We start from the raw sequence: 56,036 nt of genomic DNA, 5'->3' as shown, positions 1-56,036 counted from the left end.
GCCCAAGACGAGTGGGGGCTGGAGATCCGCGTCGATTCGGAGCCCGGACTGAAGGCCGGCTCGGCGGGCCCGACGGAGGCACCAACCAGCTGGCCGTCTGCATCGCCCGTCCCGCCGGCGGGCACGGCACAGCAGGCCGAGGGCGGTACAGGGTTCAATGATGCTGTCGCGCTGAAGCCCGGTGTGTGGGACGACCGGATCAAGCCCGGTCAGACCCGTTTCTACCGGGTGCCGGTCGGCTGGGGGCAGCAGCTCTTCGCCAGCGCCGATCTCGGCAGCTCCACGGGTAGCGGCTTCGTTGCCAGCGCCCTCAACGTGCAGTTGTACAACCCGGTACGGTCCGCGGTCACCACGGCCTACACGGTGTACGACGGGAAGCCGAAGTCGGCCACGTCGGATCCGCTGCCACCGGTGGCCTACCGGAATCGGTACAGCGTGCGCGACGAGGTCAGCGGGATGCGACTTGCCGGGGACTACTATTTCGCGGTCACCCTCAGCCCGGACGTCGCGAAGAGCTTCGGGGAGAAGGAGTACGGACTGACGCTGAGGATGAGCGTCAAGGGGATGGAGGGGCCGCCGCCGGCGTACGCGGGCGCGGCGCCCCATTACGGAACATCGGCCGGTGAAGACGCGGGCCACGGAGCCATGAAGCTGGTGGGGATCGCCGGGATCAGTGCGGGCACGGTACTGGTGCTGGGACTCGGCGTGTGGATGCTGATCGCGAGGCAGCGCGCCGGAATGATGGCCCAGGAGCCGGAACGGCAGTTCCCGGCGCAGTACGGGCCGCCTTCCGCCTGGTAGTCCGACTATGCGGGGCCGTACCGCGGTGCGGTGGGCGCAGTGGTCATTTACCGGCCCCGGTGGCTCCGGGGTCAGCTCTGCGTCAGCGCCCAAATGCCCACGGCGAAGCAGATCAGCGCGATCACCAGGACCGGGACCGTCACCTTCGGGGGTGGTCCCGGGTGTATGCGGGAGACCGGCACCGACTGGGTGGGAACCTGCGAGGGCTGAGCGGTGTACCTACCAGTGTGGGGTTGTTCGTGCAGGGCCCGACCAGGAAGGGGGGAGCTCGCATGCGGGATCGTGGGGGTGGCTGCGGGCGTCGATGCCGGTGCTGGGCCGGCAGCCGGCTCGGGAGGCGGGGCAAGGTGGAAGCTGCCTGTTTCCGACATGGCAGGGCCCTGGGGCTGCTGCTGGTGGGGTACGGGCTGCTGTTCGGTCTGGGGGTGGGCCGGTACCTCTGGTTGCGTCGTCGCCTGCCCTACCGGGGGCTGGGACGCGGTTCTGTGTTGCGACTCGGATCCTTGGTGAGATCCGAGCTGGTGAGGAGGGTCGTTCTGTTTCCGGACGGGGCCTTCGGGGCCGAATCCGCTGGGCAGTGGGCCGATCTGGTCGGAGACCTCGACGGGCGCCTCTCCGGGGCCTGGTTCGGCCAGCAGTTCCGCTGCAGTGGCCAGCGCCTTGCGGGCACCGTTCGCCGTACGGAACCGTGCTTGGGGGTCTGGCTGGAGCAGTCCAGCGAGCACCTGCCACAGCGGCTCGGGGATGCCCTGGGGTGCGCCCGGCGTGCCGTGGGCCGCGAAGTACTCCACCAGGGCTCTGGAGTCCGGTCGGGCGCCCTGCAGCAGATAGAGCGCGACCAGGCCGACGGCGAACAGGTCAGCTGTGAAGTCCGGTTCGGCACCGAGCATCTGCTCCGGCGCGAAGTAGCCGGGCGTCCCCACCACATAGTTGTTCTCAGTGAGGCGGGGCTCGCCCTTGCGCATCGAGATGCCGAAGTCGGACAGCCGCAGATGCGGCCGCCCGGCCCCGGTGGCTTCCATCAGAATGTTCGCAGGCTTGATGTCGCGGTGTACGACGCCTTCCGCATGGACGGCAGCAAGCCCGGCCAGCAGTTGGTCGAGCAGCGTGCAGACGAACCGTGCCGGCAGCGGACCGTAGTCACCGATGACTTGGGCGAGCGAACCTCCGCACACCAGTTCCATGGTGAACAGCACCTGGTCGTCGTCCGCGGCCCAGCTGGCGGGGGCGAGTACATGAGGGTGGTCGATGCGCAGTGCCTGTTCGCGCACGAAGCGCAGCAGGGTGTGTGCGTCGCTCTGCTGGAGGACTTTGGCCGCCACATAACGACGCCTGCGATGGTCCCACGCACGCCAGACCGCCCCGACGCCCCCGCGGCCGATCGGGTCGACCAGTTCGTACCGCCCGGCGAAGACCTCACCCATGCGCTGTACCCATGTCCTGTGCCCGCCCCCTGTCAGCTGGGCCTCAGCCAGCTGAGCCTCGGCTTCAGCTCTGGTGCGCCTCGTAGTGCGAGACCGCCTCCGCGGTGCGCCCGGCGCCGTACACCCTGAGGAACTCTGCCAGTTCGGGGTGGGTCGGGGTGAGGGCGTTCGCCGCGTCGATGATGTCGCCGGCAGCCGATACGGAGCGCAGCAGTGACTGGATCTCGCGCACCACGCGGCGCACGGTGGGCGCGCCCGTCGTGGATGCGGTCTGACCCGTGGTGGAGAGGACGGAGCCGCCCTGGGACTTCTTGATCTCTTCCATCCGATCCGTTGCCTCGCCCGCGCTGACGCTCCCGTCGGCGACCAGGCCGGAAAGCTCCTGAAGTGCCTGGACCCGCTGGACCACGGCCGGATTTCCGATCTTGGCGCGCTGGCCGCTCATCAGCTGGGACAGCATGGGCGCGGACAGCCCGAGCACTGCGGCGAGACGGGCCTGATTGAGGCCCAGATCATCGATGAGGCGACGGAAGAGCGCCCCCAGCGGCTCTCCGTACCAACTGCGCTGAAGGTCTCTCGCTCTCGCGGTTGCCTCTTGTTGTGCTGCGTCCATTGCGTCTCCCCATCGCTTCCCCAGGCGGCGGCTTCGCTGCCGCGAACCTCCTCGTGCATCCTACGGAGAGTGGTCACTGACCGGGAGTCCCAATCCTTTTGTGAGATCGCCCCTGTGACCCGCTACTCTTGTTCTCGCACCAACCCGTTACGGGGCCTTAGCTCAGTTGGTAGAGCGCTGTCTTTGCATGGCAGATGTCAGGGGTTCGACTCCCCTAGGCTCCACACGTAAGCCCCTCCTGACCTGCGGAAATGCTGGTCAGGAGGGGCTTTGCCCGTTGGTGTTGCCGTTGATTCGGGCGTGGCAGGGGCCGCCGGTGCCCGGATGTGCGTTTCAGCCCTTTCTGCGGGCTCCATCCGGCCAGACGACGTCCACCGGGATTCCCCTGGCCCGTGCTGCGAGGACCACGTCGGCGGTGCCGCCGCCCTTTCCGCTCGGGGGTTCCCCGTTCCAGACCGCCACGAGGCGGTCGGCGCGTTCCAGGAGCAGCGCGTTGGCAGCGGCGTAGGCCGCACGGCCGGCGGATTCCTCAGGGATGACGACGACGTCGTCAGATGCGTCCAGGAGGCGGTCGAAGAGGCGGGTATGGCCGGGACGGACGGTCTTCCTGCGGTAGTCCCGGGAGGGAATGACGATGGCCAACCGGCCGCCGGTGGCCAGGACGGCCTCGGCAAACAGGGAGTCGGCGCCCTCCGCGATGCAGGAGATCCCGACCAGTGGGCCGAACGCGGCGTAGGAGTGGAGCAGTTCCTTCAGCGCGGTACGGATCAGGGGCACGGTGTCCTCGGTCAGATCCATGTGACCGGTAACCGCGATTACCGTTACTCCCACAGTCGCACTCCCGTATTCGACAGCAGGCGGCGGATCCTACCCCGGCCATCAGCCCGGTCAGCCCACTCCGCCCGGCCAGTAGGCCGCTCAGCCACGTCACGGTGACAGCGGCCACGGGTAGCGTGCCGGGAAGCTACGGCCCGAGAGTTCCTGTTCGGTCGTTCGGAGTGCGGCGGCGAGCGCTCCCTGGAAGAAGCGCGCGGAGCCCCTTCGACCCAGTCTGCGCTTGACGTACCACCAGCGCAGCACCGGAGTGTCTCCAGGGCGAGTCCGGCAGTACTTCACCACCTGGGTCCGCTCGTGGAGGGTCAGCTCCAACTGGTGGACGAGGAGGGTGCTGACGTCGTCGACGGAGCCCGCGAAACCTTCGAGAGCGGCCGTGATCACGCAGGCGTCCAGGAACGCCCGCGGGTACTCCGCCTTGTACAGCTGGGCCGGTGGCAGTACCAGCACCAGTCGCGTCTGGAGCTCGTGCTGGGTGATCTGGTCGATCTCCCATCTCAGGGCGTCGCGGATCCCCTGTCCCGGAGGCAGGATCAGGACGATGGAATGCGCGCGGCGGATGAGGGTCCGTACCGCCCCCTGCCACTGGTCGTGGGGCGAGCGCATCCAGACCGGCCCCGGCGGCGCCAGCCGGCGGTCCTGGTCGACCAGCGCGTAGGTCTTCAGCCCGAGAGCCTTCCGGGCGCTGCGGGCGACCGCCTGCTCCATGGTGGAGGCGCCGAACCAGGCGTGAGACAGGGCGACTTCGCCGTCACTGCCGAACGGCCGCAGGATCAGGCAGTACTCCTCGTCGGACCCGACCAGCGGACCGAGGACCTCCTGAAACATCTGCGTCTGTGTGGTGCGCCGGTAGCGCCCCCAGGTGAGGGCGATGGGAATGGCGATCAGGGCGACGTAGACCAGGGGACGCACGAATGTCAGCGGATCGAAGTAGCCGCCGTACTGCCGGTGCAGCGACAGCAGTTTCAGCCCGAGGGCCAGGAGGACGCCGACACCCATGAGTATGAGCACCCCGCCACCACGGATGCCGCGCCATAACTTGTGGCCCCGCATGGAGACGAACGTAGCGCACCCGAGCAACTACGGTCCATGAACAGGTCACATCGCGATACCGGCCACGAAGGCCATGAGGTAGGAGACCGCGAAGATGACCGGCACCCACTGCTCGACGTGGGTCAGCGGCAGATATCTGCGCCAGTCCAGTCCGTTGCCCAGGGCTCCCCACTCCGCCCGGGAGTAGGCAAAGGCCGGCAGCTTCGCTTCCAGGGCCCCGATCACCTCGTACTTGGCTGTATTGAGCTGTCGGTAGGAGCGCACCATCACCCACCACGCCGCGCACTGCGCGAACAGGATCAGCAGCCCGGACGTCAGTATCCAGACGGAGGTACCGGCCAGGGCATGGCCCGAGAGCGCGGCCACCACGGCCACGACAGCGCTGTTGAGTGACAGAAAGAAGGTGTTGGTGAGATTGCGCCGGGCGCTGACTCGGTCAGCCATCTCCACGCAGAGTTTGTACTGTTCGAGTATCGCTTGCTGATACCGGTCCTTGGCCCGGGAGTAGTCAGAGGCGTCGATGTCGGTGTTCCACAGTGCATCCCCGATGTCACTCATGCCTTCAGCATGACGAAGGCATGAGACCTTGTCACCGGCCACGGCTGCTCCGGCAGGCTGACGGGCGACGACGGAGCCACCAGCGGTACTGGGGAGGTGGCCCAGGCAGCTCAGTTACGGGTGATGGGGCCTGGACCTCGCAACTGCTGAGCGGTGTGACCGTGCTGGCGAGCACCGTTGCGGGTGTCCCTCTTCGCCTTCCATCCCGCCCGGCATCTGCACAACTGCCTTATGCGGCACGGTGAGTGGGAAGTCGCGGCGCTCGTCGCCCGGCCTGCCCCACGGACACGGAGCCGCCCGGCCGTCCCGGTGCCCCGGGACGCTCCCCGCGCACTTCGGCTGGTTCGGGGCCGGTCCGGTGTCGATGGGTGTGTTTCACGTGAAACGGTGACGACGTACAGGTACGGTCCTGCCGTTCCACGGACCCCCGGTCCTGTCCTCGCACGCGTGCGGGGCGCCAGGAGAGATGAGTCTCCTGACGCCCCGCACGCTCGCGTCTGTCGGCCCGATGATGGCGCCGCCCGCCGGCTCAGTCCCGAGGGTCGTCCCGCTCCTGGTCTTCCTCCTCGGCCTTGGCCTGCTTGGCCTTGACCTCGGGGTCCAGTGCCTCGGAGCTGCCGTCGACCGCGCTGAGCGGCGGCCGCCGGTCAGCGACCTCGGTGGGCGCGGGCGGCTCGACCAGCCAGTCGGGATTCGCCTGCTTGTCCCACCACTTCCAGGCGGCGAACGCACCTCCGGCGACGACGCCGAGCACGATGACGCCCTTGGCCAGCCGCCCCGCCTTCGCGCACCGCTGCTGCCTTCTGACCAGCTTCTGGATCTGCTTCGCGGAGACCTGCCCGCGCAGCGCCGCGAAGGCGGCCGCGCTGGCGGCCGCACTGCGGGCCGCTGCCTCCTCGCGGACGGGCTGGGCCGCCGCCACGGCCTGCTCCACCCTCGGTGCGAGCTGGCACTGCGCCTGCCGGGCCGCCTTGGCTGCACGCTGCGCCGCCGCGTCGACCTTCGGCGGTACATGAGTGAGGGCCTGGTCGACGTGGGGTGCGAGCCGCGCGTCGTACTGAGTGCGGGCCTGCTGTGCTGCCAGCGAGACCTTCGGGGCCAGCCGTACACGAGCTTCGTTGGCGTAATGCGTGGCCTGTTCCTTGGCCGTTCCGGCGTAGGGCGCCACCACTTCCGCGGCGTGCAGCACGTTCTCCTTCGCCGTACCGGTCGCGGCGCGCACGCTGTCCATGCGGGTCACGGGTTCCTCCTCATCGGTGGCGTTCTGTCATTCGCCTTTCCACCCATTTCGAAATCATGCCTGTCCTGCGCCTTCACGGCACGTGAGATCAGGCATCCGGGTCAGGAAAGACGTAAACCGTCATTGTGGTGCAAGGGGGAGTTCTGTGGCCGACAATGCCACGGTTCGGGCCGGTGCGCGCCGGTTCGGCTGTCACCCGAGTGCTTTTCCCCTGCGTGGCGGCTCGGCGCTCCGCGTCCGTGCGAGGATCGGTGAACGTCAGAGAAGACTTACGGAAGGCACACCGTGGCCGAGCAGCTTTACGCCACCCTGAAGACCAACCACGGCGACATCGAGATTCGGCTGCTGCCGAACCACGCGCCGAAGACGGTCAGGAACTTTGTCGAGCTCGCTCAGGGAGAGCGGGAGTGGACCCACCCGGCCACCGGCAAGAAGTCCACGGACCGGCTCTACGACGGCACCGTCTTCCACCGCGTGATCAGTGGCTTCATGATTCAGGGCGGCGACCCGCTGGGCAACGGCACGGGTGGCCCCGGCTACGAGTTCGGTGACGAGTTCCACCCGGACCTGTCCTTCGACAAGCCGTACCTGCTCGCCATGGCCAACGCGGGACCGGGCACCAACGGCTCGCAGTTCTTCATCACGGTGCAGCCGACGACCTGGCTGACGCGCAAGCACAGCATCTTCGGCGAGGTCACCGACGCGGCGAGCCAGAAGGTCATCGACGAGATCATCACCACCCCGACCAACCCGCGCACCGAACGGCCGGTCCAGGACGTCGTCATCGAGACGGTGGTCGTCGAGACCCGCGACGGCGTCGCGACCCGGAAGAGCTGAACCGCGCGGCGGCCGGTGGAGGCCGCCCGAGCCCGCGGGCGCGGGAGCGGTGGGAGCAGAGAGCCCGTTGCCTCATCCGGTACGGGAACCACCCGCCCCGTTCGTCCGTATGACGAGCGGGGCGGGTGCAGTGCGTACGCGACCCGTACGAGACGAGGGAACCCGATGGAAGAGTTGCCAGGAGGCCCGGAGCGGCAGTCCGGGGCGGGCGGTCTGCCCCACTGCTACCGCCACCCCGGCGTGGAGACGGGCATCAGCTGTGTCCGCTGCGAGCGGCCGATCTGCCCGCAGTGCATGATCAGCGCCTCAGTCGGCTTCCAGTGCCCGGAGTGCGTGCGCGGGTCGGGCACGGGCAGCACCCCGGCCGCGGCGAGCCGGCCGCGCACCGTGGTGGGCGGAACGCTCACCGCCGACCCGCGCCTGCTCACCAAGATCCTCATCGGGATCAACGTCCTGGTGTTCATCATGCAGGTGGCGAACAACAACAGCTTCGACTCCAGTTTCGAGCTGGTGGGCCAGGCGCAGACCACACCGTTCGGGCCGCTGGTGGGCGTCGCCCAGGGGCAGTGGTACCGGCTGTTCACCGCGATGTTCATGCACGCCGGCTACGCGCACATCGGGTTCAACATGCTCAGCCTCTGGTGGATCGGCGGGCCGCTGGAGGCGGCGCTCGGCCGGGCCCGCTACATCGCGCTGTATCTGCTCTCCGGGCTGGCCGGCAGCGCCCTCACCTATCTCATCGCCTCGCCGACCGAGGCGTCGCTCGGCGCGTCGGGCGCCATCTTCGGGCTGCTGGGTGCGACCGGTGTCCTGATGAAGCGCATGAACTACGACATGCGGCCGCTCTTCGGCCTGCTCGTGGTCAACGTGATCTTCACCTTCACCGGCGGAATCGCCTGGCAGGCGCATCTCGGTGGCTTCGTCGCCGGGATCGTCATCGCGATCGGGATGGTGCACGCCCCGCGTGAGCGGCGGACGCTGCTGCAGTTCGGAACCTGTGCGCTGGTCCTGGCGGCGACCATCGGCATGGTGCTGGCCAGAACCGCGATGCTGACGTGAGCGGGCGGTCCTGACCTGAGCGGGTTGCCCCGGGAGCGGGCCCCGGTCTGAGCGGGCCGACCGTTGAACAGGCGCCGACTCCTCAGAGCTGCCCCCGGAGGCTGCCCGGAGCCACAGCGGGCCTGTTGCAGACCTGCTGTGGGCTAACTGCAGACCTGCAGTAGACCTGTACCGGGCCCAGTTGTCCACAGCGGGTGGCGGATCTTGTGCGTCCTGTGGGGAACAGCAGCGCCCCTTGCCGCTGACCTGGGTTTCCCCAGGAAGGGCAAGGGGCCGGCCACTGTTGTGGTATGGCGCCGAGTAGTCACACCGGCGTCAACGCCCGAAAGTTATCCACAGATCTTCTGAGTTTTCCCCGGCTGTGGATAGCGCTGTGGATAACTCTGGGGAGGGCTTGACGGGCACCAGGGGATGTGGGAGCCGGGACGGCTACTTCCACTGGGTCGAGACGCCGAAACCGCCCGCGATGAAGCCGAAGCCGACCACGATGTTCCAGTTCCCGAACGGCTTGATGGGCATATCGCCGTCGGTTACGTAAAAGACAACGATCCAGGCGAGTCCGATCAAGAAGAACGCCAGCATCACCGGGGCCACCCAGCTGCGATTGGTCAGCCTTATGGCAGTCGCCTGCTTCGTCGCGGGCGGCGGCGTGAAATCGGGCTTCTTGCGGATACGTGACTTCGGCACGAGGGGCTCTCCTGTCGATGCGCTGCGTGACCGCGCAGGGGGAACTGTGTAGGAAGTGCCGGGAGCGGGATGCGACGGGGCGCATTGCCTCCCCCGGGCGTCCGTTAGCGTAGTGCTTCCGGGGTGTGGAAGGAGATAAGGGTACGTTGAGCAATTCTGACGACTCTCCCACAGCGGCCGCCCGCCACCGCGACTGGAGGCCGGTCCGGGTCCTCACCGCAGCCGTCTTCGCGCTCGCCGGGCTCATTTTCGTGACCAGCTTCAATACCGCCAAGGGCACCGATATCCGCACCGATGCGTCGATGCTGAAACTCTCGGACCTCATCCAGGAGCGCAACGGCAAGAACAAGGAGCTCGGCGACTCCACTGCCGCCGTCCGCCGCGATGTCGACGCGCTCGCCCAGCGTGACGGAGGCGCCACGAAGAAGGAGGACGCCGGTCTCAAGGCCCTGGAGAGGTCCGCCGGTACGCAGAAGCTCAGCGGCTCCGCCGTCTCGGTCACGCTCGACGACGCCCCGCCGGACGCCACCGCCAACCCCGGCTACCCCGAACCGCAGCCCAACGACCTGGTCATCCACCAGCAGGACCTCCAGGCGGTGGTGAACGCCCTGTGGCAGGGCGGCGCCAAGGGCATCAAGGTCATGGACCAGCGGCTGATCACCACCAGCGCGGTGCGCTGCGTCGGCAACACCCTGCTCCTCCAGGGCCGCGTCTACTCGCCCCCGTACAAGGTGACGGCCGTCGGCAACCCGGACAAGCTGAAAAAGGCGCTCACGGCCTCCCCGGCGATCCAGAACTACCTGCAGTACGTGAAGGCGTACGGACTCGGCTGGAAAGTCGACGACTACCAGGCGGTGACTCTTCCCGGCTACTCGGGCACAGTGGATCTCCATTACGCAGAACCTGTGGGGTAGTTCCAGGGAGGCGGACGGCTGTGACGGTGCGACTGATCGTCAGGAGCTTCAGCGAACTCTGCATCACCGTGGGGGCGTTGATCGTGCTGTTCGTCGCATACCTGCTGTTCTGGACGGGTGTGAAAGCGGACAACGCCGCGGACCACCAGATCGACGACCTCCACCACCAGTGGGCCCGCAGCGCGGCCGCAACCCCCCACCCCGCAGCCGGCTCCGGCACCACAGCCCCGTCGAAAGCGAAGCCGGCCACCGCCCCCACCCCCGTCGCGTACCGCGCGGGCAAGCCCTTCGCGGTGATGTACATCCCCCGTCTCGGCCGGGACTGGAGCAGGCCCGTGCTGCAGAACACGGCCGTCGGGACGCTCCAGCGGGGCCTCGGCCACTACGCGGGGACCGCACGCCTCGGCGCTACGGGAAACTTCGCGGTCGCGGGACACCGGCGTACGTACGGCGACCCGTTCAAGGACTTCCCCAAGCTCCGGCCCGGCGACGCGGTGGTGCTGACCGACGGGACGACCTGGTTCACGTACCGCATCGACAAGAAGCCGTATCTGACCGTGCCGTCCGACACCGGGGTCATCGCTCCGGTACCGGTGAAGTCGGGTTTCCAGGGGGCCGGCCGCTATCTGACGCTCACCACGTGCGACCCGGAATGGGGCAGCAGCCACCGGCTCATCGCCTGGGGGCACCTCGACTCCACGCAGCCCGTGACGAAGGGCAAGCCGACCGCTTTGCGCGGGTGACCCACCGGCGCCTGCCCCGGCCCTCTACTCTGGTGCCCGTACCACGAACGGAAGGGACAGCATGTACGGCTGGATCTGGCGGCATCTGCCGGGCAACGTATGGCTCCGGGCGGTCATCTCGCTCGCGCTCGTGCTCGTTCTCGTCTACCTGCTCTTCCAGTACGTCTTCCCGTGGGCGGAGCCGCTGCTTCCGTTCAACGACGTGACGGTCGACCAGGGGATGGGGGCCGTGCGTTGAGCGCTCGCATCCTCGTTGTCGACAACTACGACAGCTTTGTGTTCAACCTGGTCCAGTACCTGTACCAGCTCGGCGCCGAGTGCGAAGTCGTGCGGAACGACGAGGTCACCCTCGCGCACGCGCAGGACGGCTTCGACGGTGTGCTGCTCTCCCCCGGCCCCGGGACGCCCGAACACGCCGGTATCTGCGTGGACATGGTGCGGCACTGCGCCGACACCGGGGTGCCCGTCTTCGGGGTCTGCCTGGGCATGCAGTCGATGGCTGTGGCGTACGGCGGTGTGGTGGACCGGGCGCCCGAACTGCTGCACGGCAAGACGTCGCCGGTGACGCACGAGGGGGCCGGTGTCTTCGCCGGGCTGCCTTCGCCCTTCACCGCGACCCGCTACCACTCACTGGCCGCCGAGCCCCGGACGGTGCCGCCCGAGCTCGCCGTCACCGCGTGGACCGCCGACGGCATCATCATGGGCCTGCGCCACCGGGAACTTCCGGTCGAGGGCGTGCAGTTCCACCCCGAGTCGGTGCTCACCGAGCACGGTCATCTGATGCTCGCCAACTGGCTGGTCCAGTGCGGCGACGAAGGCGCGGTCGGACGGTCGGCTGGGCTCGCGCCGGTGGTGGGCAAGGCCGCGGCGTGACGGCACTGCGCCCCGAACAGGACGGCTCGGGGGCGGCGGCGCCGGAACCACCGGGAGGGGCCGGGCCCGCGCGGCCGCCTGCCGGAGAGCCTGCCGGGGCGGCCGGCCCCGGTCGCCCCGGCCGGGAGTACGACCCCCTGACGGATCCGCTGCCGACCGGCGGGCCCGGTTCGCCCTGGTTCCGGGCGGAGGAGACGGCGCAGCGGCCGGCCGCGCAGGATCCGCCGCAGGACTGGTACGGGCGGGAGGCGGTGTACGAGCCGATAGCCCCGCCCACCCCCGCGACCCCGGTCCACCGGTCCGCAGCCGCGCCCGCGACCCCGGAGCCGTTCCCGGGCCCGGACGGGAGCACTGCCGTTTTTCCCGCCGTACGGGACGACGAGACCGTGGGCCTCCGGGTCGCAGGAGCCGCACCCGCGTCGTCCGCACCCGCGGGTGCGGACCTGCCCCCCGTGCCGACCGGCGGCCGTGCCGAGCGCCGCAAGGCCGCCAAGGGGCGGGGCCGCAAGAGCGCCGCGCCCGCCGAACCCGTCATCCCGGCCATCCCCCGTACCCGGATGGAGGCGCGCCTCGCGGCACGCGCCCTCAAGGACAGCCCCGCCGTCATCGCCAGCCGGGCGATCGGTGAGATCTTCATCAGCCTGGGTGTGCTGATGCTGCTGTTCGTCACGTACCAGCTCTGGTGGACGAACGTACGCGCCCATCAGGAGGCCAGCGGTACGGCCCACAGCCTCCAGGACAACTGGGCGAAGGGCGGCGACAAGAAGGGCGCGCCCGGCGCTTTCGAGCCCGGGCAGGGGTTCGCGATCATCCACATCCCCAAGCTGGACGTGGTCGTGCCGATCGCGGAGGGCGTCAGCAAGACCAAGGTGCTCGACCGCGGGATGGTCGGCCACTACAGCGAGGGCAAGCTCAGGACGGCGATGCCGTCGGCGAAGACGGGAAACTTCGCGCTGGCGGGGCACCGCAACACCCACGGTGAGCCGTTCCGCTACATCAACAAGCTCAAGGACGGCGACAAGGTCGTCGTCGAGACACGGGACGACTACTACACCTACGAGGTGACGAGCCGCCTGGCTCAGACGTCCCCGGCGAACGTGTCGGTGATCCAGCCGGTGCCGGTGGGGTCCGGCTTCACCCGGCCGGGCCGGTACATCACGCTGACGACGTGCACCCCGGAGTTCACCAGTACGTACCGAATGGTCGTGTGGGGCAAGATGGTTGATGAACGGCCACGGAGCAAGGGGATGCCCGAAGCCCTGACCGCAGGCTGAACGGTTACGGACTACAGGGGACAGGTGCGGTGGCATCGACGACCGAGCAGGACGAGAAGACAACCACGCCCCGCGTCCGCCGCGGCAGCCGGGGCCCGATCGCGACCGCGGTCAGTGTCTTCGGTGAACTGCTCATCACAGCGGGGCTGGTGCTCGGACTCTTCGTCGTCTACTCGCTGTGGTGGACGAACGTCGTGGCCGACCAGCACGCGGCGAAACAGAGCCACGAGATCCGCGACAACTGGTCGCACGGCAGTACCGGCCCCGGCGCCCTCGACACCAAGGACGGCATCGGCTTTCTCCATGTGCCGTCGATGAAGAACGGCGAGGTCCTGGTCAGGCGGGGCACCAGCACCAGCGTCCTGAACGAGGGTGTCGCCGGCTACTACGTGAAGCCGGTCAAGGCGGGGCTCCCGTCCGACAAGACGGGCAACTTCGCGCTGGCCGCGCACCGTGACGGGCACGGCGCGAAGTTCCACAACATCGACAAGGTGAAGACCGGTGATCCGGTCGTCTTCGAGACCAAGGACACCTGGTACGTGTACAAGGTGTTCAAGGAGCTCCGGCAGACGTCGAAGTACAACGTCGACGTGCTCCAGCCGGTGCCCAAGGAGTCGGGCAAGAAGAAGCCGGGCCGCTACATCACGCTGACGACCTGCACTCCCGTCTACACGTCGCGGTACCGGTACATCGTGTGGGGCGAGCTGGAGCGCACGGTGAAGGTGGACGCGAAGCGCACCCCGCCGGCGGAGCTGCGCTGACATCCGGCTGACCGGACCGCGGCTCGTGACTGGGCTGGCGACCGGCCCCGTAAGCGGTCTCGCCCTTGGTCTCTTGCTTGATCTCTTACTTGGTCTCGTACAAACATGAACCACGGGCGAAGCCCCGGCCCCCAGCGGCTGGACTCCTCAGGAGCCCTGCCGGGGGCCGGGGCTTCGCCCGTGCGTGGTGCCGCGGTGTCCGGTGGCCGACGGGCTAGCCCCAGCCGTCGAAGATGCCGCCGTTGCCACCCCCGCCGTGCTTGTTGCCGCCGTTCCCGTTCCCGTTCCCGCCGCCACCACCGATCGTCGTGAGCGTGATGGCGGTGCTCCCCGGGTCGGCCTCCTGGGTTCCCACCGCGGGGTCGGAGCCGGTGACGATCGCGTTGTCGTCGCTGCTGCCGCCGCCCGCGACCTGGACGTTGGTGAAGCCCGCCCCGTTGAGGATCTGCTTGGCCTCGGACAGCTTCTTACCCCTGATCTCGGGGACTGCCGTCGGTGTCGGCGACGTCTTGGCCTTGGCGACCGTAAGTGTGACCGTCGAACCCTTGGCGGCCTGGCCGCCGGACGGGGACTGGCTGATGACCGTGCCGACCGGCTGGTCCGACTCCTGGTCGGCGGCCCGGGACACCTGGAAGCCCGCGTCGGTCAGTTGCTTGGACGCGTCCTCGAAGGTGCGGCCTGTGACGGGAGGCACATCGACCTTGGTCGACTTCGCGATCTTGATCGTGATCTCGGAGCCCTTCTGGGCCGTGGTGTTGCCCTTCGGGGACTGATCGAAGACCTTGCCCTGTTCCGCGTCGGACTCGACCTGCTGCGGATTCACCTTGAAGCCCTTGCCCTCAAGGATCTGGGTGGCGCTGTCCTCGGTCTCACCGTTGACGTTGGGCACCTCGACCTTGGGGGCGCCGGTGGACACGACGACCGAGATGGTCTCGCCCTGCTGGAGCGCGGCGCTGCCGAACTTCGGGTCCTGGCTGCAGACGTCGCCCTTCGCCGCGTTGTCGCAGGGCTTCCGCTGCGCCACGGTCAGCTTCAGCTTCGAGTTGGCGACCGCTTGCTTCGCACTGTCCAGGGACTGGCCGACGAGCTGCGGCACGGTGACCTTGCCGGAGTCGCCGCCGTGGGCGCTGAACATCGACTTCCCGATGAGGATCGCGCCGACCAGCACCAGGACGCCCGCCACGATGAGCAGGATCGTCGACGTGTTGGACTTCTTCTGGGGGCGGCCCCGCCTGCGGTCGGGGCGGTCGTCGTAGCCGTAGCCACCGTCGTCCGGGTTGACCGGGGGCAGCATGGACGTCTGGCCGTCGGCCTGGTCGTGCTGGCGTATGGCGGTGGTGGGCTGCTCGGTGTCGTAACCGCCGTACCCGGCCGCACCCATCGCCGCGGTCGCGGCGACCGGCTGGCCGTCGAGGCACGCCTCGATGTCGGCGCGCATCTCGTCGGCCGACTGGTAGCGGTAGTCGGGGTCCTTGACCAGGGCCTTGAGGACGATGGCGTCCATCTCGGGCGTGATCTCGGCGTCGAAGTTGCTGGGCGACTGCGGCTCTTCGCGTACGTGCTGATAGGCCACCGCGACCGGGGAGTCCCCGATGAACGGAGGCCGGACCGTCAGCAGCTCGTAGAGCAGACAGCCGGTCGAGTACAGGTCGGAGCGGGCGTCGACCTGCTCCCCCTTGGCCTGCTCGGGGGAGAGGTACTGGGCAGTGCCGATCACCGCGGACGTCTGTGTCATCGTCATCCCGGAGTCGCCCATGGCGCGGGCAATACCGAAGTCCATGACCTTGACCTGGCCGGTGCGCGTCAGCATGACGTTGGCCGGTTTGATGTCACGGTGGACGATGCCGTTGCGGTGCGAGTACTCCAGCGCCTGGAGGATGCCGATGGTCATCTCCAGGGTGCGCTCGGGCAGCAGCTTGCGGCCGGAGTGCAGGAGCTCCCTGAGCGTGGACCCGTCGACGTACTCCATCACGATGTACGGGATGGAGATGTTGTCCACGTAGTCCTCGCCGGTGTCGTAGACAGCGACGATCGCGGGGTGGTTGAGCGAGGCGGCCGACTGGGCCTCACGGCGGAACCGGGCCTGGAAGGACGGGTCGCGGGCGAGATCCGCCCGCAGCGTCTTCACGGCGACGGTGCGGCCGAGCCGGGTGTCATGCGCGAGGTAGACCTCGGCCATGCCACCACGGCCGAGCACCGAGCCCAGCTCGTACCGGCCGCCGAGGCGACGCGGCTCTTCCATAGCTAATCCAGCCCTCTCCGTATGTCCCGACCGCACCCTGGGGTGGTCCGGCGGTGTGCTGTTCGCGGATACGCTACCGGCCACGGGCGGATGATCAGCTCGCGATCGCCAGCTGATATCGGACCGGTATCGCGCAGGTATCGTGCGCTTCCCGCCATGGTCGTCACTTCTTGCTGTTGATGACGGCGGCCATGACGTCCTTGGCGATCGGGGCGGCGAGACCGCCACCGGAGATGTCCTGGCGGGAGGCGTTGGAGTCCTCGACGACTACGGCGACGGCGACCGGCGAACCCTGATCGGTCTTGGCATACGAGATGAACCAGGCGTACGGGTTGCCGCTGTTGTTGACGCCGTTCTGCGCCGTACCGGTCTTGCCGCCGACGGTGACGCCGGGGATGGCGCCCTTGCCGCCGGTGCCCTTCTCGACGACCGCCTCCATCATCTTCTGGACCATCTGCGCGTGCTCCTTGGTCAGGGGCTCGCTCTGCTTCTCCGGGTTGGTCTTCGCGACGGTGTCCAGGTTCGGCGCGGTGAGGCGGTCGACCATGTACGGCTTCATCAGCGTGCCGTCGTTGGCGACAGCCGAGGCCACCATGGCCATCTGGAGCGGGGTGGCGGCGGTGTTGAACTGGCCGATCGAGGAGAGTGCGGTCTGGGCCTTGTCCATGCCCTTGGAGAAAACACTGGCGTTGGAGCGGGTGGGCGTGAACTGCTCGCTGTTGAAGCCGAACTTCTCCGCCTCGGCGCGCATCTTGTCGTCACCGAGGTCCGCGCCGATCTTGCCGAAGACCGTGTTGCAGGAGACCCGCAGGGCGTCCACCAGAGTGGCGTTCTTGCAGGGCAGGTTGCCCTCGTTCGGCAGGTCCTTGCTCGAGAGCGGCAGCCGCCAGGGCAGCGGGGACCTGGTCGGGGTGTCGACGCTGTCGTACAGGCCGTTCTCCAGGGCGGCCGAAGCGGTGACCACCTTGAACGCGGAGCCCGGCGGGTAGGTCTGGCGCAGCGCCCGGTTGAGCAGCGGCTCGTTCTTGTCGGCCTTGAGCTTGGTGTAGTTCTTCGAGTCGGTCGCGGTGGAGTTCCCGGCGAACGTCGACGGGTCGTACGAGGGCGTCGAGGCCATGGCGAGGATCGCCCCGGTCTTCGGGTCGAGGGCCGCCACGGCGCCCTTCTTGTCGCCGAGCCCCTTGTAGGCGGCCTTCTGGGCGTCGGCGTTCAGCGTGGTGACGACGTTGCCGCCCTGCTTCTTCTCACCCGTGAACATGGAGAGCGTGCGGTCGAAGAAGAGCCGGTCGTCGTTGCCGGTCAGGATGGAGTCGTTCAGGCTCTCCAGCTGCGTCGCACCGAACGCCTGTGAGGCGTATCCGGTGACGGGCGCCCACATGGGGCCGTCCTTCCAGGTGCGCTTGTACTTGTACATGCTGCCCTTGGTCACGGTCGAGCCGGTGACGGCCTTCCCGTCCACGATGATGTCGCCGCGCTGGTGGGCGTAGCGCTCGATCTCGACGCGGCGGTTCTCCACGCGGGAGTTGAGGCTGTCGGCCTGGACGTACTGGAGCCAGTTGTCGCGCAGCAGCAGGGCGACGACGAGCAGACCGCAGAAGATCGCGATTCGGCGCAGGGGCTTGTTCACGGTCGGACCACCTGGGTCATCTCGGCGTCGGTTGACGGGGCGGGGGTCGGGGCCGGGCGTCGTGCGGTGTCGCTGATCCGGATCAGGATGCCGATCAGGGCCCAGTTGGCGATTACGGACGAGCCGCCCTGCGCCATGAACGGCATGGTCATACCGGTCAGCGGGATGAGACCCATGACACCGCCGGCCACGACGAAGACCTGGATGGCGAAGGCCCCGGAGAGCCCGATGGCGAGGAGCTTCCCGAAGGGGTCGCGGGCGGCGAGCGCGGTGCGTACGCCGCGCTCCACGATCAGTCCGTAGATCACCAGAATGGCCATGGTGCCGGCGAGGCCGAGTTCTTCGCCGACGGTGGCGAGGATGAAGTCGGAGTTGGCGGCGAAGCCGATGAGGTCCGAGTGTCCCTGGCCCAGCCCGGTGCCCATGGTTCCGCCGGAGCCGAAGGACATCAGGGACTTCGCGACCTGGTCACTCTGCGCCATGGTGGCCTTGGAGAACGGGGCGAGCCAGGCGTTGACGCGCTGCTGGACGTGCGGTTCGAAGGAGGCGACGCCCACGGCGCCGACCGCGGACATCACAAGGCCGAACACGATCCAGCTGGTGCGCTCCGTCGCGACGTACAGCATGACGACGAAGAGGCCGAAGAACAGCAGCGAGGTCCCGAGGTCCGTCTCGAAGACCAGGATGAGGATCGACATCGCCCAGATGACGAGGATCGGCCCGAGGTCACGGCCGCGCGGCAGGTACAGCCCCATGAAGCGGCGGCTGGCCAGGGCAAGGGCGTCGCGCTTCACCATGAGGTAGCCGGAGAAGAAGACCGCAATGGCGATCTTGGCGAACTCACCGGGCTGGATGGTGAAACCGGCGATGTTGACCCAGATCCTCGCGCCGTAAACGGCGGGGAAGAACATCGGCATGATCAGCAGCACCATGGCCACCACCATGGAGATGTACGTGTATCGCTGGAGGATCCGGTGGTCCTTGAGCAGCAGGAGGACGCCGACGAACAGGCCGACACCGACCGCCGAGTACATCAGCTGGTTGGGAGCGGCCGGTGCGAAGTGTCTGGCTTGCTGGAGCAGTGGCGACTGGTCGAGCCGCCAGATGATGGCCAGCCCGATGCCGTTCAGCAGGGTGGCGAGCGGCAGCAGCAGCGGATCGGCGTACGGCGCGAACTTGCGCACCACGATGTGGCCGACGGCCGCGAGCAGCGCGAGGCCCGTTCCGTAGCCGAGGATGCCCGACGGCAGCGAACCGTTGATCGCGAGGCCCACATTGGCGTACGCGAACACCGAGATGGCGACGGCGAATACCAGCATCAACAGCTCGGTGTTGCGACGGCTCGGTGCTTCGATCGCGCCGATGGTGGTCGTGTTGGTGACAACGCTCATGGTGGTGAAAGGCCCCCTACGGCTCTACTGCTTACCGCACAGCGGGACCAGCTTCTGCTCATCCTCCGAGAGGCTGGGGCCGGGCGTGGGTGTGGCGCTGGGCTTGGGTTTCGCGGTTGTTCCGCTCTTGGAGGAAGAGAGGGTGCTTGCGGGGCCGGTCGTCTTGCCGGTGTCCGTCTTCGGCTTCTTCTCGTCCTCGATCTTGCGGCGCTCGGCGTCCTTCTTGCAGACGTTGGCCTGCTCGGCGAGTTCGCCGATCTTGAGCTTCGCCTCGCTGAGGCTGCCTTCGGTGATCGTCGCGTCGACCTGCTTGCGCTGGTACGGCGGGAGGTACTTGAGTTCGATCTCGGGATGATCGGTCTCGATCTTCGAGAGCTTGACCCAGGCGAGGTTCTGGCTGATGCCCTGGTAGAGCGCGACGTTCTCTTTGTTGGACCCGACGTAGTACTGGGTCTGGGTCCAGCGGTAGCCGCCGTAGAGGCCGCCGGCGATGACGGCGAGGGCGAGCGCGACGAACAGAGCCGGCTTGATCCACCTGCGGCGGCCGGACGATTTGACGAAGTCCTCGTCGCTGTACGCGCCGAACGCGCCGTCGGGGGCCGCGCCGTATCCGTCGCCGCTTCCGGGCGGGCCGAAGCCGCCCGGCGCGGGCGGCGGCACCTGGCGGCCGAGGCCGGACGCCCGGCCCGCCGGGGTCTGCATGGCCCCGCCGTCGTGCTGGGCCGCCTGGTTCTCGGCGACCGCGCCGACGACGACCGGGGTGTCGTTGAGCTGCGCGGCCAGGGAGTCGTTGGAGTCGACGTCGAGGACGTCGGCCACGATGCAGGTGATGTTGTCGGGGCCGCCGCCGCGCAGGGCGAGCTGGATCAGCTCCTGGATCGTCTCCTGGGGGCCCTGGTAGCTGGCGAGCGTCTCTTCCATCGTCTGGTGGGAGACGACGCCGGAGAGCCCGTCGGAACAGATCATGTAACGGTCGCCGGCTCGCACCTCCCGGATGGAGAGGTCGGGCTCGACGTGTTCACCACTGCCCAGCGCGCGCATCAGCAGGGAGCGCTGCGGGTGGGTGGTGGCCTCCTCCTCGGTGATGCGCCCCTCGTCGACGAGTCGCTGCACCCAGGTGTGGTCCTGGGTGATCTGCGTCAGGACACCGTCCCGCAGCAGATAGGCGCGGGAGTCGCCGACATGCACGAGGCCGAGGCGCTGACCGGTCCAGAGGAGCGCGGTGAGCGTGGTGCCCATGCCTTCGAGCTGGGGGTCCTCCTCGACCATCATGCGGAGCTGGTCGTTGGCACGCTGTACGGCCATGCCGAGCGAGGTCAGGATGTCGGAACCGGGGACGTCGTCGTCGAGGGTGACGAGCGTGGAGATGACCTCGGAGCTGGCGACCTCGCCAGCGGCCTGGCCGCCCATTCCGTCGGCGATGGCGAGGAGCCGGGGGCCGGCGTAGCCGGAGTCCTCGTTCCCCTCGCGGATCATGCCCTTGTGCGATCCGGCGGCGAAGCGCAGGGACAGACTCATGCGCACCTCGCCTGTCGGCTCCGGGTACAACCGGTCTCGAGCCACACTGCCCACCCTCCGGTCGGGAGCGCGCCCCGGCCCGTTGCCGGAACCGCTGCGGCTCGCTCGCTCCGCTCGCTCATTGTCGTGACTACTTCCGCAGCTCGATGACGGTCTTGCCGATGCGGATCGGTGCGCCCAGCGGGATCGGCGTCGGGGTGGTCAGGCGGGTCCGGTCGAGATACGTGCCGTTGGTGGACCCGAGATCCTCGACGATCCACTGGCCGTCACGGTCGGGGTAGATCCTGGCATGCCTGCTCGACGCGTAGTCGTCATCCAGCACGATCGTTGAATCATGTGCCCGGCCGAGGGTGACGGTCTGCCCCTGGAGGGCGACCGTGGTGCCCGTGAGGGAGCCCTCGGATACGACGAGTTTGGTGGGTGCGCCCCGGCGCTGGCGGCCGGTGGCCGGCTGCTGACGCTGTTGCGGCGGCGCGGCGGCCTGCCGTGCGGTCTGCGGAGGACGGGAGTCCGCGTTGCGGCGTGAGCCGCGCTGCGTGACGCGCGTTCCGAACAGATCGCTGCGGATGACCTGGACGGCCACGATCACGAACAGCCACAGAACAGCTAGGAAACCTAGCCGCATGACCGTCAGGGTCAGCTCTGACATTGCCCCCGCTTCACCCTTCGGCTTGCCGGTAAACGATGGTGGAATTGCCCACGACGATCCGCGAGCCGTCGCGGAGCGTAGCGCGGGTGGTGTGCTGTCCGTCTACCACGATGCCGTTGGTGGAACCGAGATCCTGGATCGTCGAGGGGGAACCGGCGCGGATCTCACAGTGCCGGCGGGATACGCCGGGGTCGTCGATACGCACGTCGGCTTCGGTGCTGCGGCCGAGGACCAGGGTGGCGCGCGAGATCTGATGGCGGGTGCCGTTGACCTCGATCCAGCGCCGCGTCTGGGTGCTCGGCATGGGCCCGGGAGAGGGCGCGCGGCCGGCTGCTGGGCGGTGGACTCCGGGCGGAGGCGCGGCGGGCATGGGCGGGGCCGAGGCCGGCGGGTAGCCGTAACCGCCGGCGTCCCGCTGGGGGGCCGGTGCGGGCCCGCGGTCGGCGCCCTGCTGGCTGGTGCTCGACGCGAGGGTGCGGCTGCGGACGCGGTAGAGGCCGGTGTCCAGGTCGTCGGCCTTCTCCAGGTGGACCTTGACCGGGCCCATGAAGGCGTACCGCTGCTGCTTGGCGTAGTCCCGGACCAGCCCGGAGAGTTCGTCGCCGAGCTGCCCCGAGTACGGACTGAGGCGCTCGTAGTCCGGTGTGCTCAGTTCGACGATGAAGTCGTTGGGGACGACCGTCCGCTCGCGGTTCCAGATCGTGGCGTTGTTGTCGCATTCGCGCTGGAGCGCGCCGGCGATCTCGACGGGCTGGACCTCGGACTTGAACACCTTCGCGAAGGTGCCGTTGACCAGACCTTCGAGACGCTGCTCGAACTTCTTCATGACTCCCATGAGGCACCTCCTCCGACGTTGTCGTCCTGGTACTGCTTACTGATCGTATCCACGCACGGGGAAAACGGCTGGTTCCCCTTGTCTCCCCTGTGGATAAGTGTCACCTCTCACACGGATCGTAGAGGTGCCTCCCGAACAGTGTCCCGCACTCGGCGCGCACTGAGGAGGAGTGGGGGGAGCGCTGCCTCGTTCCACGGGCGGGGGGCGGTCGTTCCCCCAGGGGAACGGATGTGAATCCACCCTGTCCAGCGTGCTAATCTTCCGGATGTCGCCAGGCGCTCGCACAAACCAGTGAGAGAGCCTCGGATACACCACTTGCGCGAGTGGCGGAACGGCAGACGCGCTGGCTTCAGGTGCCAGTGTCCTTAGGGACGTGGGGGTTCAAATCCCCCCTCGCGCACCATCATCGGACACCGGTGAAGGTGTTCAGTATCACCAACGGAACGGCCCGCATCATGATCGTGATGCGGGCCGTTCCGCTGTCTTGTGCCGTATGTCTCGGGGCCGGTGGCCGGGGCGGCGGTGCTGAGACCGTGCCGCCGCCCCGGATCCGGTTCAGTCCGAGTGCCCCAGCAGCATGTCGAAGCCGTCCTGGGGGCCCGAGGAGACGACGACCTGGGACGCGGCGGGCGGATACCCCGCGGCGATCACGGTGTAGTCGAGGCCGGTGAGACCCGTGAACGTGTAGACGCCGTCCGGGCCCGTGGTGTGCCGTCCGACGACGTTGCCCGCCGCGTCGAGCAGCGTGACCAGGGCGTCGTTCACCGGCGCTCCCTGCGGCCCGAGCACCGTGCCCCGCACCGTCGCCGCGGCCGTGAGGGCCGCGTCGTGGCGGGTGGGCGCGGAGCCGGTCACCGTGACCAGGGCGGCGTAGGGCTGGTGGCCCTCCGCTCCGGCGGTGAGGGTGTACGCGGCCGGCGGCAGCGCGGGCAGCCGGTAGCTGCCGTCCGCGGCCGACACCGTGGAGTCCACCACACTGCCTTCCACGTCCGTCACGACGAGCAGCGCGCCTTCGATGGGCCCGGCCGCCCCGCTGACGGTGCCGAAGAGTCCGCCGGTCCCCGCGAGCTGGACGTTGTGGTCGACGGGTTCCGCGCCCAGGACGAGTTCGCTGATCCTGGGGCGGCAGTCGGGCGCCGATGCGACCAGGACGTACCTGCCGTACGGGGCGGACAGCGCGTACGAGCCGTCAGGCCCGGGTACGGCCCGCGCGACCTGGCGGCCGGCCTGGTCGATCAGCGTCACCGCCGACGCCACCGGAGCGCCGCGCTCACCCAGCACCCGTCCCCGCACACTCGCCTGCGGGCCCGCGGGCGCCTCGGCGGCCGGGATTTCAGCGGTCGGCCGGTCCTGCGGGGTCACGGCGGCCTCGGGGGACTTGGCGACTGCCGGAGTGGCTGCCGGTGCGGCCGCCAGCGGCCGGCCCTTGCGGTAGAGGAAGAGCGCGATCAGGAAGGCGATCGCGAACAGGCCGGCGGCCCACCAGTAGACGGTGGCGTAGCTGTGCACGGCGGCTTCGGCGAGGGCCGGCTTGGAGGTGCCGTGGTCCTTCACGTAGTCGCCGGCGGCGGTGGTCGCCATGGTGGAGAACAGCGCGGTGCCGATGGAACCGCCCACCTGCTGCATGGTGTTGACGGTCGCGGACGCGACCCCCTGGTCCGCGGGTGCGATACCGAGCGTCGCCAGCGACATGGCCGGGGGCATCACCATGCCGATACCTGCGCCGATGAGGAGCAGAGGCGGCAGGATGTCCGAGCTGTAGCTGCTGGACAGGTCGATCCTGGTCAGCCAGGCCAGGCCGCCCGCTGCGAACAGGGTGCCGACCGGCACCATGATCTTGGGCCCGATCTTCGGCATGAGCAGGTTGAGGGACAGCTGAGCCAGCAGCATCAGCATCAGGATCATCGGCAGGAAGGCGAGGCCCGTCTTCACCGGTGAGTAATGCAGGATCTGCTGGAGGTAGTAGGTCAGGAAGAGGAAGATCCCGAACATTCCGGCGCCGGTGCAGAACACCATCAGGTACGACGCGCTGCGGTTCCGGTCGGCGAAGACCCGCAGCGGCAGCAACGGGTGTACGGCCCTGGTCTGCCAGCCGATGAAGGCCAGCAGCAGGACGACACCGCCCGCCAGGAAGCCCCAGCACATCCGGTCGCTCCAGGCGTACGTCTCCGCGTTGGAGAAGCCGTAGACGATGCAGAAGAGCCCACCGGAGACCAGCAGGGTGCCCAGCAGGTCCAGCTTGGGGCGCTGGGCGGGTGCCGGCCGCCGGATGAACAGCAGTGCCCCGGCCACCGCGAGTACGGCGATGGCGAGGTTGACGTACAGCGTCCAGCGCCAGTTCAGGTGCTCGGTGAGCACCCCGCCGAGCAGCAGTCCCACCGCGCCGCCGGAACCGGCGATCGCCCCGAACACCCCGAATGCGCGGCCGCGTTCCTTCGGGTCAGTGAAGGTCGTCGTCAGCAGGGAGAGCGCCGACGGCGCGAGCATCGCACCGAACGCGCCCTGGAGCGCACGCCCCACCACCAGCATGGTGAAGCCGTCCGCGGCTCCGGCCAGTGCGGAGGAGGCGGCGAAACCGATCAGTCCGATCAGCAGGGTGGTCTTGCGGCCGAAGAGATCGGCCAGCCGTCCGCCGAGCAGCAGCAGACTGCCGAAGGCCAGCGAGTAGGCGGTGACGACCCATTGCCGGTCGTCGTTGGAGAATCCCAGGTCCTGCTGGGCGGATGGCAGCGCGATGTTCACGATGGTGGCGTCCAGCACCACCATCAGCTGCGCGAGGCCGATGACCACGAGGGCCCACCAGCGGTGTGCCGGGGGCGGCGACGCCGATGGGGCCGGTGGCGCGGCGGGTGGGGATATGGGGCCGACGGCCACGTCGGCGGGGGCGGAACTCATCATGTACCTCTCAGGTGGTATCTGTGGCGCTGCCGTCGATCTCCCGGAGCAGCACGGGGAGGGCGACGGCGTCGACGTAGCGGCGCAGGTAGTCGGCGTCGGGCTCGCGCTGTTCGAAGACCAGCCGGGCGAAGCCCGCGCCCTGGATGAGGTGGGGGAAGAATGCGAGGGCGGGATTGGCCGGATCGATCTCTCCGCGGGCGATGGCGCGGTCCACGATCCCGCGGGCGGCCTCCAGGTCGGGCCGCACCAGCGTCTCGTGCATCGCGTCCGCCAGCGCGCTGTCCTGCCGGACGGCCAGGGCGATGCCGCGCATCAGGGCGTGGTCCTTTCTGGCCTTTCCGATGCGGGAGGTCATCTCGTACAGATCCCCCCGCAGGGAGCCGGTGTCCAGCCCGGCCAGGGTGAACGGCTTGCCGTGCCGCAGTGCCTCCGACACCAGCCGGGGCTTGCCCTGCCAGCGCCGGTACAGCGTGGCCTTGCTGCACTGGGAGCGCTGCGCCACGGTGTCGAGGCGGGCGGCTTCGTAGCCGACCTCACGGACCAGGTCGAGGGTGACAGTGAAGATCTCCGCTTCCCGCTCGGGCGACAGCCGTGTTCTCCGGGATTCGGGCTGCGGCATACCCACTCCGTAAAGCTCCAGTAAAACGAAACAGTTTCGTACCGATAAGCTAAGTGGTCCGGGCTCCCGGACGCAAATGCTCCGCTTCCCGGCGACCTAGACTGGTGCGGTCCGGAAGGTGGTCCAGCGGTGGGGGAAGGCGAAGTGGCGGCAGGCGTCGAGAGGTTCCCGGATCCTTCCGCCGAGGTACTCGCGGAAGCGGCCGCCGCGTTCGGTCTGCTCGCCTCCTCGGCCCGGCTGCACATCGTGTGGGCGCTGGCACAGGGCGAGAGCGACGTCAGCGGCCTGGCCGAGCGGGTGGGCGGCGCGCTCCCCGCGGTGAGCCAGCATCTGACGAAACTGAAACTGGCCGGTCTGGTGCGTTCCCGGCGGGAGGGGCGGCGGCAGGTGTACTTCGTCGACGACCCCGACGTCGTAACCGTCGTACGGCTCGTGGTCGGCCAGCTTGCCGACCGGGCCGGTGGCGGGGCTCCCGGAGTGGGTCTCCTCCGTGGGACAGGCACCTGACGCCGCCGCGGCCCCGGAGCCCGGTTGCGGGGTCTCCGTCCGGGCCGTGCGGGTGGCGGACGGTGTTCCGGCGGCCGACGGCACCGTACCGGATCTGGGCGCGCTGACCTCGCTCCAGGTGCTGCGCGCCCTGGACAGCGGACCGCGCGGGCTGACGGACGCGGTGGCCGAGGCACGGCTGCGGCAGTTCGGCGAGAACACCCTGCCCGCCCGGCGGCCCGTTCCGCGGCTCGTACGGTTCCTGCGCAGCGTCCGGGACCCCTTCACCGCCGTGCTGCTCTGCCTCGGTGTGGTGTCGTCGCTGGTCGCGGCGTGGGGGACCGCCTGTGTGATCAGCGCGCTCGTGGTGGTGAGCTGTGCGCTGCGCGCCGCGGGGGAGCACCGCGCGGACCGTTCGATGGGCGCGCTGCGGGAGTTGGTGGCCAGTACGGCGACGGTGCTGCGGCGGTCCGCGGACGACGCGGTCCCGGTGGCCCGTGAGGTGCCGGTCGACCAGCTGGTGCCCGGCGACGTGGTCCGGCTGGGCCCCGGCGACCTGGTACCCGCCGATGTGCGGCTGCTGCGGGCCGTCGGTCTGAGTGTGAACCAGTCGGTGCTCACCGGGGAGTCGGCCGCGGTCGCCAAGTCGGCCGCCGATGTCCCCCTGCGGGTGTCCGGACCGGCGTCCGGCGAGACCGGGTTCGACCGCGCGCATCTCTGCTTCCAGGGCAGCAGCGTCGCATCGGGCAGCGGCAGCGCCGTCGTGGTGGCGACGGGGGCGCTGACGAGGTTCGCCGCCGGGCACGGGGCGGCCGGGCCGCGCGGGCCGAGCGCCTTCGACCGGTCGGTGCACGGTATTTCGTGGATCCTCATCCGGTTCATGCTGCTCACTCCGCCGCTGGTGCTGATGGCGAACGCGGCGCTGCGCGGGCGGGGTCTTGAGACGCTGCCGTTCGCTGTCGCGGTGGCGGTCGGGCTCACCCCCGAGATGCTTCCGGTGATCGTCACGAGCTGTCTGGCGCGCGGCGCCTCCCTCCTCGCCCGCCGGCACGGGGTGATCGTCAAACGGCTGCCTGCGCTGCACGATCTGGGCGCGGTGGATGTGCTGTGCCTGGACAAGACGGGAACGCTCACCCAGGACCTGCCCGTTGTCGACCGGGCGCTGGACGCGGACGGCGCGGACGACCACGACGTGCTGCACTGGGCCGCGGTCAACGCCTGGTGGACCCTCCAGCTGGCCGACCTGCCCGCCCCCGACCCGCTCGACGAGGCGCTGCTCGCCGCGTCCGCCGGCTCGGACGGCTCCGGGGGCTCCGGAGGTTCAGGCGGGTCGGGCGGTTCCGGCGGCGAGAAGTTCCTGCCGTACGAGGGGATCGCCGCGCTGCCCTTCGACCCGGTGCGGCGCATGGCGACCGCCGTCGTACGCCGTCCCGGCCGGCTGGGCGTCGACACCCTCGTGGTGAAGGGCGCAGTCGAGAACGTACTGGAGCGGTGCGCGCTCGACGGAGCGGAGCGGGAGCGGCTGCTCGCGGCGGCCACGGATCACGTACGTAACGGGGCCCGGCTGCTGGCCGTCGCGACCGCCGAGCGCCCGGCGCGCAAGCGGGCGTACACCGTTGCCGACGAGCGCGGTCTCAGCTTCCGCGGCTTTGTGACCCTTCGCGACGCGCTGGTTCCCAGCGCCGCTGACGCGCTGCCCGCGCTCGCCGGGATGGGTGTGACGGTGAAGGTCGTGACGGGCGACCACCCCGGTACCGCTGCCCGTACCTGCCAGGAACTGGGGCTCGAACCGGGGACCGTGCTCACCGCCCGGGACGTGGACGCCCTCACGGACGGCCAACTGGCCTCGGCGGTACGTGACACGGTCGTCTTCGCCCGCTGCACCCCCGAGCACAAGGCGCGGATCGTCCGCGCGCTCCGGGCGGACGGCCGCGTCTGCGGATTCCTCGGCGACGGGGTCAACGATCTGCCCGCCCTGTACGCGGCGGATGTCGGGATCTGCCCGCGCGACGCGGTCGACGTGGCGCGGGAGGGCGCGGACGTGGTGCTCGCCGAGCACGCGAAGGACCTCTCGGCCGTCGAACACGCGCTGATGGCCGGACGCCACAGCAGCGGCAACATCGCTACGTATCTGCGCGTCACGCTCTCGTCCAACCTCGGCAACGTCATCGCGATGCTCGCCGCCGGTCTGCTGCTGCCGTTCCTGCCGATGCTTCCGGCGCAGGTGCTGGTGCAGAACCTCTGCTTCGACGCGGCGCAGCTCGCGTTCGCCTACGACCGGCCCGCCCCCGGGGTGCTGCGCCGGCCCGCCACTCTGCGGTCGCGCGACTTCCTCCGCTTCATCACCGGGTTCGGCGTGCTCAACGCGGTCGCCGACCTCGCGACGTTCGGGGTGCTGGCGCTCGCCGTGCACGGCCCTGGCGGCCCGGACAGCGAGACAGTGTTCCACTCCGGCTGGTTCGTGGAGAACCTGCTGACGCAGTCGCTGGTGATGCTCCTGCTGCGTACGGGGCGCCGGGCCGCAGAGCGCGGCGGAACCAGTCCGGTCCGCTGGGCGGCGGCCGCTCTCGCCACTGTCGGACTGCTGCTCCCGCTCTCGCCGCTGGGGCCGCTGCTGGGCATGGCGGCGCTGCCCGCGCTCTCCTATCCGCTGCTCCTGGTGGTGCTCGGCCTGTACGCGGTGGGCCTCGGGGCGGTCAGACGCCGGTACGACAGCCGCCGCTGCGACAGCAGCCGCGCGTACGTGAGTTGAGGGTTCACGGCCCTGTCCGCTCGTACCGTCTCGTCATCCGCTGGGTACGTTGCATCCGTAGGACCATTCCGTACGCTTCGGGCGTTTCATCCGTAGGACACGTTGCTGCACGGCCCGTCGGCCGCGGAGCGGGCGCCGGATGCCACGGACGAGGGCAGTGACGAGGACGAGGGCGCTGAGGGGGCGCTGCTCGGTGTGGCCGAGGGGTTGTCGGCGTAGACCTGGCCCAGCGTCACGGTGATCCCGGCGTTCGGCGTACCTGCGGCGGCGCTCGCCTGCTGGACCGTCGCTCCCACGAAGAGCCTCGCCACGGTCTCCGCTTTGCCCTGCTGGCCCGGCCCGTAGGTGATGACGGTGGATGTGTGGTCCTGGGTGCCGGCCGTCGCCGTCCCGTTGACGGTGAAGCCCCGGTCCGTGAGGGTCTGGGCGGCGCGGGCGGCGAGGCCGGTGACGGTGGTGCCGTTCTGGACGCTCACAGTGATTCCGGCGCCGGAGACGGGGCCTTCGGGGCTCGGTGTCGAGGAGGGGGCGGGGGACGGGTTCTTGCCGTTCTTGTGGTCCTTGCCGCTGGCGTCCTTGCCGTCGATCGTCCGGTCGGACCGCAGATCGGACCAGAGGGCGCTCGCGGCCGGTTCGACCATGGCGACGCGTGCACCCTGGTACCGCCAGGGGATGGTGACGAACTTGGTGTTGTGCAGATCGATGCTCTTCAGCGACATCACGAAGGAGAGCAGCTTGTCGGCGGACGAGAGGCCCGGATCGACGGTCAGCGAGTGGGTGGCCGCGTCGGCGAGCGGCAGCAGCTTGGTGGGCGTGAAGCCGTCCTCCTTGACCTTCTTGATCAAGGAGGAGACGAAGGCCTGCTGGCGTTTGATCCGCCCCATGTCGGAGCCGTCACCGATTCCGTGCCTGATCCGTACGTAGTCGAGCGCCTTCTGCCCGGACACGCTCTGCTCGCCCTTGGCGAAGAGGAGCTTGCCGCGGGTGGTGCGGTTCGGGTCGAGATCCTGCTGGTAGATGTCCTGCGGCAGGCACACCTGGACGCCGCCGACGACGCCGGTCAGTTTCGAGAAGCCCTCGAAGTCGACGACGACGGTGTGGTCTATGCGCAGACCGGTGAGCTTCTCCACCGTGTTCTGAGTGCAGGCGGGGTTGCCCTTGGTGGTCTGGCCGACGGAGTAGGCCGCGTTGAACATCGTGTTGAGCTGCGGCTTGGTCCAGCTGCCGTCGGGCAGCTTGCAGGACGGGATGGTGACGAGGGTGTCGCGGGGGATGGAGACGGCGATCGCGTGTTTGTGGTCGGCGTAGACGTGCAGGACGAACGCCGTGTCGGAGCGCCCTACGTCGCTCTTGTCGCCGCCGCCCAGGGCGCTGTTGCCGCCGGTGCGCGTGTCCGAGCCGATGACCAGCACGTTCTGGCCCTTGGCCGAGGCTGCGGGGCGGTTGGCGGAGATTCCGTCCGAGCTGAAGGAGTTGATGTTCCCGTTCAGCCGGAGGTACACCCATCCGGCGCCCGCGGTGGCCAGCACCAGAACGGCCACTGCTATGGCGAGTACCAGCCGTGCGCGGCTGCGCGGCCGACGCTTGCGGCGATTGGCTCCCCGGTCCGTGCCGTGGGCGCCGTGCTGTCCCCGGAGAGGCGGTCCGTGGCCCGTCGTCCCTTGATTCGGGTGGCCGTTGGCGCCGTTCTTCTCGCCGTTCCTCGTCCCTCGGCTCGTGGGCCGGGGGATCCGCTCGTTGCCGCGTGTGGTCCGATCGCTCGTTTTCATCTGCGCGCTTTCATTCGTCCGTCCGTACAGAGGGGACGAACGGCCCCACCCCTTGGTTGTACAGTTGCGCAATGTAGCAAGCTTTTCTGGAGATGCCTCCGGCGGTACGGGCCGTCGGCCGACGAGAAGAAAGGGTGGGGTGGACATGCTCCGCAACGGTCTGGAGCCCTGGCACCTGCTCATCGTGGCGATCGTGGTCATGGTGATGTTCGGCTCGAAGAAGCTGCCCGACACCGCCCGCGCGCTGGGCAAGTCGATGCGCATTCTCAAGAGCGAGGCGAAGGCGATGAAGGACGAGGGGACGGCCTCGCCGACCGCTCACGCCGCTCCGGCCTCCGAGCCCGAAACGGCTGCGGGTGCAGCGCATTCGGTGGAGTCGGTGGAGCCTTCGGGTGTGACTCTGGCGTCGGAGCCGACGGCTCCCGGTGTTCAGACGGCGCCGAAGGCGGTCTGATCCCGGTCTGACCCGGCTTGCCCAGGATCCCCTGAGGCCGCCTGGAGCTGCCCAGGGCCTCCGGCCGACGCGGCGCCCGCGCGGCTACCACGAAGGCGCCGCCTCTTCGGGGGGCGGGCCTCGTGTTTCACGTGAAACCCCCGCGCGGCCGATGTGAGCTGCGCGGGGGTTTCTGTGTCTGCCGCTCCGGGAGCGTCCGCCGTTCTGGTGCGTACGGCTTCTGTGCGTACTGCAGTTGGGGGCCCGGTCTCTGTGTCGGCCGGATCGGTGGTGCCGTCCGTCAGGCAGCGAGACGTGCGGCAAGTGCCTTGGCCTTCGACGCCGCCTCGTCCAGCGCCTTGGTGCGAGAGGTCTCGGCGAGCGGGACGAGCTCGGCCATGGCGGGCTGCGAGGCGGCCAGCGTCAGCTCGGGGACGATGAAGTCGACCTCGGCGCCGAACATCGCCGTCAGGAGCTTCTCCAGGTAGTTCTGGACGAACTCGAAGCCCTCCCGCGGGGTTCCGGGAGCGTAGGAGCCGCCGCGGCTGGCTACGACCGTGAACGGAGTGCCGGCCAGCGGGCTCTCCGCTCCACCACTGTTGTGGCCGGAGATGATCGTGTGGTCGAGCCAGGCCTTGAGGGTCGAGGGGATGGAGAAGTTGTACATCGGGGCGCCGATCAGCACGGCGTCCGCCTCGGCGAGCTCGTTGGCGAGTTCGGCGCGGAGCGGGGACTCGGCGCCCGCGGCCGCTGCGGCGGCGTCCAGGTGCGGCAGCGGATTAGCGGCAAGATCGCGGTAAACGACCACTCCGTCGGGGTGCTGCTCACGCCAGGCGTTCACGAAGACGGTGGTGATGTCACGGGACGCGGAGCCCTGCGGGAAGACGGCGGAGTCGATGTGCAGAAGGGTGGCCATGTCGTTCTCCATTGAGCGAAAGCGTGACTGGGGTTGGCTGAAAACCATGCGTGCCTATAATAAGCATAGTCACTTACTTTTTCGCAGTTACTCACAGGGTGGTCGGCACTCAGTACGCTGAGGGCATGGCGGAACACAGTGAGCGGGCGTGCAAGCAGGTCGGCGGGGCGATCACGCGCGTCTTCGAGCTGCTGGGCAAGCGCTGGACAGGGCTGATCGTGGCCGTGCTGATGCAGCAACCGGTGTACTTCGCGGACCTCCGGCGGGCCATTCCCGGGATCAGCGAGCGGATGCTCTCCGACCGGCTGACCGAGCTCGCGGCGGCAGGACTGCTCGTGCGCGAGGTGGACGAAGGTCCCCCGTTGCGCGTCTCCTACCGGCTGACCGAGGCGGGCCGGGCGCTGGAGCCCGCCCTCAGGGAGCTCGGGCTGTGGGCAGAGGCATATCTCCCGGGTTCGGGTGGCGCCTGCTGATCAGGCCGTGACCGGACCCACCTTGCCCACCGTGTTCTGCACCGGGGCTCTTCGAGGTGTGGGACGGCTCTCAGCTCAACTCCGCCGAGTTGTACCGCAGTAGATAGGTCGCGAAGCGGTCGAGGTCCTCTTCGCTCCAGTCCGCCAGCCGGTCACGAACGGCCGCGCGCCGACTGCCCTGGGACGAGGCGAGCTTCCTCGTGCCGGCTTCGGTGGGGTGGAGCACCTGTACCCGCTGGTCGTCGGCGGCAGGGCGCCGCTCGACCAGACCGAGTTTCTCCAGCACCGCGAGCTGGCGGCTGACCGTGGATTTGTCCAGCATGTAATGCGCCGCGAGATCGGTCGCACGGCAGCCCTGGCTGTCGTCGATGTGCGCGAGCAGCGTGTATGAGACCAGGGGCAGCTCGGGGTGGAGGCGGGCGGCCGTAGCGCGGGCGCGCCGGGCGAACGCTGTCAGCTCGCGCTGGATGGTGACGACGGACGCGTCGTGGCCCCGGGGGTCTTTGCCGGTCATGGTTTGCCCTCCTAGTTATTAGTTGTATAGTACAACTCAAATGGAAGTTGTAAAAGCCAACTAGCTAGTGGCCAACTGAATCCCGGCCAACCGGTGAGTCACGCAGCAGGAGAGGTGTCCGATGTCCGCAGGCCCCACGAACGGTGCCGTCAGTACGGGGGCTGCTCTGCGCCATGTCCTCGGCCATCTCGTCATGCCCCTGCTGATGTGCATCGGGATGGGGCTCGCGTATCTGGGGGCGTTCCACTCTCCGCAGCCGCATGAACTGCGGGTCGCGGTCGTCGGCTCCGGGCCGAGCGCCCAGGTGCTGGCGCAGACGCTGCACGACAAGGGTGACGGTGCGCTGGATGTCCGTACCGTCCCGGACCGCGGCACCGCGGTGCAGCAGCTGAAGGACCAGGACGTGTACGGCGCCTTCGTGCCGAACCGCACGAGCCCCGAACTGGTCGTCGCCTCCGCGTCGTCCGACACCACGGCCACCGCGGTGGAGAAGGTGTTCACGCAGGTCGCGGCCCAGCAGGGTGAACCGCTCAAGGTGACCGACGTGGCGCCGACCGCGAGCGGCGACCCGACAGGACAGGGCGTCTTCTTCCTGCTGGTGGCCCTGAGCATCGGCTCGTACGCCTCGGTCGCGGTGATCGGCGGAGCCGGCGGGGTCCTTCCGCTGCGGATCAGGGCGCTGCTGGCGGTCGGGACTTCACTGGTGGTGAGCGCGATCGGTGCTGCCTTCGCCGGGCCGGTGTTCCATCTCGTCGACCATGGGCTCCTCGGGGTCTGGGCCATGGCGTGGATCTACTCGGCAGGCATTCTGCTCGTCGGTGTGGGGCTGCACACCTTCCTGAAGCGGTGGACGACGCTCGGCGTCATGGTGCTGTTCGTCATGCTCAACTTCACGAGTTCCGGCGGGATCTTCCGGCCCGAGCTGCAGCCCGGATTCTTCGGTGCGCTGCACGCCTTCTGGAACGGCGCGGGCTTCGTGGAGGGTGTGCGCAGCCATGTGTACTTCGGTGGCCGCGCTCTCGGCGGCAATCTGCTGGTCCTGGCCTTCTGGCTGCTGGCCGGGCTGGTCGTGATGGGCGTTGCGGGGCTGGTCGAGGCGGGCCGCCGGAAGTCGGCCGCCCGGGACGTGGCGTGGGCGGCCCCTGCGGCGGAGGCGGCCGCAGAAGAGGCTGATGAGGAAGCCGAAGAGGAAGCCGAAGAGGAGGAGCTGGAGGAAGCGGTGGGTGTGTGAGCGGACTACGGAGGCCCCTCCTCCCGCGTCGAACCGCCCTCCCTTTGTGCTGAACCGCTCCTGCTGCCCCGCTGAACCGCGCCGCTGTACAGCTGAGTTGTCCACAACCGGGCAGTTGTCCACAGGCTCGAACGGGTTCCGGCCGCCGGCGGTACGGTCGTCGGCAGTCGGTGTTGATCGAGAGCGGGGGCTCCATGGACGACCAGGTTCGTATCCCGGCAGTGGCCGGATTCGCGCGGCGCGCTGCCGGTGCCCCACCCGGCCCGCATCAGCCGTGGCAGCCGCGTTCACCGAAGGGCGTGGGCAAGGAGCTGCGGTCCCGCGTCCCCCGGTCCTCTCACGGTGCGCTGGCCCCGGGCGGGAGACGCCCTGACGCGGTCCAGGCGGTCGAGGCGTCGAACCGGGGCCGGGTGCCCGGTCTGGTGCCGATACGGGTGGGCCGGATGTGCGCCACCCCCTTCGCCTTTCTGCGCGGTGCGGCCGGGCTGATGGCGCACGATCTCGCGGGTACGCCGGTCACTGGTGTGGCCGCGCAGATATGCGGTGACGCGCATGCGGCCAACTTCGGGCTTTACGGCGATGCGCGGGGGCGCCTCGTCATCGACCTGAACGATTTCGACGAGACCGAGACCGGACCGTGGGAGTGGGACCTCAAAAGGCTGGCGGCCTCCCTGGTTCTGGCCGGGCGGCAGGCCGGAGCGGATGAGGACACCTGCCGGGCGGCGGCTTTCGACACGGTGGGGGCCTACCGGCGCACGATGCGGCTGCTGGCGAAGCTGCCGGTGCTCGATGCGTGGAATGCGATAGCCGACGAGGAACTGGTCTCCCACGCGGACGCGCACGATCTCGCCGGGACACTGGAGCGGGTCTCCGAAAAGGCCCGCAGCAACACCAGCGCGCGCTTCGCCGCCAAGGCGACGGAGGAGTCCGGCGACGGCAGCCGGCGCTTCGTGGACGCTCCCCCGGTGCTGCGCCGGGTGCCGGACGCGGAGGCGGCAGCGGTGGCCGGGTCGCTCGCGGGGTACCTCGGATCCCTGCCGCACGACCGGCTCCCGCTGCTGGCGCGGTACGCGATCCATGACGTGGCTTTCCGAGTGGTGGGCACCGGCAGTGTGGGAACCCGCTCGTATGTGGTTCTGCTGCTCGATCACCGGGGCGAGCCACTGGTGCTTCAGGTGAAGGAGGCGCGGGCCTCGGCGCTGCTGCCGTATCTGCCCGCGGCCGGTTTCCCGTCCGGGCGGGCGGAGCACCACGGGCGCCGGATCGTGCTGGGGCAGCAGCGGATGCAGGTGGTCAGCGACAGCCTGCTTGGCTGGACGACGGTGGAAGGGAGGCCGTACCAGGTGCGGCAGTTCAGAAACCGCAAGGGCAGCGTGGACCCGGCTGCCCTCGCGGCCGACCAGGTCGATGACTACGGCCGGATGACCGGCGCGCTGCTGGCCCGGGCTCATGCGCACAGCGCGGATCCGCGGCTGATAGCCGGGTACTGCGGAAAGAACGAGGAACTGGACGAGGCAGTGGCCGCGTTCGCGGTGGCCTACGCGGACCGTACGGAGGCGGATCACGCGGATCTGGTGGCAGCGGTGCGGTGCGGGCGGATGGCCGCCGAGCCGGGAGTGTGACCCGGTAGGCCCGGGGCGCCCGTAGGCTGGACGGGTGACGGAGGATGCCACCGGGGGCACGACCACCCGGAACGACGACGACCAGAGCGGGCAGCCCATGGGCGAGCAGCGGCCGGAGGCGCGGCTGGAGAAGGCTGTACGCGCCGCCGAGCAGGCACTGATCGAGTTCGAGATCGCGGTGGAGACCTTCCGGGTGGAGGTGGAGAACTTCTCCCGGCTGCACCACCAGAGACTCGGCCCGATGTACGCGCGCCTGGACGAGCTCGACGCGCAGCTCGCCGAGGCCAGAGCCGCACGCAGTGGTGATCCGGAGGACCTGGCCAAGGCTCAGGAGGCACGGGCCATGGTGCTGCCCATGCCCGGTGTCGAGGAGCTGTTCCACGACTGGATCGACTCGGAGGGGCTGCCGCCCGAGGCGCAGGCCATGCTGAACGAGCAGCCGGTACAGCCGCCGAAGCGGGTACGGCCCAGCGAGGAGGCCCGCAAGCTCTACCGCGAGCTGGTCCGGGAAGCGCACCCCGACCTGGCGCAGGACGATGCGGAACGGGACCGGCGTGACGAGTTCATCACGCGCGTGAACGCCGCCTACGCGCGTGGGGACGAGGCCGGGCTGCGGGAGCTGGGCGAGGAGTGGGCCGCCGGCCCGGTCCAGGAGGCCGCCGAGCCCAGCGAGAGCGACGAGCTCTACGCGAGGCTGGAGTGGCTCTCCCAGCGCAAGGAGCTGCTGTCCCTGGTTGCGCACGAGCTGGAGGAGAGCGCGATCGGCGCGATGCTCCGGATGGCGCCCGACGACCCGGACCGGCTGCTGGAGGAGATCGCGGAGCAGCTGCTCGCCCAGGTCTCCGAGCGGGAGGCCGAGCTGGCGGAGATGGTGCAGTAGCGTTCCCGGTGACCCCCGCCGTGTATGTACGAGAGAAGGCAAGATCCATGAATTTCGCCCCGCTGCCCCAGGTGGATATCGCGGCGGTACCGGCCGACGGTCTGCTGCTCGATGTCCGGGAGGACAACGAATGGGCGGCCGGACATGCCGAGGGGGCGCTGCACATTCCGATGAGCGAGTTCGTGGCGCGGTTCGGTGAGGTGACCGAGGCGGTGGCCCAGGGCGGGCAGGCGTTTGTGATCTGCCGGGTCGGCGGTCGTTCCGCTCAGGTCACCCAGTACCTGGTGCAGCAGGGCATCGACGCGGTGAACGTCGACGGCGGCATGCTCGCCTGGGAAGGCGCGGGGCGCCCGATGGTGACGGACGGCGGGGACCCGGCGTACGTCCTCTGACCGACGGCCCCGCCGGGTTCTCCCCTGGTACCAGTCCCTGGGATCTCTCTCCGGGATCCCTCTCTGGGGCCGGCCCCCGCCGCGGGGCCGGCAGACGCGGGCTCAGCCCAGTGGGTGGGCGGCCAGCAAGTCGCCCAGTGCTTCCTCATGGGCTGCGGCCGGGCCTAGTGAGAGCTCCAGCTGCTTGGCCCAGGCGTGGTACCGGTGCAGCGGGTAGTCGGTGTCAGCCCCGAAGCCGCCGTGCAGATGCTGTGCGGTCTGGACGACCCGGCGTACGCCATCGGAGGCCCAGATCTTGGCCACGGCGATGTCCCCGGCCGCGGGAAGTGGGCCGCCGGCGCTGGTGGAGAGGCGCCAGGCCGCCTGCCAGAGCGTCACTTCCATGGCGCGCAGGTCGATGTAGCGGTCGGCGGCCTGGACGGCGACCGACTGGAAGGTGGCGATTGGGAAGCCGAACTGCTCCCTCTTGCTCGTGTAGGCGCTGGTCATGGTCAGCACCCCCTCGCCCAGGCCCAGCGCGAGCGCGCAGGTCCCGGTGGTCAGCAGATCACGCAGCAACTCCCAGGCGCCGTCAGCCTCGATGACATCGCGGTCCGCGAGGTGGACAGAGTCGAGCCGTACCTCCGCGAAGCGCTCTCCACTGGTGGAGATCTGCTCGGCCAGAGTGAGCCCAGTGGTTTCAACGGTCGTGTTGGTTTCAGAGGCCCTGGTGGTTTCACCAGTCCCGTTGGTTTCAAAAGCCCCTGTAGCCCCAGCAGTCGCAACAGCCTCAGCAGACCCAACGGCCTCAGCAGTCCCAGCGGTCTGAGGCTGCCCCGTTGCCTCAGTGGTCTCCGTGGTCCCACTGCCGCTGCTCCCAGCGGGGCCGCTGCTCCCAGCGGGCTCCTGCGGCTCCCGGGGGATCAGTGCGAGTACGGAGCTTCCCGTGGGCGTGTGGGCCGGTACCGCGAGCAGGTCCGCTGTCTGGGCCCAGGGCACCGCGGTCTGCACCCCGTCGAGCACCCAGCCGCCCCTGTCCCGCCGTGCGGTGACGGCGAGTTCGGCGGGATCGTGGCCGGTGCGCCCGTTGGCGCCGACGGTGAGGACCAGCTCGCCGCGTCCCACGGCCGGCAGGATCGCATCGCTCAACTCCGCGGTGCCGTAACGCTGCACGGTCATCGCCACCGCACTGGTCTCCAGCAGTGGCACCCGGGCCAGTACTCGGGCGGACTCGCGCAGGACCAGACAGAGCGCGATCAGCCCCAGCCCGGCCCCGCCGTGCTCGGGCGCCACGACCAGGCTCAGCAGGTCCGCATCCGCCAACTTGCCCCACAGGGCCCGGTCGAAGTCCTCGGCCACCGCGCCCGCCGTAAGCGCCGGGCTGGGTACTCCGTCGGGCGCTACACCCGAGAAGACTGCCTTTGCCACCTCTACGGCCGCCTGCTGCTCCTCGGTGAAGGTGAAGTCCACAGCCCTGCCCTCCCACGCCGACCTGTTCAGTCTGTCCCAGCATTCCTGATGCAGCGTCAGATTAGGGCAACGGGCCGTGATGCGGAACAGCGGTGACGCAGGGATCGGGATCGCTTCAGCGGTCGAAGTCCAGCTCCACTTCCGGCGTCAGCGGGTGCGACTGGCAGGCCAGCACATAACCCGCTTCGGTCTCCTCCGGCTCCAGCGCGTAGTTGCGGTCCATCCGCACCTCACCCGAGACCAGGAACGCCCTGCATGTCCCGCACACCCCACCCTTGCAGGCATACGGTGCGTCGGAACGGCTCCGCAGGACCGTTTCGAGAAGCGAATCCCCTTCTCGCACCGGCCAGGTGCCCGAGCGCCCGTCGAGGGTCGCGGTCAGCGTGCTGTGTGCCGGAGCGGCCGCCGATGCCGGCCCGAGGGGCGCCGTGGCGGTGGAGGTGCCGTCATCGACATGGAAGATTTCCTGATGGATACGGGCCCTGGCCACCCCGAGCCCGTGCAGTGCACGTTCCGCGCCCTGCACCAGACCGAACGGGCCGCACAGGAACCAGCCGTCCACGTCCGCGACCGGCAGAAGCTCCGGCAGCAGTCCCGTCAGCCGTTCCTCGTCGAGCCGCCCCGATGGCAGACCGGACTGCTGCTCCTCCCGGGAGAGCGCGGTCACCAGCTGGAAGCGCTCCGGCCAGCGGTCCTTCAGATCGGCGACCTCGTCGAGGAACATCGTGGAGGCCGCGGTGCGGTCGCTGCGTATCAGACAGAACCGTGCACCCGGTTCGCGGGCCAGCAGCGTCGCGGCGATGGAGAGCACCGGGGTGATGCCGCTGCCTCCCACGATCGCGGCGAACCTGCCGGGGCGCGGCTCGAAGGAGAAGCGGCCCATCGGCTCCATGACTTCGACGGTGTCCCCGACGCTCAGCTCCTTGAGCGCGTACGTGGAGAACTCGCCACCCTCCACCAGCCGCACCCCCACCCGCACGACCGGCTGTTCGGTGGCTGCGGCTGCCGGGGTACAGATCGAGTACGTACGGCGGATTTCCGCACCACCCACGACGCGGCGCAGGGCCACATGCTGGCCAGGTGTGTGGCGGAACGCCGCACGCAGCTCAGGGGGGATGGCGAAGGTGATGGCCACGGCGTCGTCCGTGAGCTGTTCGACCGCGCTGACCCGGAGCGGATGGAACATCTACAACTCCTTGAAGTGGTCGAAGGGCTCGTGGCACGAGGCGCAGCGCCGCAGCGCCTTGCAGGCCGTGGAGGAGAACCGGCTCAGCAGCTCGGTGTCGGTCGAACCGCAGTGGGGGCAGCGGATGGCCAGTGCAAGGGCGACAGGGCCGGTCGGGCGCGGGGGAGCTATCCCGAACTCGGCCAGTTTGCGTCGGCCCTCCGCGCTGATGTCGTCCGTCGACCAGGCCGGTGACAGCACTGTGCGTACCGAGACGTCAGGAATCCCGTGTTCGTGGAGGACCCGTTCGATGTCGGAGGACATCGACTCGATGGCAGGGCAGCCCGTGTAGGTCGGGGTGAGCTCGACCGCGACCCGGCCGGGGCCAAGGATCTCCACGCCGCGCAGCACTCCGAGCTCCTCAAGTGTCACGACCGGCAGTTCGGGGTCGGGGACGCCTCCGGCGAGCCGGCGCAGTTCCGCTTCGAGAGGTGTGGTGGTCACCATGTCGCCCCCGGGTGGCTGCGGTGCAGATGCTGCATCTCGGCGAGCATCCGCCCGAATGGTTCGGTGTGCAGGCCCTGCCTGCCCGCCCCCGCCGACCAGGCCCCGGTCTGCGCCCCGGTCGGCACGGACAGCGTGGCCCGCGCCAGCAGTTCCGTCACGGAGCGGGACCAACTGCCCGCCAGACCGGCCCAGTCGACGTCCACCCCTTCGACCGGCTGGAACATCTCGCCGGTGAAGCGCCACAGCGCGTCCACCCCCCGCTGCATCCGCTCATGGCTCTCGGCTGTCCCGTCGCCGAGGCGCAGCGTCCACTGCTCGGCGTGGTCCTGGTGGTAGGCGACCTCCTTGACCGCCTTGGCGGCGAGCGGCGCGAGCGGCCCGCCCCCGGCGGCAAGCCGGTCGTACAGCAGCTGCTGGTAGGTGGAGAAGAAGAGCTGGCGGGCGATGGTGTGCGCGAAGTCGCCGTTCTCCTGCTCGACGAGCTGGAGGTTGCGGAAGGCGCGCTCCTCGCGGAGATACGCCAGCTCGTCCTCGTCCCCCACCAGGGAGAGCAGCACCCGCGCCTGCCCCAGCAGGTCGAGAGCGATATTGGCGAGGGCCACCTCCTCTTCCAGTACCGGCGCGTGACCCGCCCACTCGCCCAGCCGGTGGGAGAGGACCAGTGCGTCGTCGCCGAGGGCGAGGGCCGCTGTCACAGGTGCTGCACCCCTTCCGGGATCTCGTAGAACGTGGGGTGCCGATAGGGCTTGTCACCGGCCGGTTCGAAGAACGAGTCCTTCTCGTCGGGCGAAGACGCGGTTACAGCGGTGGAGGGGACCACCCAGATCGAGACGCCCTCGTTCCGGCGGGTGTAGACGTCGCGGGCGTGGTGCAGGGCCATCTCCGCGTCCGGAGCGTGCAGGCTGCCGCAGTGCGTGTGGGCCAGCCCGCGCCGTGAGCGCACGAACACTTCCCACAGCGGCCAGTCCCCGGCGGCCGGGCTGTTCTCGGATGTGGCGGTCATGCGCGCGCCTTCCCTTGCTCTGCTGCGTCGGCGCTCTTGGCCGCGCCGGCTGCCGTCTTCACGGCGTACGCGGTCGCCGCCTCCCGGACCCAGGCTCCGTCTTCGTGAGCCCGGCGCCGCTGGGTGATCCGCTGTTCGTTGCAGGGGCCGTTGCCCTTGAGGATTTCCTTGAACTCGGTCCAGTCGATGCTGCCGAAGTCGTGCTGGCCCCGCTCCTCGTTCCACCGGATATCGGGGTCGGGAAGAGTGAGTCCCAAGGCCTTGGCCTGGGGGACACAGATGTCCACGAAGCGCTGGCGCAGCTCGTCGTTCGAGTGCCGCTTGATCTTCCAGGCCATGGACTGCGCGGAGTGGGCGGACTCGTCGTCCGGCGGGCCGAACATCATCAACGACGGCCACCACCAGCGGTCCACGGCGTCCTGGGCCATCGCGTGCTGCTCCGGTGTGCCGCGGCTGAGGGTGAGCAGCAGCTCGAAGCCCTGGCGCTGGTGGAAGGACTCCTCCTTGCAGACCCGGACCATGGCCCGGGCGTACGGACCGTAGGAGCAGCGGCAGAGCGGCACCTGATTGGTGATCGCCGCGCCGTCCACCAGCCAGCCGACTGCGCCGACATCAGCCCAGGTCAGCGTCGGGTAGTTGAAGATCGACGAGTATTTCTGGCGCCCGGAGTGGAGCTTGTCGAGCAGCTCTTCGCGGCCCGTGCCGAGGGTCTCGGCCGCGCTGTACAGATACAGGCCGTGTCCTGCCTCGTCCTGGACCTTCGCCATCAGGATCGCTTTACGGCGCAGAGAGGGGGCCCGGGCGATCCAGTTTGCCTCGGGCTGCATTCCGATGATTTCGGAGTGAGCGTGCTGAGCCATCTGGCGGACGAGGGAGGCGCGGTACCCGTCGGGCATCCAGTCCCGTGGCTCGATCCGCTCGTCTGCGGCCACAGCGGCGTCGAAGGCGGCCTGCCTCGTCTCCTCGGGCCCGGCCCCGGGCGCAGCTGAAAGGCCCGAGGCTGCCGAGGGCTGTGATGCCCCGTCCGTCCCGTACGCCACTGTCGCCATCGCGTGCCCCCTACCGACCGATCGTTCGGTTCATGGACTTCAATGGTGGGGCGAGGGCCCTTAGGGTGTCAACCCTGTGGATAACTGGCCTGAAGACCGGCGGGCACCAAAGGGGATCGGGGCGGGATGGATTCGTATGACAGTGGGGAGCCCGGAGCGAGCGGGTCAGGAGCACCACCTCCGCCACGAGAGCCTCCGGACACTGCCGAGCCACTGGACACTCGCGAGCCTCTGGACGCACCTGGCCCTCTGGGCGCACCTGACTCCCTGGACGCGGCTGACCCTCTGGATACTCCCGGACCCCGTGCGGCTCCCGAGTCCCGTGGAGCTGCCGGGGCGCCCCGAGGGATCCTCGCGCTCTCCTTTCCGTACCAGGTGGCCGCAGCCATCGCGCTCGGGCTGATCGGGGTTCTGACCGCCGTCCACCTCGCGATGGTCTTTCTGCATGTCGCGCCGTCGAACACCGTGAGCGAGCAGTACGGCAAGGCGGTGAATGACTGGATCTATCCAGAGTTCGAACAGAACTGGAAGCTCTTCGCACCCAATCCACTCCAGCAGAACATCGACGTTCAGGCCCGTGCTGAGATAAGGACGAAGGGGGGCGAAATCACCACCACCGCTTGGACCGATCTGTCGGCCGAGGACGGGGCGTCCCTCCGCCACAACATTCTCCCCAGCCACGTCGACCAGAACGAGCTCCGTCGTGCCTGGGACTTCTTCACCGGCTCGCACAACAACGACAACCAGCCGATCGGGATGCGGGGCGAGCTGTCGGAGCGGTACATCCGCCGCCTCGTCGTCATGCGGATGAGCGACCGGCAGCAGAGCGGTTCCTCGGTCGAGCGGATACAGGTCCGTTCGGCGACGTCTTCGGTGAAGGCTCCCCCGTGGAGTCAGGAGAAGATCGACACACGGGTCTCCTACCGGGTCCTGCCCTGGTGGGCGGTTGTCCCTGCGGACCGTACGGAGGACGACCGGTGAGCTCAGCCAGCGACCTCAGCAGCAAGATCGCGCGTGGAATCCAGCGCATCACCGAGGCCCCGCTCGGCCGCTTTCAGAGCGCCGTGATCAGGATCGGGTTCTCCGCCACCTGGCTGTTCTTCCTCCTGCGGGAGCTGCCGCACCGCCGTGAGCTGTACGGACCGCACGCCCCGTGGGACTGGGGCATGGCGAAGCAGCTCACCGCCGGCAATCATGCCTTCACCGTGCTGATGTGGTCGGACTCCACGGCGTGGTTCGAGATGGTCTACGCCGTTGCCGTGCTGTCCAGCGTGCTGCTGCTGCTCGGCTGGCACACACGCTTCGCCTCCGCGCTGTTCATGATCGGCGTGCTGTCACTGCAGAACCGGTCCGTCTTCGTGGGCGACGGCGGCGACAACGTCGTCCACATCATGGCGATCTATCTGCTGGTGACACGCTGTTCCCAGGTCTGGTCGCTGGATGCGCGCCGCGCGGCCCGTGCCGCGCGGGCTGCCGGAACCAGTGGCGTTTCCGCCCCCGAGCCGTACCGGGACCGGGTCGGCCCCCTGCTCTGGTCCGCGCTCGGTATCGCACTCGCACTCGTCACGCTGCTCGGGAAGATGAGTGGCGGCTGGGAACTGATCTTCTGGGTGATGTGGCTGGTCCAGGGATTGTGGTGGGTGGTGTGCCGGATCGTGCCGGGCGAGCCCCGCACTTTCCTCGACGTGGTCGCCAACCTCGCGCACAACGCCGGCCTCGTCGTGATCATGGCCGAGGTCTGTCTGGTCTACTCGACGGCCGGCTGGTACAAGATCCAGGGCTCCCGCTGGGAGGACGGCACGGCCCTCTACTACCCGCTCAACCTGCACTACTTCTCGCCCTGGCCCGGACTGTCCTCGCTGCTCGCCACCAGCGGCGTGCTGGTGATGCTGCTGACGTACGGCACGGTCATCGTTCAGGTGGCCTTCCCCTTCACCCTCTTCAACCGGCGCGTCAAGAACGTGCTGCTGGTCGCGATGATCCTTGAGCACCTCGGTATCGCGGTACTGCTGGGTCTGCCGTTCTTCTCGATGGCGATGATCGCGGCGGACGCGGTCTTCCTGCCGACCGGTTTTCTGCTCTGGCTGGGCGGCCGCGCAGCAATGCTGACCGCCCGCGCACGAGCAGCCGCGCGGAAGGGGCCGGTGGGCAGGCTGCGTCCGGCCGAGGGGGAGCAGGGCGAGCAGCCCCGTACGCTCGTGGGGTGACCAGCGAGCCCTCCCCCGAAGCACCTGAAGCATTCGAAGCGCGCGTGGAGCGCGAATCGCCTGAAGTACCTGCAGAGCCGGGAACGCCGGATGCGCCCGCGCAGTCGGAGCATTCCGGCGAGCCGGCTCAGTACGACGATGTCTTCGCGCCCGAAATCGGTGTCGGGCCGCACCCCCTGCCGTGGCCGGAGGGCGCGCAGTACGACCAGGAACTGCTCGTCGCAGGGGACCGCCGCAACGTGGTCGACGCGTACCGGTACTGGACGCGGGAGGCGATCGTCGCGGACCTGGACACCAGGCGCCACGACTTCCATGTCGCCGTCGAGAACTGGGGCCACGACTTCAACATCGGATCCGTCGTCCGTACCGCCAACGCCTTTCTCGCCAAGGAAATCCACATCGTGGGGCGGCGGCGCTGGAACCGGCGTGGAGCCATGGTGACCGACCGCTACCAACATGTGCGTCACCACCCGGACACGGAGTCGCTCACCGCGTGGGCTGCGGCCGAGGGCCTGCCGATCATCGGGATCGACAATCTGCCGGGCGCGGTGCCACTGGAGCGGACCGAGCTGCCGCGACGTTGTGTGCTGCTGTTCGGGCAGGAGGGCCCCGGGCTCACTGAAGAGGCACGGAAGCACGCGCAGCGGGTTTGCTCGATCGCGCAGTTCGGCTCGACGCGGTCCATCAACGCGGGTGCGGCCGCCGCGATCGCCATGCACGCCTGGGTACAGCGGTACGCAAAGATCGACTGAGCGCCCACCTGGTACTGGGACGGGACCGGGCCGCATACTGCCTACCGCGTACGGCCCGGACATGCCGTGGGTCCGGACAGGGCGCCTGGACTTGTTGCGGCGGCCCGGGGTACCGCCATCCCGCCCGCCCGGGGTCTCGCGTCGGAGACCCCGGGCCGAGGGGCGGGTGCTGCCCCGGTGCATCACGCCTGGCGGCGGACCTCCACCATCCGGAACCTGTTGGCCACGAACGCCCCGTCACACAGCGCCGCGTTGGCCGCCGGATTACCGCCGGAGCCGTGGAAGTCCGAGAAGGCCGCGGTCTGGTTGACGTAGACGCCGCCCGTCAGGTTCAGCGAGAGCTGGGCGCACTCCTCCAGGCAGACCTCCTCCACGGCCCGCTCCACCTCGGTTGATGTGGTGTACGCGCCCACCGTCATGGCTCCCTTGTCGCGGACTGTGCGGCGGAGCAGGTCGAGTGCGGACCTGGTCGATTCGACGGCCACCGCGAACGAGACAGGTCCGAAGCACTCGGAGAGGTAGGCCGCGTCGGCCTCCGCTGTGTCCCAGTGCTTCCGCGCGCCGTCCAGCTTGACGATCGCGGGCGTACGGACCACGGCTTCCGGGAAGTCGGGGTGGGCGATCTCCCGTGACGCGAGGGCCACTTCACCGAGATCCGCGGCCGCTTCGAGGCGGTCCCGTACATCAGGGTTGACCAGCGCGCCCAGCAACGCGTTCGCCCGGGCGTCGTCGCCGAGGAGCCCTCCCACTGCCGCTGCGAGGTCGCCGACCACCTCGTCGTACGACTTGTGGCCCGCGTCCGTGGTGATGCCGTCGGCCGGGATCAGCAGGTTCTGTGGGGTGGTGCACATCTGGCCGCTGTACAGGGAGAGCGAGAAGGCCAGGTTGGAGAGCATGCCCTTGTAGTCGTCCGTGGAGTCGACGACGACCGTGTTGACCCCGGCCTTCTCCGTGTAGACCTGCGCCTGGCGCGCGTTGGCCTCCAGCCAGTCGCCGAAGGCGGTCGAACCGGTGTAGTCGATGATCCTGATCTCCGGGCGGACAGCGAGGGCCTTGGCGATCCCCTCGCCGGGCCGTTCGGCGGCCAGCGCGACGAGATTGGCGTCGAACCCTGTCTCGGAGAGGACTTCGCGGGCCACCTGGACGGTGAGGGCTAGCGGCAGCACCGCGCGTGGGTGCGGCTTCACCAGGACCGGATTTCCGGTGGCGAGGGAGGCGAACAGGCCCGGATAGCCGTTCCAGGTGGGGAAGGTGTTGCAGCCGATCAGCAAGGAGATGCCGCGGCCCACCGCCGTGAAGGACTTCCGCAGCTCCAGTGGGTCGCGCTTGCCCTGCGGCTTGGACCAGTCTGCCGACGACGGGGTCCTGACCTGCTCGGCATAGGCGTATGCCACGGCCTCCAGGCCGCGGTCCTGGGCGTGCGGCCCGCCCGCCTGGAAGGCCATCATGAACGCCTGGCCACTGGTGTGCATGACCGCGTGAGCGAATTCCGGTGTACGGGCGCTGATCCGCGCCAGGATCTCCAGGCAGACCACGGCCCTGGCCTCGGGGCCGGCCGCGCGCCACGCCGCCGTGCCGGCACTCATCGCGGGCAGCAGGACGTCCAGGTCGGGGTGCGGATAGGTGATGCCCAACTCGACTCCGTACGGCGATACTTCGCCGCCTGTCCAGTCGTCGGTGCCTGGCTGGCCCAGATCGATGCGCCCGCCCAGCAGGGCGTCGAAAGCCGCTTTGCCGTCACCGCTGTATGCCTTGGGGTGCTCGGGGTGGGGCGTCCAGTACGCACGCGTAAGGATTGCTTCGAGGGCCTGGTCGAGCGTGGGCCGATGGGTCTGGGACAGCTCGGTCAGCTGCATCGCGGGACAACTCCTCTTCGAGCTGCGCAGGACAGGTGGACAGAGTTAGAGTAACCGAACGATCGGTCGGGACAAGGGGGTCCGCGCAGACTGTGGATAACTCAGTACGGGAAGATCGCCCCATGACCGCCACCGCACACCTTCCCGCCCTGGCGCCGAGCCGCACCGTCGCAGTCGTCGGCACCGGCACCATGGGCCAGGGCATAGCCCAGGTCGCCCTGGTCGCCGGGCACCCGGTGCGCCTCTACGACGCGCTGCCGGGCCGCGCGGAGAAGGCCGCCGAAGCCATCACCGCCCGGCTGGACCGGCTGGTCGAGAAGGGGCGCATGGACGGGCCGCAGCGGGATGCCGCGCGGGACCGCTTGCTGCCCGCCGCGGATCCGGCCGAGCTCGCCGACGCCGCGCTCGTGATCGAGGCGATCCTCGAACAACTCCCGGTCAAACAGGAACTCTTCACCACTCTTGAGGAGATCGTCACCGAGGACTGCCTGCTCGCGACCAATACCTCGTCCCTCTCCGTGACCGCCATCGCGGGCGCGCTGAGGCACCCCGACCGTTTCTTCGGGATGCACTTCTTCAACCCGGCGCCGCTGCTCCCTCTCGTCGAGATCGTCAGCGGCTTCGCCACCGACGAATCGAGCGCCGCGCGCGCGTCGGCGACGGCGACGGCCTGGGGCAAGACCCCGGTCCGCTGCACCGACACCCCTGGCTTCATCGTCAACCGCATCGCCCGCCCCTTCTACGCCGAGGCCTTCGCGGTGCACGAGGAGCGGGGCGCAGACCCGGCCACTATCGACGCGGTGCTCAGGGAGTCGGGCGGCTTCCGGATGGGCCCCTTCGAGCTGACCGACCTGATCGGCGAGGACGTGAACGAAGCGGTCACCCGCTCGGTCTGGCAGTCGTTCTTCCAGGACCCCAAATTCCGTCCTTCGCTGGCGCAGCAGCGGCTCGTCGAGTCCGGGCGGCTGGGCAGGAAGAGCGGCCGTGGCTGGTACGCGTACGGAGAGGGCGCAGGCCGGCCCGAGCCCCACACGGCCCCGGCCACCGAGGCCCCGTCCGGAATCACGGTGGAGGGCGATCTCGGGCCCGCGGCCGAACTGGTCGCGATGGCCCGTGAGGCGGGGATCGCGGTGCGCGAGGACGAGGAGGACGCGGGGTGCAGGATCGTGCTGCCCAGCGGCGGCCAGCTGGTGCTCGCCGACGGGCAGACCTCGGCAGAGTTCCGGGACGTCGTCTACTTCGACCTGGCGCTCGACTACCGGTCCGCCACCCGTATCGCGCTGTCGGCGTCCGAGGTCACCGGCTGGGAGACGCTGCGCCAGTCGATCGGCCTCTTCCAGTGCCTCGGTAAGAAGGTCAGCGTCATCGGGGACGTCCCCGGCATGATCGTCGCCCGTACGGTCGCGATGATGGTGGACCTCGCGGCGGACGCCCTGGCCAGGGGCGTCGCATCCGCACAGGACATCGATACGGCGATGCGGCTCGGCGTGAACTACCCGCTGGGGCCGGTCGAATGGGGCCGCAAGCTCGGCCGTGCCTGGGCGCACGAACTGCTCGACGAGCTCCACGCGCGCGTGCCCAGCGGCCGCTATGCGCCGTCGCTGGCGCTGTACCGGCAGTCGTACGTCCATCCGGAGAAGGGCGGAACGGTCTGATGAGCACCCCCAAGCGGGACACGTACACACCGGAGACCCTGCTGACGGTCGCCGTGCAGATCTTCAACGAGCGCGGCTACGACGGCACGTCCATGGAGCACCTCTCCAGGGCCGCCGGCATCTCCAAGTCCTCGATCTACCACCATGTCGCGGGCAAGGAGGAGTTGTTGCGGCGAGCGGTCAGCCGCGCCATAGACGGGCTCTTCGGCGTACTCGACGAGCCGGGGGCGGCGCGGGGGCGCGCGATCCAGCAGGTCGAGTACGTCACGCGCCGTACGGTCGACGTGCTGATGGCGGAACTCCCCTATGTGACACTCCTGTTGCGGGTGCGCGGCAATACGAAGACCGAGCGCTGGGCGATGGAGCGGCGCCGGGAGTTCGACCAGCGGGTGGCCGATCTGCTGAAGGCGGCGGTGTCCGAGGGCGATCTCCGCTCCGACGTGGACATCCGGCTGGCGACCCGGCTGCTCTTCGGGATGATCAACTCGCTGGTCGAGTGGGTCCGCCCGGCGCAAGGCGCGGGTCCCGACGCGGACCAGCTGGCGGAGACCGTCGTGCAGCTGGCGTTCGAAGGGCTGCGCACGGCTCCCTCCCACTGACAGGGCGCGCCGGAGCGTGCCGGGGCGCGGAGGGGGCGTGACGCGACGGGACGGGGGCGGGACGGCCGTGTCGGGCCCCGGCTTCCGGCCCGGTTCTCATCCGTCCGAAGGCTTGGCCGGATCCAGGTCCGTCTCCTCGAAGACCAGCAGAGTCCGGGTGGAGAGCACTTCCGGGATCGCCTGGATCTTCGTCAGCACGAGCTCACGCAGCGCCCTGTTGTCGGCGCTGTGCACCAGCAGAAGCACATCGAAATCGCCGCTGACCAGCGCGATATGAGCGGTGCCCGGCAGTTCGGTGAGCTGCTTGCGGACCGTGCGCCAGGAGTTCTGGACGATCTTGAGCGTGATGTAGGCGGACGACCCCTGGCCTGCGCGCTCGTGGTCGACCCGGGCGCTGAACCCGCGGATGACGCCGTCCTCGATCAGCCGGTTGATGCGGGCGTACGCATTGGCGCGCGACACATGGACGCGGTCGGAGACGGACCGTATCGACGCGCGGCCGTCCTGCTGCAGGATCCGCAGGATGTCGCGGTCGATGGCATCCAGCGAGCGCGCGGGAGGAGGCCCGCCCTCGTCGGCCATTCGTTCAGCTGCCACCTGCCCCCGCCTCTCTACCATGGACGACTTGCTCTTATCCCAGGCTGTGGAGAACCGTTTGTCCACAGGCTGAAGGGGTCAGTAGCCAAAATGCGCTTTCGACCGAACAATCGGTAGGTGAGGCGCATCACACGACGGTGCGCCCTCCCGCTCCCATGAGGAGGTGTCTGGCATGACGGTCCAAGAGCTGCCCGGTGCTACTGCCTACCCGGCATGGAAGATCCGTACCGACCCCGCGCCGCTGCTCCCGGACCCGGAGCCGTACCGGGTGCTCGGTACGGAAGCCGCCGCCGGGCTCGACAGGGAGCTGCTGCTCCGGCTGTACGACGCCCTGGTGCACGGCCGGCGGTTCAACACGCAGGCGACGGCCCTCACCAAGCAGGGCAGGCTCGCTGTCTACCCGTCGTCCACCGGTCAGGAGGCATCCGAGGTGGCCGCGGCGCTGGTCCTGGAGGACCGGGACTGGCTCTTCCCCAGCTACCGGGACACCCTCGCGGCCGTGGCGCGCGGACTGGACCCGGTGGAGGCTCTGACGCTGCTGCGCGGCGACTGGCACACCGGGTACGACCCGCGTGAGCGCCGTATCGCCCCGCTGTCCACACCGCTCGCCACCCAGCTTCCGCACGCGGTCGGCCTGGCACACGCCGCCCGGCTGGCCGGGGACGACGTGGTCGCGCTGGCGATGGTCGGTGACGGAGGGACCAGCGAGGGCGACTTCCACGAGGCACTGAACTTCGCCGCCGTGTGGCGCGCCCCCGTCGTCTTCCTCGTCCAGAACAACGGTTTCGCGATCTCCGTACCCCTCGCCAAGCAGACCGCGGCCCCCTCCCTCGCCCACAAGGCGGTCGGATACGGAATGCCGGGCCGGCTCGTGGACGGGAACGACGCGGCGGCCATGCACCAGGTGCTCTCCGAAGCGGTCCGGCGGGCCAGGACCGGCGGTGGTCCGACGCTGATCGAAGCGGTGACCTACCGGATGGAGGCGCATACGAACGCCGACGACGCCACCCGCTACCGCGCGGACGCCGAAGTGGAGGCCTGGCGGGCACACGATCCGGTCCGGCTCCTGGAGCGCGAGCTGACCGGGCGCGGGCTGCTCGACGAGGAGCGCAGGGGTGCGGCCACCGAGGCCGCCGAGTCGATGGCAGCGGATCTCCGCGGACGGATGAACGCCGAGCCGCTGCTCGACCCCATGGACCTCTTCGCGCAGATCTATGACGCCCCGACGCCGCAGCTGCGCGAACAGTCGGAGCAGCTGCGCGCCGAGCTGGAAGCGGAGGCCGGGCGGTGACCACAGTCGCGGTGAAGCCGGCCACCATGGCGCAGGCACTGCAGAGGGCGATGCGCGACGCGATGGCCGAGGACCCCACCGTGCACGTCATGGGGGAGGACGTCGGGACGCTCGGCGGGGTGTTCCGGGTCACCGACGGCCTCGCGAGGGAGTTCGGCGAGGACCGCTGTACGGACACGCCGCTCGCCGAGGCAGGCATTCTCGGGGCGGCGGTCGGTATGGCGATGTACGGGCTGCGGCCCGTGGTGGAGATGCAGTTCGACGCCTTCGCCTATCCGGCGTTCGAGCAGCTCGTCAGCCATGTGTCGCGGATGCGCAACCGCACCCGGGGCGCGCTGCCGATGCCGATCGTGGTGCGGGTGCCGTACGGCGGCGGGATCGGCGGTGTCGAGCACCACAGCGACTCGTCGGAGGCGTACTACATGGCGACTCCGGGGCTCCATGTCGTCACGCCGGCCACGGTCCCCGACGCGTACGGGCTGCTGCGCGAGGCCATCGCCTCCGACGACCCGGTCATTTTCCTGGAGCCGAAGCGGCTCTACTGGTCGAAGGCCGAGTGGTCGCCGGACGCGCCTGCCGCAGTGGAGCCGATAGGCCGGGCCGTGGTCCGGCGCGCGGGCAGCAGCGCCACTCTTCTGACGTACGGGCCCTCGGTGCCGGTCTGTCTGGAGGCGGCGGAGGCCGCTCGTGACGAGGGCTGGGACCTGGAGGTGGTGGATCTGCGCTCGCTGGTGCCGTTCGACGACGAGACGGTGTGCGCTTCGGTGCGGCGCACTGGCCGGGCGGTCGTCGTCCATGAGTCGGCCGGATTCGGCGGCCCCGGCGGGGAGATCGCCGCCCGGGTGACGGAGCGCTGCTTCCACCATCTGGAGGCGCCGGTGCTGCGGGTCGCCGGGTTCGACATCCCGTATCCGCCGCCCATGCTGGAGCGGCACCATCTGCCCGGTGTGGACCGGGTGCTGGACGCGGTCGCCCGATTGCAGTGGGAGGCGCAGAGCTGATGACCAGTGCTTCTGGTGCTTCTGATGTGAACTGCCTGGAATTCAAGCTGCCGGACCTCGGGGAAGGGCTGACCGAGGCCGAGATCGTGCGGTGGCTGGTGGAGATCGGCGATGTCGTCGCGGTCGACCAGCCGGTCGTCGAGGTCGAAACGGCGAAGGCGCTGGTGGAGGTGCCCTGTCCGTACGCGGGCATGGTGACGGCCCGGTTCGGCGAGGAGGGTGCCGAACTGCCGGTCGGCTCCCCGCTGTTGACGGTGACAGTGGGTCCGGAGGTGGGGGCGGACACCAGTCGTAGCAAGAGTGGTGCGAGTGATGCCAGTGGTGTCAGTGGTGTCAGTGGTATGGGTGCTGTCGGCGCCGGCGCCGGTGCCGGTGATTCCGCCGGGGCTTCGGGGGCTGATGACAACTCGTCGGGGAATGTGCTCGTGGGGTACGGGACGGGTGGCGCGGTGGCCGCGCGGCGGCGGCGGGTACGGGTGACTGGTGGCACCCGGCCGGATCCGGCCCCGCCGTCCGCGCTCCGGGCCGGTCCTGTTCCGGTGATCTCTCCGCTGGTCCGGCGGCTGGCGCGCGAACACGACGTGGAACTGAGGGAGTTGGCGGGCAGCGGACCCGACGGACTGATTCTGCGCTCCGATGTGGAGCAGGCGATACGTACACCCGCGGCCGACGGGGCCGGCCGGACCGGGCGGGTGGATGCCGGCCGGGCCTCGGAACCGGTGGCGGCCGCCACCGCACCGGTGGCTGCGACCGCGACCGCGACGGCGACTGCGACAGCGGCGGCGGAGAGCCGGGTCCCGCTGCGGGGGGTGCGTGGTGCCGTCGCCGAGAAGCTCGCGCGCAGCCGTCGCGAGATCCCCGATGCGACATGCTGGGTCGACGCGGACGCCACCGAGTTGATGGCCGCGCGTGCGGCCATGAACGCGGCGGCCGGTCCGACGGTTCCGAAGATCTCGGTGCTGGCCCTGCTGGCCCGTGTCTGCACGGCGGCCCTGGCGCGTTTTCCCGAGCTGAACTCGACCGTGGACATGGAGGCGCGGGAGATCGTGCGCCTGCCGTCGGTCCACCTGGGCTTCGCCGCGCAGACCGAGCGCGGGCTGGTGGTGCCGGTGGTACGCGACGCCGACGGGCGCACCACGGAGTCGCTCAACGGGGAGCTCATACGGCTGACGGAGGCGGCCAGGAGCGGGGCGCTGACCCCGGCGGAGCTCACGGGAGGCACGTTCACGGTGAACAACTACGGGGTGTTCGGAGTCGACGGCTCCACACCGATCATCAACCACCCCGAGGCCGCGATGCTGGGTGTCGGCAGGATCGTGCCCAAGCCCTGGGTCCACGAGGGGGAGCTCGCTGTACGGCAGGTGGTGCAGCTGTCCCTCACTTTCGACCACAGGGTGTGCGACGGCGGGACGGCCGGCGGCTTCCTCCGGTACGTGGCGGACTGCGTGGAGCAGCCGGCGGTGCTGCTGCGGGGGGTCTGACGGGCGGGCCGGCAGGGCTCCGGTGGTCACCCGCGGCGGGGCCGGTCGGCCTGCCGTGGCTGGGTGTCGCGGGCGGATGTCGTGGCTGGATGTCGCCGCGCCATTCCGTAGAGCTCTGCCGCGGCCCATACTCGCGGGATGACCTTGTATGACGCCGTGGTGCTCGCCGGAGGGGCTGCCAAGCGGCTCGGTGGTGCCGACAAGCCCGGCCTCACCGTGGGAGGGCTGACGCTGCTCGACCGGGTGCTCGGGGCCTGTCGCGGGGCCGGGACCACCGTTGTCGTCGGGGGACGGCGGGAGACCGTACGACCCGTGGTCTGGGCCCGCGAGGAGCCTGCCGGTGGCGGGCCGCTGGCGGCGCTCGGAGCCGGGGTGCGCGGAGTGTCGGCCGGAGCCGTGCTCGTACTCTCCGCAGACCTGCCGTTTCTGGGGGAGACCACCGTGCCTGCGCTGCTCGGCGCCCTCGGATCGGGGCCTCACGAAGGGGTGTTGCTCACCGATCCCGGCGGCCGGGACCAGCCTCTCGTCGCCGCCTACCGCACCGACGCCCTGCGTCGCGGGCTCGCGCTGCTCGCCGCCGAGCACGGTTCGCTCGCCGGGCTGCCCCTGCGGCTGCTCACCGCCGGACTCGACCTGGCCCGGATCACCGCGGACCCCCTGGCCTCGTTCGACTGCGACACCTGGCAGGCCGTGGCGTCGGCGCGGGCCCACATCAGGGAGCATGGGTACGTGCTTGATGAATGGATCACCGCAGTCAAGGCCGAGCTGGGCATCGAGCTGGATGTCGACACCGGCGTCCTCCTGGACCTGGCCCGCGATGCCGCACACGGCGTGGCCAGGCCGGCCGCGCCGCTGACGACCTTTCTCGTCGGCTATGCCGCGGCGAAGGCGGAACAGGACGGGCCCGAGGCTGTCGCCACGGCCGCACGCAAGGCCGCCGCGCTCGCCAACCGGTGGGCCGACGAGGCCGGAGAGGCCAAGGGGACCGACGCCGGATGACCGGACAGCAGGACCGCGACCTCGACGAAGCGCTGGCGCTGGTCCGCAGGGAGCCACCGGCCGTGCCGCCGACCGCCGCATCGGAGAACCACCACGCCGAGAGCGGGAACCACTCCGGGCAGCAGCCCGTGCAGCAGACCGGGAACCACTCCGGGCAGCAGCCCGTGCAGCAGACCGGGGACCAGGCCGGACAGCAGACCGGGACGCACTCCGGGCAGCGGCCCGCCGCACCGGAGAAGCACCGCGCCGCGGCCTGGGCCGATGCCCGCGCCTGTGCGGCGAGGGCGGGACGTGCGGTGCCCGTCTCCGCGCGGCGGTCGCCACTGGACCGGGCGCTGGGTCTGATCCTCGCGGGACCGCTGACCGCGCTCACCGATCTGCCGTCCTTCGACACCTCGGCCATGGACGGCTGGGCGGTCTCCGGGCCGGGACCCTGGCGGATCAGCGACCGGGACGACGTCCTCGCCGGTCACGCCGGGACCGGGCGGCTCGCCGACGGAGATGCCGTACGGATCGCCACCGGCGCCCGGATCCCGCGCGAAGCGACCGCCGTCGTCCGCACCGAACACGCCCGGACGGATGACCGCACCGGACAACTGCACGCGCGGCGCCAAGTGGTCACCGGGCAGGACATCCGGCCCCGGGGGCAGGAGTGCCGCACCGGCGACCAGCTTCTGCCGACCGGGGGACTGGTGACCCCCGCGGTGCTCGGTCTGGCAGCCGCGGCAGGCTACGACGAGCTGCCGGTCCTCCCCCGCCCCCGGGTAGAAGTCCTGGTCCTCGGCGATGAGTTGCTGGCCGACGGGCTCCCGCACGACGGGCTGATCCGGGATGCTCTGGGACCGATGATCGGCCCCTGGCTGCGGACACTAGGCGCCGAGGTCCTGGCCACGCGGCGTCTCGGTGACGACGCCGATGCCCTCCGCCAAGCCGTAGCGGGCTCCGGGGCCGATCTGGTCATCACCACCGGGGGCACCGCCGCCGGGCCCGTCGACCATGTCCATCCCATCCTCCACAAGCTCGGTGCCGAGCTGCTGGTCGACAGCGTCGCCGTGCGCCCCGGCCATCCGATGCTGCTCGCCCGGCTGGCCGACGGACGCCATCTCGTCGGACTGCCCGGAAACCCGCTGGCCGCCGTATCCGGGCTGCTGACGCTCGCCGATCCGCTGCTGCGTGGGCTCGCCGGCCGCGCCGCCCGGGAGGCTTATGCCATGCCCGTGAGCGAAGAGGTGCACGGCCACCCGTATGACACCCGGCTCGTGCCAGTGGTGCACCGGACCGATGAGGTGGTCCCGCTGCATTTCCATGGGCCGGCGATGCTCCGCGGTATCGCTGCGGCGGACGGGCTCGCCGTCGTACCGTCCGGAGGCGCGCGAGCCGGCCAGCTGCTGGAGATCCTCGATCTCCCGTGGGCGGAGGAGTGTTTCACGTGAAACTGCCCGGCCATGATGCCCTCGACCGGCAGGTGGGGGAGAAGCTGGTCACCCGCCGGGTGAAACTGCCTCGT

54 protein-coding genes and 2 tRNA genes (2 of these 56 cut by a window edge) are annotated in these 56,036 nt (G+C 69.5%); 30 read left to right on the top strand and 26 right to left on the bottom strand.

Annotated features, from left to right (window positions below):
* On the top strand, positions 1–801 hold the 3' portion of the coding sequence (locus tag OG452_RS17065) for a hypothetical protein (protein ID WP_327296460.1). 363 nt of this gene lie to the left of the window's left edge; the window shows 801 of its 1,164 coding nt (coding positions 364–1,164); its start codon lies beyond the left edge, outside the window; its stop codon occupies positions 799–801.
* Between the two features lie 71 nt (positions 802–872).
* Here the strand turns inward: OG452_RS17065 and OG452_RS17060 are convergent, their stop codons facing one another.
* Positions 873–2,225 (bottom strand): serine/threonine-protein kinase, encoded by a 1,353-nt coding sequence (locus OG452_RS17060; protein WP_327296459.1) that lies wholly within the window; start codon positions 2,223–2,225, stop codon positions 873–875.
* Between the two features lie 64 nt (positions 2,226–2,289).
* A complete protein-coding gene (locus tag OG452_RS17055) occupies positions 2,290–2,838 on the bottom strand; it encodes a helix-turn-helix domain-containing protein (RefSeq protein ID WP_327296458.1) in 549 nt (182 codons plus the stop codon).
* 151 nt (positions 2,839–2,989) lie between these two features.
* Here OG452_RS17055 and OG452_RS17050 point away from each other — a divergent pair.
* Positions 2,990–3,062: transfer RNA gene (locus tag OG452_RS17050), tRNA-Ala, on the top strand.
* 109 nt (positions 3,063–3,171) lie between these two features.
* Here the strand turns inward: OG452_RS17050 and OG452_RS17045 are convergent.
* The 4 genes from OG452_RS17045 to OG452_RS17030 form a co-directional block, all read right to left on the bottom strand.
* Positions 3,172–3,636, bottom strand: coding sequence for a hypothetical protein (locus OG452_RS17045; RefSeq protein ID WP_327296457.1), 465 nt, complete (start codon positions 3,634–3,636; stop codon positions 3,172–3,174).
* A gap of 129 nt (positions 3,637–3,765) precedes the next feature.
* On the bottom strand, positions 3,766–4,725 hold the full coding sequence (locus tag OG452_RS17040) for a hypothetical protein (protein ID WP_327296456.1): 960 nt from the start codon (positions 4,723–4,725) through the stop codon (positions 3,766–3,768).
* A gap of 45 nt (positions 4,726–4,770) precedes the next feature.
* Complete coding sequence (locus OG452_RS17035) at positions 4,771–5,283, bottom strand: RipA family octameric membrane protein (RefSeq protein ID WP_327296455.1); 513 nt, start codon at positions 5,281–5,283, stop codon at positions 4,771–4,773.
* Positions 5,284–5,812: 529 nt separating this feature from the next.
* Entirely contained in the window at positions 5,813–6,523 is a 711-nt protein-coding gene (locus OG452_RS17030) for a DUF5324 family protein (protein WP_327296454.1), read from the bottom strand.
* Positions 6,524–6,808: 285 nt separating this feature from the next.
* On the opposite strand from OG452_RS17030, the gene OG452_RS17025 reads away from it, so the two are divergent.
* Both OG452_RS17025 and OG452_RS17020 read left to right on the top strand, forming a co-directional pair.
* Positions 6,809–7,360, top strand: a complete 552-nt coding sequence (locus OG452_RS17025) for a peptidylprolyl isomerase (RefSeq protein WP_327296453.1) — start codon at positions 6,809–6,811, stop codon at positions 7,358–7,360.
* A 165-nt stretch (positions 7,361–7,525) separates the two neighbouring features.
* Positions 7,526–8,419 (top strand): rhomboid family intramembrane serine protease, encoded by an 894-nt coding sequence (locus OG452_RS17020; RefSeq protein WP_327296452.1) that lies wholly within the window; start codon positions 7,526–7,528, stop codon positions 8,417–8,419.
* Between the two features lie 429 nt (positions 8,420–8,848).
* On the opposite strand, the gene crgA is transcribed toward OG452_RS17020, so the two are convergent.
* Positions 8,849–9,106 (bottom strand): cell division protein CrgA, encoded by a 258-nt coding sequence (gene crgA / locus OG452_RS17015; RefSeq protein WP_327296451.1) that lies wholly within the window; start codon positions 9,104–9,106, stop codon positions 8,849–8,851.
* A 146-nt stretch (positions 9,107–9,252) separates the two neighbouring features.
* On the opposite strand from crgA, the gene OG452_RS17010 reads away from it, so the two are divergent.
* From OG452_RS17010 to OG452_RS16985, 6 genes are all read left to right on the top strand, one after another.
* Entirely contained in the window at positions 9,253–10,020 is a 768-nt protein-coding gene (locus OG452_RS17010) for a DUF881 domain-containing protein (protein WP_327296450.1), read from the top strand.
* 20 nt (positions 10,021–10,040) lie between these two features.
* On the top strand, positions 10,041–10,763 hold the full coding sequence (locus OG452_RS17005; RefSeq protein WP_327296449.1) for a class E sortase: 723 nt from the start codon (positions 10,041–10,043) through the stop codon (positions 10,761–10,763).
* A 61-nt stretch (positions 10,764–10,824) separates the two neighbouring features.
* Complete coding sequence (locus tag OG452_RS17000) at positions 10,825–11,001, top strand: hypothetical protein (RefSeq protein ID WP_327296448.1); 177 nt, start codon at positions 10,825–10,827, stop codon at positions 10,999–11,001.
* Complete coding sequence (locus OG452_RS16995) at positions 10,998–11,636, top strand: aminodeoxychorismate/anthranilate synthase component II (protein ID WP_327296447.1); 639 nt, start codon at positions 10,998–11,000, stop codon at positions 11,634–11,636. Before OG452_RS17000 ends, OG452_RS16995 begins: the two co-directional genes overlap by 4 nt.
* On the top strand, positions 11,633–12,910 hold the full coding sequence (locus OG452_RS16990; RefSeq protein WP_327296446.1) for a class E sortase: 1,278 nt from the start codon (positions 11,633–11,635) through the stop codon (positions 12,908–12,910). Before OG452_RS16995 ends, OG452_RS16990 begins: the two co-directional genes overlap by 4 nt.
* Before the next feature lie 29 nt (positions 12,911–12,939).
* Positions 12,940–13,671, top strand: coding sequence for a class E sortase (locus OG452_RS16985; protein ID WP_327296445.1), 732 nt, complete (start codon positions 12,940–12,942; stop codon positions 13,669–13,671).
* Positions 13,672–13,885: 214 nt separating this feature from the next.
* Here the strand turns inward: OG452_RS16985 and pknB are convergent, their stop codons facing one another.
* From pknB to OG452_RS16955, 6 genes are all read right to left on the bottom strand, one after another.
* On the bottom strand, positions 13,886–15,913 hold the full coding sequence (pknB, locus tag OG452_RS16980) for a Stk1 family PASTA domain-containing Ser/Thr kinase (protein WP_327296444.1): 2,028 nt from the start codon (positions 15,911–15,913) through the stop codon (positions 13,886–13,888).
* A gap of 163 nt (positions 15,914–16,076) precedes the next feature.
* Complete coding sequence (locus OG452_RS16975) at positions 16,077–17,540, bottom strand: peptidoglycan D,D-transpeptidase FtsI family protein (RefSeq protein ID WP_327296443.1); 1,464 nt, start codon at positions 17,538–17,540, stop codon at positions 16,077–16,079.
* Complete coding sequence (locus OG452_RS16970; RefSeq protein ID WP_327296442.1) at positions 17,537–18,931, bottom strand: FtsW/RodA/SpoVE family cell cycle protein; 1,395 nt, start codon at positions 18,929–18,931, stop codon at positions 17,537–17,539. Before OG452_RS16970 ends, OG452_RS16975 begins: the two co-directional genes overlap by 4 nt.
* A 24-nt stretch (positions 18,932–18,955) precedes the next feature.
* On the bottom strand, positions 18,956–20,449 hold the full coding sequence (locus OG452_RS16965; RefSeq protein ID WP_327296441.1) for a PP2C family protein-serine/threonine phosphatase: 1,494 nt from the start codon (positions 20,447–20,449) through the stop codon (positions 18,956–18,958).
* 130 nt (positions 20,450–20,579) lie between these two features.
* A complete protein-coding gene (locus tag OG452_RS16960; protein WP_327296440.1) occupies positions 20,580–21,098 on the bottom strand; it encodes an FHA domain-containing protein FhaB/FipA in 519 nt (172 codons plus the stop codon).
* Positions 21,099–21,108: 10 nt separating this feature from the next.
* Entirely contained in the window at positions 21,109–21,933 is an 825-nt protein-coding gene (locus OG452_RS16955) for a DUF3662 and FHA domain-containing protein (RefSeq protein ID WP_327296439.1), read from the bottom strand.
* Between the two features lie 317 nt (positions 21,934–22,250).
* Here OG452_RS16955 and OG452_RS16950 point away from each other — a divergent pair.
* Positions 22,251–22,336 (top strand) — tRNA-Leu (locus tag OG452_RS16950).
* A 152-nt stretch (positions 22,337–22,488) separates the two neighbouring features.
* Here the strand turns inward: OG452_RS16950 and OG452_RS16945 are convergent.
* Both OG452_RS16945 and OG452_RS16940 read right to left on the bottom strand, forming a co-directional pair.
* Positions 22,489–24,828 carry a DHA2 family efflux MFS transporter permease subunit gene (locus OG452_RS16945; protein ID WP_327296438.1) on the bottom strand — a complete coding sequence of 780 codons (2,340 nt, stop codon included), beginning with the start codon at positions 24,826–24,828 and terminating at the stop codon, positions 22,489–22,491.
* 10 nt (positions 24,829–24,838) lie between these two features.
* The gene (locus OG452_RS16940) at positions 24,839–25,450 is read right to left on the bottom strand and encodes a TetR-like C-terminal domain-containing protein (RefSeq protein WP_327296437.1); all 612 of its coding nucleotides are present in this window, start codon (positions 25,448–25,450) and stop codon (positions 24,839–24,841) included.
* A 144-nt stretch (positions 25,451–25,594) separates the two neighbouring features.
* On the opposite strand from OG452_RS16940, the gene OG452_RS16935 reads away from it, so the two are divergent.
* Complete coding sequence (locus OG452_RS16935) at positions 25,595–25,957, top strand: ArsR/SmtB family transcription factor (protein WP_327299664.1); 363 nt, start codon at positions 25,595–25,597, stop codon at positions 25,955–25,957.
* Positions 25,941–28,688, top strand: a complete 2,748-nt coding sequence (gene mgtA / locus OG452_RS16930) for a magnesium-translocating P-type ATPase (RefSeq protein ID WP_442810030.1) — start codon at positions 25,941–25,943, stop codon at positions 28,686–28,688. Before OG452_RS16935 ends, mgtA begins: the two co-directional genes overlap by 17 nt.
* Before the next feature lie 86 nt (positions 28,689–28,774).
* On the opposite strand, the gene OG452_RS16925 is transcribed toward mgtA, so the two are convergent.
* Positions 28,775–30,457, bottom strand: coding sequence for an LCP family protein (locus OG452_RS16925; protein ID WP_327296436.1), 1,683 nt, complete (start codon positions 30,455–30,457; stop codon positions 28,775–28,777).
* Between the two features lie 145 nt (positions 30,458–30,602).
* Between OG452_RS16925 and tatA the strand changes: the two genes are divergently transcribed.
* A complete protein-coding gene (gene tatA / locus OG452_RS16920) occupies positions 30,603–30,911 on the top strand; it encodes a Sec-independent protein translocase subunit TatA (RefSeq protein ID WP_327296435.1) in 309 nt (102 codons plus the stop codon).
* Positions 30,912–31,191: 280 nt separating this feature from the next.
* Here the strand turns inward: tatA and OG452_RS16915 are convergent, their stop codons facing one another.
* Positions 31,192–31,806 (bottom strand): FMN-dependent NADH-azoreductase, encoded by a 615-nt coding sequence (locus OG452_RS16915; RefSeq protein WP_327296434.1) that lies wholly within the window; start codon positions 31,804–31,806, stop codon positions 31,192–31,194.
* A gap of 125 nt (positions 31,807–31,931) precedes the next feature.
* Between OG452_RS16915 and OG452_RS16910 the strand changes: the two genes are divergently transcribed.
* Positions 31,932–32,279 carry a winged helix-turn-helix transcriptional regulator gene (locus OG452_RS16910; protein WP_327296433.1) on the top strand — a complete coding sequence of 116 codons (348 nt, stop codon included), beginning with the start codon at positions 31,932–31,934 and terminating at the stop codon, positions 32,277–32,279.
* A 70-nt stretch (positions 32,280–32,349) separates the two neighbouring features.
* On the opposite strand, the gene OG452_RS16905 is transcribed toward OG452_RS16910, so the two are convergent.
* Positions 32,350–32,793: a MarR family winged helix-turn-helix transcriptional regulator gene (locus OG452_RS16905; RefSeq protein ID WP_327296432.1), complete on the bottom strand. Its 444-nt coding sequence runs from the start codon at positions 32,791–32,793 to the stop codon at positions 32,350–32,352.
* Positions 32,794–32,914: 121 nt separating this feature from the next.
* Here OG452_RS16905 and OG452_RS16900 point away from each other — a divergent pair, with 121 nt between their 5' ends.
* The 4 genes from OG452_RS16900 to OG452_RS16885 all read left to right on the top strand — a co-directional run bounded on the left by OG452_RS16900 (position 32,915) and on the right by OG452_RS16885 (position 36,918).
* The gene (locus OG452_RS16900; protein ID WP_327296431.1) at positions 32,915–34,024 is read left to right on the top strand and encodes a hypothetical protein; all 1,110 of its coding nucleotides are present in this window, start codon (positions 32,915–32,917) and stop codon (positions 34,022–34,024) included.
* A 194-nt stretch (positions 34,025–34,218) separates the two neighbouring features.
* Positions 34,219–35,646, top strand: coding sequence for a DUF2252 domain-containing protein (locus OG452_RS16895; RefSeq protein WP_327296430.1), 1,428 nt, complete (start codon positions 34,219–34,221; stop codon positions 35,644–35,646).
* A gap of 97 nt (positions 35,647–35,743) precedes the next feature.
* Positions 35,744–36,526 carry a hypothetical protein gene (locus OG452_RS16890; RefSeq protein ID WP_327299662.1) on the top strand — a complete coding sequence of 261 codons (783 nt, stop codon included), beginning with the start codon at positions 35,744–35,746 and terminating at the stop codon, positions 36,524–36,526.
* A 47-nt stretch (positions 36,527–36,573) separates the two neighbouring features.
* A complete protein-coding gene (locus tag OG452_RS16885) occupies positions 36,574–36,918 on the top strand; it encodes a rhodanese-like domain-containing protein (RefSeq protein ID WP_327296429.1) in 345 nt (114 codons plus the stop codon).
* A 102-nt stretch (positions 36,919–37,020) separates the two neighbouring features.
* Here OG452_RS16885 and OG452_RS16880 read toward each other — a convergent pair whose 3' ends face one another.
* The 6 genes from OG452_RS16880 to paaA all read right to left on the bottom strand — a co-directional run bounded on the left by OG452_RS16880 (position 37,021) and on the right by paaA (position 42,091).
* Entirely contained in the window at positions 37,021–38,367 is a 1,347-nt protein-coding gene (locus OG452_RS16880; protein ID WP_327296428.1) for an acyl-CoA dehydrogenase family protein, read from the bottom strand.
* Positions 38,368–38,482: 115 nt separating this feature from the next.
* On the bottom strand, positions 38,483–39,553 hold the full coding sequence (locus OG452_RS16875; RefSeq protein WP_327296427.1) for a 2Fe-2S iron-sulfur cluster-binding protein: 1,071 nt from the start codon (positions 39,551–39,553) through the stop codon (positions 38,483–38,485).
* Positions 39,554–40,039 (bottom strand): 1,2-phenylacetyl-CoA epoxidase subunit PaaD, encoded by a 486-nt coding sequence (gene paaD / locus OG452_RS16870; RefSeq protein ID WP_327296426.1) that lies wholly within the window; start codon positions 40,037–40,039, stop codon positions 39,554–39,556. It lies immediately after the preceding gene.
* Positions 40,033–40,734: a 1,2-phenylacetyl-CoA epoxidase subunit PaaC gene (gene paaC, locus OG452_RS16865; RefSeq protein WP_327296425.1), complete on the bottom strand. Its 702-nt coding sequence runs from the start codon at positions 40,732–40,734 to the stop codon at positions 40,033–40,035. Before paaC ends, paaD begins: the two co-directional genes overlap by 7 nt.
* The gene (gene paaB / locus OG452_RS16860; protein ID WP_327296424.1) at positions 40,731–41,042 is read right to left on the bottom strand and encodes a 1,2-phenylacetyl-CoA epoxidase subunit PaaB; all 312 of its coding nucleotides are present in this window, start codon (positions 41,040–41,042) and stop codon (positions 40,731–40,733) included. The genes paaC and paaB overlap by 4 nt, the downstream gene beginning before the upstream one ends.
* Entirely contained in the window at positions 41,039–42,091 is a 1,053-nt protein-coding gene (gene paaA, locus OG452_RS16855; protein ID WP_327296423.1) for a 1,2-phenylacetyl-CoA epoxidase subunit PaaA, read from the bottom strand. Before paaA ends, paaB begins: the two co-directional genes overlap by 4 nt.
* 375 nt (positions 42,092–42,466) lie before the next feature.
* On the opposite strand from paaA, the gene OG452_RS16850 reads away from it, so the two are divergent.
* The 3 genes from OG452_RS16850 (at position 42,467) to OG452_RS16840 (ending at position 45,050) form a co-directional block, all read left to right on the top strand.
* Positions 42,467–43,072, top strand: coding sequence for a DUF5819 family protein (locus OG452_RS16850; protein ID WP_405561978.1), 606 nt, complete (start codon positions 42,467–42,469; stop codon positions 43,070–43,072).
* Positions 42,979–44,298, top strand: a complete 1,320-nt coding sequence (locus OG452_RS16845) for an HTTM domain-containing protein (RefSeq protein WP_442810029.1) — start codon at positions 42,979–42,981, stop codon at positions 44,296–44,298. Before OG452_RS16850 ends, OG452_RS16845 begins: the two co-directional genes overlap by 94 nt.
* Before the next feature lie 155 nt (positions 44,299–44,453).
* Entirely contained in the window at positions 44,454–45,050 is a 597-nt protein-coding gene (locus tag OG452_RS16840) for a TrmH family RNA methyltransferase (protein ID WP_327299660.1), read from the top strand.
* Positions 45,051–45,232: 182 nt separating this feature from the next.
* On the opposite strand, the gene paaN is transcribed toward OG452_RS16840, so the two are convergent.
* Positions 45,233–46,906, bottom strand: a complete 1,674-nt coding sequence (paaN, locus tag OG452_RS16835) for a phenylacetic acid degradation protein PaaN (protein ID WP_327296421.1) — start codon at positions 46,904–46,906, stop codon at positions 45,233–45,235.
* Positions 46,907–47,028: 122 nt separating this feature from the next.
* On the opposite strand from paaN, the gene OG452_RS16830 reads away from it, so the two are divergent.
* Both OG452_RS16830 and OG452_RS16825 read left to right on the top strand, forming a co-directional pair.
* Positions 47,029–48,561, top strand: coding sequence for a 3-hydroxyacyl-CoA dehydrogenase (locus OG452_RS16830; RefSeq protein ID WP_327296420.1), 1,533 nt, complete (start codon positions 47,029–47,031; stop codon positions 48,559–48,561).
* A complete protein-coding gene (locus tag OG452_RS16825) occupies positions 48,561–49,160 on the top strand; it encodes a TetR/AcrR family transcriptional regulator (RefSeq protein ID WP_327296419.1) in 600 nt (199 codons plus the stop codon). The genes OG452_RS16830 and OG452_RS16825 overlap by 1 nt, the downstream gene beginning before the upstream one ends.
* Before the next feature lie 96 nt (positions 49,161–49,256).
* Here the strand turns inward: OG452_RS16825 and OG452_RS16820 are convergent, their stop codons facing one another.
* On the bottom strand, positions 49,257–49,778 hold the full coding sequence (locus OG452_RS16820) for an Lrp/AsnC family transcriptional regulator (protein ID WP_327296418.1): 522 nt from the start codon (positions 49,776–49,778) through the stop codon (positions 49,257–49,259).
* A 151-nt stretch (positions 49,779–49,929) separates the two neighbouring features.
* Between OG452_RS16820 and pdhA the strand changes: the two genes are divergently transcribed.
* The 6 genes from pdhA to OG452_RS16790 all read left to right on the top strand — a co-directional run.
* Complete coding sequence (pdhA, locus tag OG452_RS16815) at positions 49,930–51,048, top strand: pyruvate dehydrogenase (acetyl-transferring) E1 component subunit alpha (protein WP_327296417.1); 1,119 nt, start codon at positions 49,930–49,932, stop codon at positions 51,046–51,048.
* 26 nt (positions 51,049–51,074) lie between these two features.
* The gene (locus OG452_RS16810; protein WP_405565507.1) at positions 51,075–52,049 is read left to right on the top strand and encodes an alpha-ketoacid dehydrogenase subunit beta; all 975 of its coding nucleotides are present in this window, start codon (positions 51,075–51,077) and stop codon (positions 52,047–52,049) included.
* Positions 52,049–53,530, top strand: a complete 1,482-nt coding sequence (locus tag OG452_RS16805) for a dihydrolipoamide acetyltransferase family protein (RefSeq protein ID WP_327296415.1) — start codon at positions 52,049–52,051, stop codon at positions 53,528–53,530. The genes OG452_RS16810 and OG452_RS16805 overlap by 1 nt, the downstream gene beginning before the upstream one ends.
* A gap of 138 nt (positions 53,531–53,668) precedes the next feature.
* On the top strand, positions 53,669–54,529 hold the full coding sequence (locus OG452_RS16800) for a DUF6457 domain-containing protein (RefSeq protein ID WP_327296414.1): 861 nt from the start codon (positions 53,669–53,671) through the stop codon (positions 54,527–54,529).
* Entirely contained in the window at positions 54,526–55,962 is a 1,437-nt protein-coding gene (locus OG452_RS16795; protein ID WP_327296413.1) for a molybdopterin molybdotransferase MoeA, read from the top strand. Before OG452_RS16800 ends, OG452_RS16795 begins: the two co-directional genes overlap by 4 nt.
* Positions 55,959–56,036, top strand: partial view of a potassium channel family protein gene (locus OG452_RS16790; RefSeq protein WP_327296412.1) — the 5' portion only. The gene runs 1,002 nt beyond the window's last position; only the first 78 of its 1,080 coding nucleotides appear in the window; the start codon lies at positions 55,959–55,961; its stop codon lies beyond the right edge, outside the window. Before OG452_RS16795 ends, OG452_RS16790 begins: the two co-directional genes overlap by 4 nt.

This window comes from Streptomyces sp. NBC_01197 (genome assembly GCF_036010505.1).
Taxonomy (GTDB): domain Bacteria; phylum Actinomycetota; class Actinomycetes; order Streptomycetales; family Streptomycetaceae; genus Streptomyces.
Note: the sequence above shows the minus strand (reverse complement) of the source record. Positions and strands in the feature narration are given on the sequence as shown.

What these genes read in the sequence shown, in the direction of transcription:
- OG452_RS17060 (WP_327296459.1), bottom strand. Translation starts at nt 2,225, where the DNA reads ATGGGTGAGGTCTTCGCCGGGCGGTACGAACTGGTCGACCCGATCGGC.
- OG452_RS17055 (WP_327296458.1), bottom strand. Translation starts at nt 2,838, where the DNA reads ATGGACGCAGCACAACAAGAGGCAACCGCGAGAGCGAGAGACCTTCAG.
- OG452_RS17045 (WP_327296457.1), bottom strand. Translation starts at nt 3,636, where the DNA reads ATGGATCTGACCGAGGACACCGTGCCCCTGATCCGTACCGCGCTGAAG.
- OG452_RS17040 (WP_327296456.1), bottom strand. Translation starts at nt 4,725, where the DNA reads ATGCGGGGCCACAAGTTATGGCGCGGCATCCGTGGTGGCGGGGTGCTC.
- OG452_RS17035 (WP_327296455.1), bottom strand. Translation starts at nt 5,283, where the DNA reads ATGAGTGACATCGGGGATGCACTGTGGAACACCGACATCGACGCCTCT.
- OG452_RS17020 (WP_327296452.1), top strand. Translation starts at nt 7,526, where the DNA reads ATGGAAGAGTTGCCAGGAGGCCCGGAGCGGCAGTCCGGGGCGGGCGGT.
- OG452_RS17000 (WP_327296448.1), top strand. Translation starts at nt 10,825, where the DNA reads ATGTACGGCTGGATCTGGCGGCATCTGCCGGGCAACGTATGGCTCCGG.
- pknB (WP_327296444.1), bottom strand. Translation starts at nt 15,913, where the DNA reads ATGGAAGAGCCGCGTCGCCTCGGCGGCCGGTACGAGCTGGGCTCGGTG.
- OG452_RS16970 (WP_327296442.1), bottom strand. Translation starts at nt 18,931, where the DNA reads ATGAGCGTTGTCACCAACACGACCACCATCGGCGCGATCGAAGCACCG.
- OG452_RS16965 (WP_327296441.1), bottom strand. Translation starts at nt 20,449, where the DNA reads ATGAGTCTGTCCCTGCGCTTCGCCGCCGGATCGCACAAGGGCATGATC.
- OG452_RS16960 (WP_327296440.1), bottom strand. Translation starts at nt 21,098, where the DNA reads ATGTCAGAGCTGACCCTGACGGTCATGCGGCTAGGTTTCCTAGCTGTT.
- OG452_RS16955 (WP_327296439.1), bottom strand. Translation starts at nt 21,933, where the DNA reads ATGGGAGTCATGAAGAAGTTCGAGCAGCGTCTCGAAGGTCTGGTCAAC.
- OG452_RS16945 (WP_327296438.1), bottom strand. Translation starts at nt 24,828, where the DNA reads ATGAGTTCCGCCCCCGCCGACGTGGCCGTCGGCCCCATATCCCCACCC.
- OG452_RS16940 (WP_327296437.1), bottom strand. Translation starts at nt 25,450, where the DNA reads ATGCCGCAGCCCGAATCCCGGAGAACACGGCTGTCGCCCGAGCGGGAA.
- OG452_RS16925 (WP_327296436.1), bottom strand. Translation starts at nt 30,457, where the DNA reads ATGAAAACGAGCGATCGGACCACACGCGGCAACGAGCGGATCCCCCGG.
- tatA (WP_327296435.1), top strand. Translation starts at nt 30,603, where the DNA reads ATGCTCCGCAACGGTCTGGAGCCCTGGCACCTGCTCATCGTGGCGATC.
- OG452_RS16915 (WP_327296434.1), bottom strand. Translation starts at nt 31,806, where the DNA reads ATGGCCACCCTTCTGCACATCGACTCCGCCGTCTTCCCGCAGGGCTCC.
- OG452_RS16910 (WP_327296433.1), top strand. Translation starts at nt 31,932, where the DNA reads ATGGCGGAACACAGTGAGCGGGCGTGCAAGCAGGTCGGCGGGGCGATC.
- OG452_RS16905 (WP_327296432.1), bottom strand. Translation starts at nt 32,793, where the DNA reads ATGACCGGCAAAGACCCCCGGGGCCACGACGCGTCCGTCGTCACCATC.
- OG452_RS16900 (WP_327296431.1), top strand. Translation starts at nt 32,915, where the DNA reads ATGTCCGCAGGCCCCACGAACGGTGCCGTCAGTACGGGGGCTGCTCTG.
- OG452_RS16895 (WP_327296430.1), top strand. Translation starts at nt 34,219, where the DNA reads ATGGACGACCAGGTTCGTATCCCGGCAGTGGCCGGATTCGCGCGGCGC.
- OG452_RS16890 (WP_327299662.1), top strand. Translation starts at nt 35,744, where the DNA reads ATGGGCGAGCAGCGGCCGGAGGCGCGGCTGGAGAAGGCTGTACGCGCC.
- OG452_RS16885 (WP_327296429.1), top strand. Translation starts at nt 36,574, where the DNA reads ATGAATTTCGCCCCGCTGCCCCAGGTGGATATCGCGGCGGTACCGGCC.
- OG452_RS16875 (WP_327296427.1), bottom strand. Translation starts at nt 39,553, where the DNA reads ATGTTCCATCCGCTCCGGGTCAGCGCGGTCGAACAGCTCACGGACGAC.
- paaD (WP_327296426.1), bottom strand. Translation starts at nt 40,039, where the DNA reads ATGGTGACCACCACACCTCTCGAAGCGGAACTGCGCCGGCTCGCCGGA.
- paaB (WP_327296424.1), bottom strand. Translation starts at nt 41,042, where the DNA reads ATGACCGCCACATCCGAGAACAGCCCGGCCGCCGGGGACTGGCCGCTG.
- paaA (WP_327296423.1), bottom strand. Translation starts at nt 42,091, where the DNA reads ATGGCGACAGTGGCGTACGGGACGGACGGGGCATCACAGCCCTCGGCA.
- paaN (WP_327296421.1), bottom strand. Translation starts at nt 46,906, where the DNA reads ATGCAGCTGACCGAGCTGTCCCAGACCCATCGGCCCACGCTCGACCAG.
- OG452_RS16830 (WP_327296420.1), top strand. Translation starts at nt 47,029, where the DNA reads ATGACCGCCACCGCACACCTTCCCGCCCTGGCGCCGAGCCGCACCGTC.
- OG452_RS16825 (WP_327296419.1), top strand. Translation starts at nt 48,561, where the DNA reads ATGAGCACCCCCAAGCGGGACACGTACACACCGGAGACCCTGCTGACG.
- OG452_RS16820 (WP_327296418.1), bottom strand. Translation starts at nt 49,778, where the DNA reads ATGGTAGAGAGGCGGGGGCAGGTGGCAGCTGAACGAATGGCCGACGAG.
- pdhA (WP_327296417.1), top strand. Translation starts at nt 49,930, where the DNA reads ATGACGGTCCAAGAGCTGCCCGGTGCTACTGCCTACCCGGCATGGAAG.
- OG452_RS16810 (WP_405565507.1), top strand. Translation starts at nt 51,075, where the DNA reads ATGGCGCAGGCACTGCAGAGGGCGATGCGCGACGCGATGGCCGAGGAC.
- OG452_RS16805 (WP_327296415.1), top strand. Translation starts at nt 52,049, where the DNA reads ATGACCAGTGCTTCTGGTGCTTCTGATGTGAACTGCCTGGAATTCAAG.
- OG452_RS16800 (WP_327296414.1), top strand. Translation starts at nt 53,669, where the DNA reads ATGACCTTGTATGACGCCGTGGTGCTCGCCGGAGGGGCTGCCAAGCGG.
- OG452_RS16795 (WP_327296413.1), top strand. Translation starts at nt 54,526, where the DNA reads ATGACCGGACAGCAGGACCGCGACCTCGACGAAGCGCTGGCGCTGGTC.